At 56.5% G+C, this 57,671-nt stretch carries 54 protein-coding genes (2 of these 54 running past the window's edge); 16 read left to right on the top strand and 38 right to left on the bottom strand.

The annotated features are described in order from the left end of the window. Positions 1–119, top strand: the 3' end of a protein-coding gene (locus ACUNV4_RS08675) for a hypothetical protein (protein WP_430878115.1). It extends 295 nt beyond the left edge of the window; 119 of the gene's 414 nt are visible here — the last part of the coding sequence; its start codon lies beyond the left edge, outside the window; it ends in the stop codon at positions 117–119. 42 nt (positions 120–161) lie between these two features. On the opposite strand, the gene ACUNV4_RS08670 is transcribed toward ACUNV4_RS08675, so the two are convergent. The 3 genes from ACUNV4_RS08670 to ACUNV4_RS08660 all read right to left on the bottom strand — a co-directional run bounded on the left by ACUNV4_RS08670 (position 162) and on the right by ACUNV4_RS08660 (position 4,711). Next, positions 162–1,733 (bottom strand): sulfatase family protein, encoded by a 1,572-nt coding sequence (locus tag ACUNV4_RS08670; RefSeq protein WP_430878114.1) that lies wholly within the window; start codon positions 1,731–1,733, stop codon positions 162–164. Further along, a complete protein-coding gene (locus ACUNV4_RS08665) occupies positions 1,730–3,619 on the bottom strand; it encodes a TRAP transporter permease (RefSeq protein ID WP_430878113.1) in 1,890 nt (629 codons plus the stop codon). The genes ACUNV4_RS08670 and ACUNV4_RS08665 overlap by 4 nt, the downstream gene beginning before the upstream one ends. Before the next feature lie 84 nt (positions 3,620–3,703). Further along, positions 3,704–4,711: a TAXI family TRAP transporter solute-binding subunit gene (locus ACUNV4_RS08660; RefSeq protein WP_430878112.1), complete on the bottom strand. Its 1,008-nt coding sequence runs from the start codon at positions 4,709–4,711 to the stop codon at positions 3,704–3,706. Between the two features lie 91 nt (positions 4,712–4,802). On the opposite strand from ACUNV4_RS08660, the gene ACUNV4_RS08655 reads away from it, so the two are divergent. After that, positions 4,803–5,693, top strand: coding sequence for a LysR family transcriptional regulator (locus ACUNV4_RS08655; protein WP_430878111.1), 891 nt, complete (start codon positions 4,803–4,805; stop codon positions 5,691–5,693). 55 nt (positions 5,694–5,748) lie between these two features. Here ACUNV4_RS08655 and ACUNV4_RS08650 read toward each other — a convergent pair whose 3' ends face one another. The 11 genes from ACUNV4_RS08650 to ACUNV4_RS08600 all read right to left on the bottom strand — a co-directional run bounded on the left by ACUNV4_RS08650 (position 5,749) and on the right by ACUNV4_RS08600 (position 20,040). Then, a complete protein-coding gene (locus tag ACUNV4_RS08650; protein WP_430878110.1) occupies positions 5,749–6,507 on the bottom strand; it encodes a substrate-binding periplasmic protein in 759 nt (252 codons plus the stop codon). A gap of 318 nt (positions 6,508–6,825) precedes the next feature. Further along, complete coding sequence (locus ACUNV4_RS08645) at positions 6,826–8,811, bottom strand: acetyl/propionyl/methylcrotonyl-CoA carboxylase subunit alpha (protein ID WP_430878109.1); 1,986 nt, start codon at positions 8,809–8,811, stop codon at positions 6,826–6,828. Between the two features lie 5 nt (positions 8,812–8,816). After that, positions 8,817–10,361: a carboxyl transferase domain-containing protein gene (locus ACUNV4_RS08640; protein WP_430878302.1), complete on the bottom strand. Its 1,545-nt coding sequence runs from the start codon at positions 10,359–10,361 to the stop codon at positions 8,817–8,819. A gap of 52 nt (positions 10,362–10,413) precedes the next feature. Further along, positions 10,414–11,577 (bottom strand): isovaleryl-CoA dehydrogenase, encoded by a 1,164-nt coding sequence (locus ACUNV4_RS08635; protein ID WP_430878108.1) that lies wholly within the window; start codon positions 11,575–11,577, stop codon positions 10,414–10,416. 121 nt (positions 11,578–11,698) lie between these two features. Continuing rightward, a complete protein-coding gene (locus ACUNV4_RS08630; protein ID WP_430878107.1) occupies positions 11,699–12,982 on the bottom strand; it encodes a phenylacetate--CoA ligase family protein in 1,284 nt (427 codons plus the stop codon). A 3-nt stretch (positions 12,983–12,985) separates the two neighbouring features. Next, complete coding sequence (locus ACUNV4_RS08625; RefSeq protein WP_430878106.1) at positions 12,986–13,819, bottom strand: ABC transporter ATP-binding protein; 834 nt, start codon at positions 13,817–13,819, stop codon at positions 12,986–12,988. Between the two features lie 85 nt (positions 13,820–13,904). Continuing rightward, positions 13,905–15,143 (bottom strand): ABC transporter substrate-binding protein, encoded by a 1,239-nt coding sequence (locus ACUNV4_RS08620; protein WP_430878105.1) that lies wholly within the window; start codon positions 15,141–15,143, stop codon positions 13,905–13,907. Between the two features lie 77 nt (positions 15,144–15,220). Beyond that, complete coding sequence (locus ACUNV4_RS08615; RefSeq protein WP_430878104.1) at positions 15,221–16,294, bottom strand: branched-chain amino acid ABC transporter permease; 1,074 nt, start codon at positions 16,292–16,294, stop codon at positions 15,221–15,223. A 100-nt stretch (positions 16,295–16,394) separates the two neighbouring features. Next, positions 16,395–17,288: a branched-chain amino acid ABC transporter permease gene (locus tag ACUNV4_RS08610; RefSeq protein WP_430878103.1), complete on the bottom strand. Its 894-nt coding sequence runs from the start codon at positions 17,286–17,288 to the stop codon at positions 16,395–16,397. Continuing rightward, positions 17,285–19,225: an AMP-binding protein gene (locus ACUNV4_RS08605; protein ID WP_430878102.1), complete on the bottom strand. Its 1,941-nt coding sequence runs from the start codon at positions 19,223–19,225 to the stop codon at positions 17,285–17,287. The genes ACUNV4_RS08610 and ACUNV4_RS08605 overlap by 4 nt, the downstream gene beginning before the upstream one ends. After that, complete coding sequence (locus ACUNV4_RS08600; RefSeq protein WP_430878101.1) at positions 19,222–20,040, bottom strand: ABC transporter ATP-binding protein; 819 nt, start codon at positions 20,038–20,040, stop codon at positions 19,222–19,224. The genes ACUNV4_RS08605 and ACUNV4_RS08600 overlap by 4 nt, the downstream gene beginning before the upstream one ends. A 234-nt stretch (positions 20,041–20,274) precedes the next feature. Here ACUNV4_RS08600 and ACUNV4_RS08595 point away from each other — a divergent pair, with 234 nt between their 5' ends. Together ACUNV4_RS08595 and ACUNV4_RS08590 are read left to right on the top strand one after the other, a co-directional pair. After that, positions 20,275–22,284, top strand: a complete 2,010-nt coding sequence (locus ACUNV4_RS08595; RefSeq protein WP_430878100.1) for a PAS-domain containing protein — start codon at positions 20,275–20,277, stop codon at positions 22,282–22,284. Further along, complete coding sequence (locus tag ACUNV4_RS08590; protein ID WP_430878099.1) at positions 22,281–23,006, top strand: response regulator transcription factor; 726 nt, start codon at positions 22,281–22,283, stop codon at positions 23,004–23,006. The genes ACUNV4_RS08595 and ACUNV4_RS08590 overlap by 4 nt, the downstream gene beginning before the upstream one ends. Positions 23,007–23,115: 109 nt before the next feature. On the opposite strand, the gene ACUNV4_RS08585 is transcribed toward ACUNV4_RS08590, so the two are convergent. After that, positions 23,116–23,754, bottom strand: coding sequence for a hypothetical protein (locus tag ACUNV4_RS08585; RefSeq protein WP_430878098.1), 639 nt, complete (start codon positions 23,752–23,754; stop codon positions 23,116–23,118). 175 nt (positions 23,755–23,929) lie between these two features. Beyond that, positions 23,930–24,406, bottom strand: coding sequence for a c-type cytochrome (locus ACUNV4_RS08580; RefSeq protein ID WP_430878097.1), 477 nt, complete (start codon positions 24,404–24,406; stop codon positions 23,930–23,932). Positions 24,407–24,587: 181 nt separating this feature from the next. Between ACUNV4_RS08580 and ACUNV4_RS08575 the strand changes: the two genes are divergently transcribed. Next, positions 24,588–25,490, top strand: coding sequence for a LysR family transcriptional regulator (locus tag ACUNV4_RS08575; RefSeq protein ID WP_430878096.1), 903 nt, complete (start codon positions 24,588–24,590; stop codon positions 25,488–25,490). Between the two features lie 141 nt (positions 25,491–25,631). Here ACUNV4_RS08575 and ACUNV4_RS08570 read toward each other — a convergent pair whose 3' ends face one another. Both ACUNV4_RS08570 and ACUNV4_RS08565 read right to left on the bottom strand, forming a co-directional pair. After that, positions 25,632–25,892 carry a DUF1127 domain-containing protein gene (locus ACUNV4_RS08570; protein ID WP_430878095.1) on the bottom strand — a complete coding sequence of 87 codons (261 nt, stop codon included), beginning with the start codon at positions 25,890–25,892 and terminating at the stop codon, positions 25,632–25,634. Further along, positions 25,889–26,128, bottom strand: a complete 240-nt coding sequence (locus ACUNV4_RS08565; protein WP_430878094.1) for a hypothetical protein — start codon at positions 26,126–26,128, stop codon at positions 25,889–25,891. The genes ACUNV4_RS08570 and ACUNV4_RS08565 overlap by 4 nt, the downstream gene beginning before the upstream one ends. 106 nt (positions 26,129–26,234) lie before the next feature. Between ACUNV4_RS08565 and ACUNV4_RS08560 the strand changes: the two genes are divergently transcribed. Further along, positions 26,235–27,101, top strand: coding sequence for a LysR substrate-binding domain-containing protein (locus ACUNV4_RS08560; RefSeq protein ID WP_430878093.1), 867 nt, complete (start codon positions 26,235–26,237; stop codon positions 27,099–27,101). A gap of 108 nt (positions 27,102–27,209) precedes the next feature. On the opposite strand, the gene ACUNV4_RS08555 is transcribed toward ACUNV4_RS08560, so the two are convergent. Genes ACUNV4_RS08555 through ACUNV4_RS08525 form a run of 7 tightly spaced genes read right to left on the bottom strand, consistent with a single transcriptional unit; the run spans position 27,210 to position 35,298 of the window. After that, positions 27,210–28,154, bottom strand: a complete 945-nt coding sequence (locus ACUNV4_RS08555) for an ABC transporter ATP-binding protein (protein WP_430878092.1) — start codon at positions 28,152–28,154, stop codon at positions 27,210–27,212. Continuing rightward, positions 28,151–29,119 (bottom strand): ABC transporter ATP-binding protein, encoded by a 969-nt coding sequence (locus tag ACUNV4_RS08550; protein ID WP_430878091.1) that lies wholly within the window; start codon positions 29,117–29,119, stop codon positions 28,151–28,153. The genes ACUNV4_RS08555 and ACUNV4_RS08550 overlap by 4 nt, the downstream gene beginning before the upstream one ends. Next, on the bottom strand, positions 29,112–30,563 hold the full coding sequence (locus tag ACUNV4_RS08545; RefSeq protein WP_430878090.1) for a chlorohydrolase family protein: 1,452 nt from the start codon (positions 30,561–30,563) through the stop codon (positions 29,112–29,114). Before ACUNV4_RS08545 ends, ACUNV4_RS08550 begins: the two co-directional genes overlap by 8 nt. Then, on the bottom strand, positions 30,560–31,753 hold the full coding sequence (locus ACUNV4_RS08540) for an amidohydrolase family protein (RefSeq protein WP_430878089.1): 1,194 nt from the start codon (positions 31,751–31,753) through the stop codon (positions 30,560–30,562). Before ACUNV4_RS08540 ends, ACUNV4_RS08545 begins: the two co-directional genes overlap by 4 nt. A 10-nt stretch (positions 31,754–31,763) precedes the next feature. Continuing rightward, positions 31,764–32,687 carry an ABC transporter permease gene (locus ACUNV4_RS08535; RefSeq protein WP_430878088.1) on the bottom strand — a complete coding sequence of 308 codons (924 nt, stop codon included), beginning with the start codon at positions 32,685–32,687 and terminating at the stop codon, positions 31,764–31,766. Next, entirely contained in the window at positions 32,677–33,675 is a 999-nt protein-coding gene (locus tag ACUNV4_RS08530) for an ABC transporter permease (protein WP_430878087.1), read from the bottom strand. Before ACUNV4_RS08530 ends, ACUNV4_RS08535 begins: the two co-directional genes overlap by 11 nt. Positions 33,676–33,729: 54 nt before the next feature. Beyond that, entirely contained in the window at positions 33,730–35,298 is a 1,569-nt protein-coding gene (locus ACUNV4_RS08525; protein ID WP_430878086.1) for an ABC transporter substrate-binding protein, read from the bottom strand. A gap of 148 nt (positions 35,299–35,446) precedes the next feature. On the opposite strand from ACUNV4_RS08525, the gene ACUNV4_RS08520 reads away from it, so the two are divergent. After that, positions 35,447–36,145: a GntR family transcriptional regulator gene (locus ACUNV4_RS08520; protein ID WP_430878085.1), complete on the top strand. Its 699-nt coding sequence runs from the start codon at positions 35,447–35,449 to the stop codon at positions 36,143–36,145. After that, positions 36,142–36,804 (top strand): flavin reductase family protein, encoded by a 663-nt coding sequence (locus ACUNV4_RS08515; protein ID WP_430878084.1) that lies wholly within the window; start codon positions 36,142–36,144, stop codon positions 36,802–36,804. The genes ACUNV4_RS08520 and ACUNV4_RS08515 overlap by 4 nt, the downstream gene beginning before the upstream one ends. A 119-nt stretch (positions 36,805–36,923) precedes the next feature. On the opposite strand, the gene ACUNV4_RS08510 is transcribed toward ACUNV4_RS08515, so the two are convergent. The 10 genes from ACUNV4_RS08510 to ACUNV4_RS08465 form a co-directional block, all read right to left on the bottom strand. Continuing rightward, positions 36,924–37,916, bottom strand: a complete 993-nt coding sequence (locus ACUNV4_RS08510) for an alcohol dehydrogenase catalytic domain-containing protein (RefSeq protein WP_430878083.1) — start codon at positions 37,914–37,916, stop codon at positions 36,924–36,926. A 6-nt stretch (positions 37,917–37,922) separates the two neighbouring features. After that, positions 37,923–38,675 carry an SDR family NAD(P)-dependent oxidoreductase gene (locus ACUNV4_RS08505; RefSeq protein WP_430878082.1) on the bottom strand — a complete coding sequence of 251 codons (753 nt, stop codon included), beginning with the start codon at positions 38,673–38,675 and terminating at the stop codon, positions 37,923–37,925. Between the two features lie 126 nt (positions 38,676–38,801). Further along, the gene (locus tag ACUNV4_RS08500; protein WP_430878301.1) at positions 38,802–39,932 is read right to left on the bottom strand and encodes an alpha-hydroxy acid oxidase; all 1,131 of its coding nucleotides are present in this window, start codon (positions 39,930–39,932) and stop codon (positions 38,802–38,804) included. Positions 39,933–39,987: 55 nt separating this feature from the next. Next, the gene (comE, locus tag ACUNV4_RS08495) at positions 39,988–40,542 is read right to left on the bottom strand and encodes a sulfopyruvate decarboxylase subunit beta (RefSeq protein WP_430878081.1); all 555 of its coding nucleotides are present in this window, start codon (positions 40,540–40,542) and stop codon (positions 39,988–39,990) included. Between the two features lie 2 nt (positions 40,543–40,544). Further along, on the bottom strand, positions 40,545–41,042 hold the full coding sequence (gene comD, locus ACUNV4_RS08490) for a sulfopyruvate decarboxylase subunit alpha (protein ID WP_430878080.1): 498 nt from the start codon (positions 41,040–41,042) through the stop codon (positions 40,545–40,547). Between the two features lie 111 nt (positions 41,043–41,153). Further along, positions 41,154–42,455 carry a histidinol dehydrogenase gene (gene hisD, locus ACUNV4_RS08485; RefSeq protein WP_430878079.1) on the bottom strand — a complete coding sequence of 434 codons (1,302 nt, stop codon included), beginning with the start codon at positions 42,453–42,455 and terminating at the stop codon, positions 41,154–41,156. Between the two features lie 9 nt (positions 42,456–42,464). Further along, entirely contained in the window at positions 42,465–43,796 is a 1,332-nt protein-coding gene (locus ACUNV4_RS08480) for a TRAP transporter large permease (RefSeq protein ID WP_430878078.1), read from the bottom strand. Between the two features lie 9 nt (positions 43,797–43,805). Beyond that, a complete protein-coding gene (locus ACUNV4_RS08475; RefSeq protein WP_430878077.1) occupies positions 43,806–44,321 on the bottom strand; it encodes a TRAP transporter small permease in 516 nt (171 codons plus the stop codon). A gap of 97 nt (positions 44,322–44,418) precedes the next feature. Further along, the gene (locus ACUNV4_RS08470) at positions 44,419–45,564 is read right to left on the bottom strand and encodes a TRAP transporter substrate-binding protein (RefSeq protein WP_430878076.1); all 1,146 of its coding nucleotides are present in this window, start codon (positions 45,562–45,564) and stop codon (positions 44,419–44,421) included. 15 nt (positions 45,565–45,579) lie between these two features. Next, a complete protein-coding gene (locus tag ACUNV4_RS08465; RefSeq protein WP_430878075.1) occupies positions 45,580–45,804 on the bottom strand; it encodes a hypothetical protein in 225 nt (74 codons plus the stop codon). Positions 45,805–45,996: 192 nt separating this feature from the next. Here ACUNV4_RS08465 and ACUNV4_RS08460 point away from each other — a divergent pair, with 192 nt between their 5' ends. From ACUNV4_RS08460 to ACUNV4_RS08425, 8 genes are all read left to right on the top strand, one after another. After that, positions 45,997–47,016, top strand: a complete 1,020-nt coding sequence (locus ACUNV4_RS08460; RefSeq protein ID WP_430878074.1) for a LacI family DNA-binding transcriptional regulator — start codon at positions 45,997–45,999, stop codon at positions 47,014–47,016. 154 nt (positions 47,017–47,170) lie between these two features. Beyond that, on the top strand, positions 47,171–47,737 hold the full coding sequence (locus ACUNV4_RS08455) for an HD domain-containing protein (protein WP_430878073.1): 567 nt from the start codon (positions 47,171–47,173) through the stop codon (positions 47,735–47,737). A 218-nt stretch (positions 47,738–47,955) separates the two neighbouring features. Next, on the top strand, positions 47,956–48,360 hold the full coding sequence (locus ACUNV4_RS08450; RefSeq protein WP_430878072.1) for a hypothetical protein: 405 nt from the start codon (positions 47,956–47,958) through the stop codon (positions 48,358–48,360). A 316-nt stretch (positions 48,361–48,676) separates the two neighbouring features. After that, the gene (locus tag ACUNV4_RS08445; protein WP_430878071.1) at positions 48,677–49,798 is read left to right on the top strand and encodes a sugar ABC transporter substrate-binding protein; all 1,122 of its coding nucleotides are present in this window, start codon (positions 48,677–48,679) and stop codon (positions 49,796–49,798) included. Between the two features lie 91 nt (positions 49,799–49,889). After that, positions 49,890–51,425, top strand: coding sequence for a sugar ABC transporter ATP-binding protein (locus ACUNV4_RS08440; protein WP_430878070.1), 1,536 nt, complete (start codon positions 49,890–49,892; stop codon positions 51,423–51,425). Next, positions 51,422–52,492, top strand: coding sequence for an ABC transporter permease (locus ACUNV4_RS08435; protein WP_430878069.1), 1,071 nt, complete (start codon positions 51,422–51,424; stop codon positions 52,490–52,492). Before ACUNV4_RS08440 ends, ACUNV4_RS08435 begins: the two co-directional genes overlap by 4 nt. A gap of 21 nt (positions 52,493–52,513) precedes the next feature. Further along, positions 52,514–53,482, top strand: coding sequence for an ABC transporter permease (locus ACUNV4_RS08430; RefSeq protein WP_430878068.1), 969 nt, complete (start codon positions 52,514–52,516; stop codon positions 53,480–53,482). A gap of 12 nt (positions 53,483–53,494) precedes the next feature. Beyond that, positions 53,495–54,409, top strand: a complete 915-nt coding sequence (locus ACUNV4_RS08425) for an SMP-30/gluconolactonase/LRE family protein (protein WP_430878067.1) — start codon at positions 53,495–53,497, stop codon at positions 54,407–54,409. A gap of 69 nt (positions 54,410–54,478) precedes the next feature. On the opposite strand, the gene ACUNV4_RS08420 is transcribed toward ACUNV4_RS08425, so the two are convergent. From ACUNV4_RS08420 to ACUNV4_RS08410, 3 genes are all read right to left on the bottom strand, one after another. Further along, the gene (locus ACUNV4_RS08420; protein ID WP_430878066.1) at positions 54,479–56,002 is read right to left on the bottom strand and encodes an HTTM domain-containing protein; all 1,524 of its coding nucleotides are present in this window, start codon (positions 56,000–56,002) and stop codon (positions 54,479–54,481) included. Then, positions 55,995–57,170 (bottom strand): imelysin family protein, encoded by a 1,176-nt coding sequence (locus ACUNV4_RS08415; RefSeq protein WP_430878065.1) that lies wholly within the window; start codon positions 57,168–57,170, stop codon positions 55,995–55,997. Before ACUNV4_RS08415 ends, ACUNV4_RS08420 begins: the two co-directional genes overlap by 8 nt. 174 nt (positions 57,171–57,344) lie before the next feature. After that, positions 57,345–57,671, bottom strand: the final stretch of a protein-coding gene (locus tag ACUNV4_RS08410) for a delta-60 repeat domain-containing protein (RefSeq protein ID WP_430878064.1). 1,191 nt of this gene lie beyond the right edge of the window; the window shows 327 of its 1,518 coding nt (coding positions 1,192–1,518); its start codon lies off the right edge, out of view; it ends in the stop codon at positions 57,345–57,347.

The raw sequence follows: 57,671 nt of genomic DNA, 5'->3' as shown, positions 1-57,671 counted from the left end.
GTGATCAGCTCAGGATCGCCCGCAACAAGCCGCCCCGGTGTCCGTCGCTGTCAATCTTGATCAGGGCGGGGATGACCAGAGCTGCATCACGTGACGCCGCAGCAACAGACTCGGTGTGAAAAACCGAATCCAGCACAACGGCCAGATCGCAGCCGCCTTTTTCAAGCGCGATAAGCTGGCAGCGGTGCACGGTCTTGCAGAGAGATCATGCGGCGCAACATGATCTCTGTCAATTCGTGTCGAACGTCTGAAAAATCCGGATCGGCATATCGATTGTCCAGTTCATGCGGATCTGCCTGTAGATCATACAGTTCGTGCCAGTCCTCCCCCTCTCGCAGCGACATGCGGTAGCGATCAGTCACCACGGTTCGAATACGTTGCGGACGCTCGAACCCCGTCATTGTCCTTTGACTGTCTTCTTCAACAAGGATGGCCTCAGGTTCTGGATCCTTCAGCAAGTCACGGCCCTGAATGCCATTGAAAGCCTGTACGCCCGCTCGCGCCAGAATGGTCGCAGAAATATCAATGCTCGACGCCAGATCGGAAACAGCTTCCCCGCCGCCCCGCTGCGATGGGTCGTACCAGATGAACGGGACGCGAATGGTGCCCTGGAAATGCAACAGCAATTTCAGCATCAAACCATGATCGCCCATGTAGTCGCCGTGGTCAGACGTAAAGATCACAATGGTATTGTCAGCCAGACCCGATTCCTCGAGCTGCGCCAGTACGCGCCCGATGGCATCGTCAATCATGGTGATGGACCCGTACGTCAATGCGAGGATTTGACGCGCTTCATCTTCCGTCACGCTGAAAGGGCTCTGGTTATCACGCGGGTCCGTACCATTTTCCATCGCTTCTCTCATTGCCTTGACAGGCGGCAGATCGCTCTTGCCGAATGAAGCTGGCAGTGGCATGTCTGCCGGGTCATACATATCCCAGTATTTCCCGGGTGGCGTAAAGGGATGATGCGGATCAGGGAAAGACATCTGCAAGAAGAACGGCGCATCATCATCGGCACGCTCCTTCAACCAGTCCTGCGACCTGTCGGCTATCCACGACGTTGAATAGAGTTCTTCCGGCACCGCTGTTCGCCAGGCCTGCGGTGCGTTGATGCGATCATCCGGCAGCGCGTTTTTCTCTCCCACGAGGCTATCGAAATCGGGATCTTGCTCACGGGCCCACAGCAGATAATCGCCACTCGCCGCATCGGCATGGTCAGCGGCAATCTCGACATGTTCGAAACCGTAGAAATCACCCCCCATACGTTCAGCCAGTGGACGATCCCATTTCGGTACCACTTCCAGATCGTAGTCTTCCGAATGCCGATCATGCTTGTAGGCGTCACGCAGTTCCTTGCGTGGCGTATGCAGCGTCGGGTCAGGTTGGTATGTATTGGACGCCGGCAGGCCGGTAAAGCTCTGCAAGTGTGACTTACCGATGAGGCCGGTCCGATAGCCTGCGTCTTTCAGTAGCTCGACAAACGTCGTGTGATCGTGTGACAGCGGAATACCATTGTGGCGCGCACCATGAAGCGAGGACATGCGCCCCGTCATGATGGACGCACGATTGGGCATGCAGATCGGATTGGCCACGTAGAACTTGTCCCACTGTCGACCCTTTTCCGCGATGCCGTCAATGTTGGGGGTCTTTACCACCGTGTTGCCATAGCAACCCAGATGATCGGCACGGTGTTGATCGGTAATGATGAACAGAAAGTTGGGTTTTTTCGTCATGACGTCGCTCTACTCAATGGTGTTGATCCCCTCTTCTGATCCCAGGCAATCAATGCGATACCCAAGGCCAAAGCCGGCAGATAGAACATCGGACTGATTGCAAGCAATACGAAAGCCGCTACAAACCGTAAACCCACTTCCAACCATGTCAGCTTGCCTCGGTCATAGGCGGACAAGGCTGAAGAGAAAAGCCAGATACAGAACATGGTTCGGGCAACGATCCAGATGAATGTCCACAGCTGGAATTCTTCCACTATCAGCAGTGTTGGGTAGAAGGCGAAGATGAACGGGATGATGAACTTCGCCATGCCAAGGCGGAAGGACATGAAAGAGGTCATGAGCGGGTTGGCCCCCGCTATCGGTGCGGCTGCATAAGCGGCGATGGCAACCGGTGGCGTCAGTGACGATGCAACGCCGTAATAGAACACGAACATGTGAGCGGTGAGTATTGATATACCAAGCGCTTGGATCGCAGGCCCCATGACAAGAATGATGATCAGATAGGCCGGCAGCGTCGGCATGCCCATACCAAGGATCAGCGCGCCGATCATGGCAACCAGGAGCGCTGAAAACAGGCTGTCTCCACGCACCGATGCAATGACATTGGCCAGTTTCAGGCCCAGGCCTGTGGTATCCAGAGCACCGACCAGTATTCCGATGGCAGCGATGGCGATCAACAAGGTCGCACCGGACTTGCTGCCTGATATGAATGACCGCCAGACACGACTGGGATTCGCGCGCACATCCGGATTGATCACCGACAACAGCAGCAACACCACAACCGCGTAGAAGCCTGCCGATGACGTCGATAGACCTATCAACAAGGAAATGACAACGGCAGCAATCGGCCCTGCAAACAGGATCGAATTGATCAAGTCCACTTTGGTGATCTTGTCGTCAACGGACAGGGGTTGAACTTCGATACCCTGCCGCCTGGCTTCAACCGTCACCGCAGTGAAAAGACTGAAGTAGTAGAAAAGAGCCGGAACCAGCGCAGCGATGATGATGTTGAGGTATCCAACGCCCGTCAGGTCCGCCATGACCAGGGCCGCGGCTCCCATGATGGGTGGCATGATCTGTCCGCCGGATGAAGCTGTCGCCTCGATGCCTGCGGCAAACGTGGGGGAAAAGCCACGCTTCTTGATCATGGGGATGGTAAACGTGCCAGTTCCGACAATGTTGGCTACCGTGCTGCCTGACATTGTACCGAACAGTGATGATGCCAGTATGGCAGCGTGTGCTGGACCGCCTCGCGTGCGGCGCGTGGCAAGAAAGGCGAATTTCAGCAAGGTGTCACCGGCGCCTGTGCCTTCCAGCAAAGCACCGAACACGATGAAGATGAATACCGTGGCCAGCACGATGTTGGTGATTGATCCGAACACACCCTTATTGGTGTTGTACCAGAGCCCCTCTGCGACCTCTTTGAGGCTGAAACCGGAATGCTCCAGCATTCCCGGTAGATTCTGCCCGAACAACAAGTAGAGAACAGCGAAGGCGCCAACGCAGAACAGGCCCCAGCCCCACAGGCGGCGGGATAGCTCGAGAAAGACACACAGGCCTGCCAGGGCTGGCCAGGCATCCGCATTGGTGACGTCATACAGCGCAGTCTGCATCTGACCCTGCACGAAATAAAACGACCAGATCGACCACAGACCGGCCACGATCAAGATCACATCCATGATGATATGAAACCTGGAGGTTGCCGAGCTCATCTGCTTCGGATTGCGGATGGAACGTGACGCTGCAACACCGACAATCAAGGCCAGTGCAAAACCGCCAGCACGCTGCGTGCTGGCATCAAGAAGGCCAATGCCTGACGTATAAATCGCCATTGCCCCGAGAATTGCGCAGGCAATAACTGACGCCCAGCTGAGCACTCGACTCATTTGAGCAGACGCTGTCGACGGATCTGTCATCTCATCCCTCATCAGATGTAAAAACGGTGCAAAGGAAGGGTCTGATGAAAAATATCAGGGTGCGCGCAGCTCGTCGGGTACGTCGAAACCGGCTTCGTCGTAATAGCGCAATGCACCGGCATGCAACGGCACATTGATCGCAATGAAGGCAGTTTCCTTGCTGACTTCCTTCAGGAAGAACGCGGTGTTCTGCACTTCGGAAATGTTTTCCCAGAACGCTTTCGTTGCTGCGTAAACGACATCATCATCAACACCGGCGTGAGTGCCCAGAAACTGGAAGAAACCCAGCGATGTGATTTCACCTTCGGTCAACTGACCCTTGTAGATGTTGCCATCGAACGTCGCCATGCCTCGGCCCGGCTTGCCAAACAGTGCGAGCATCTCTTCATTGTCTCGCGCCTCATCCGGTATCGACAGGATACGGAATTCACCCGACAAGCCGAATTGCTCGATATTGGCTGATCCCACTTCGGCAGGACGAACCATCATGTCGATCTTGCCATCGGACAACGCTGCATAGCCTTCGCCCCAGGAAAGCCGAACGGCGGTGTAGTCCGTACCCGCTTCGTAGCCGGTTATCACCTTTATGAGCCCTTCCGAGGTAGCTGAAGCGGCACCAGCCGGTGGGCCAGTAAAAACGGTTTTACCCTTGATGTCTTCCCAGTTCTCGATCCCGGATGATGCAAGCACCACGGGATGATAGGCGCCGGCCTTGAAACCGAAAATTGCGCGCAAATTGCCTGAGAGTTCCTCCGCTCCATCAATATTCGCGTACATGGCCTGCTTACCCGCCATGAGGTTGACAAGGGAAGGCACCGCCGAGAAGAACTCGATATCGCCCCGCGCGCCCTTGAGCATCGACTTGGTCAATGTCTGCCCCGCATTGACTTGTACAGTCACATCCGCCTTGCCCGCCTGATTGGCGAATGCCACGAACATCGTGTGGACCGGATCACCCACACCGGCGGTTTCTCCCTTGTACACCTGTGCCGCAGCGTTGCCGGTAAAAGCGAGCGACAGCGCCATGGTCGCAGCAGCGACGGTATTCTTTAATGTTTGCATGAAGGCCTCCTGGTGGAATTTTTTTTACAGCTTAAGCCCTCATCAACATAAAAAATAATGATTTTTTTCTCGGCTTATATTACTTTGTGGTATGTATATCGACCCGCGCCATCTCGCCCAGCTCTCCCTTATCGTTGAAGCAGGCTCATTCCAGGCGGCTGCTGACCGCATAGGTATTACCCAGCCAGCTCTCAGCCGAAACATGAAAACCCTGGAGGATCGGGTCGGTATTCCCCTGTTCGACAGGTCCTCCCGAAAGGCTGAGCCGACAGACCTGGGCTTGAAGCTGGCACAAGCCGGTATCTCCATACGCACAGCAGAAGAGCAGGCAAGAAACCTTTCCAAATTGGCAGCAGAGGGAACAGCAGGCACGCTCAGAATTGGCGCCCCTCCCATCATCGCGGGCCACTTCCTGACCAGCAGAATCACTCGATTCATTGTTGATCGACCGCACTGCAAGGTTGATCTGCGCGTGGGCCTCGTACACGAGCTACGCGAGATGCTGGAGCGAGCTCAAGTAGACATGATCATCGGGCCTCGTGACTTCATAGACCGATCCAGCCAATCGACTTTCACACATCTGGTGGACGATCGCGTCGGCGTGTTGTGCCGCACCGGGCATGCACTTCATTCTCTGAAAAGCATCAAGAGTGCGGATTTGCAAAACCAGCGTTGGGTATCCCACTCTCGCGGAAGCATGCTGCGCCATCAAACCGAGGGCGCGTTGATCGCCATGGGATTGGACAGGATTGACATCGCCGTTGAAACCGATTCCATTCGGTCAGTGATGGAAATTCTCCAATCAACCGATTTCATTTCCACGATGCCAATGAAGACTACCGCTTCCTATCTGGGCGACGACCTGGCTTTTCTCGATTTGGACCACCCTCAATTTCATCGTCCCATCGGAATAATCAGCAGGAACAACGAATCATCAAGCCCCATCCACAAGGAGTTTCAACAGCTTTGCCTGCAGCACTGAACCAACTCTCGTTCAGTATGCCAAGGGCGAACTCGACACCGAAACACCAGTCAGCTCAACGATTCCCGAGACTGTAGCCTGACATGATCTGATCGTAGCTGCCATCGAACTTCATGTCTCTGAGAATGTCGGCCATTCGGGAAACCTTGTCCCGGTGACTGGAATGGAGATAGAGATACAGCGTCTTGCGGATTTCGAAATCGGTTCTGTTCAACCATCCCAGCTGTCTTTCACGCGCCAGCTCTCTCGCCGGGGCAACGGTCATGAAAGCAACATCGATTCTGTCCGCCGCCAGCATATCCAGCAGATTGCCGGCATTCCGCACGGTAACCGTATTGACCTTCCCCTTGAACAATCCTTCTGCGATCTTCCAACCACGTACATATCCGACCCGATAGTCCTCGAAATCGGAGAATGTCTTGACTCGAACTCCGGAATCCAGGAAAAGACCACCAAAAATCACTTCGATCACGGGCTCCGGCACCTGGAGTAGATCCGGATACAGTGAGCTATCCATGTCGACACGGGCCGCGTCGCCTGCAAATATCCCTGCGTTGGCACTCTCCAGACCGCGAGCCGCCGGAGTCGTCTGCAGCTGCACGCGCAAGCCTGCGCGCTTGAACCATTCCGCGTACAGCTTGTCCAGATAGCCATCACCCTCGGAAGTGGACACCGGTGGCAAGGTTGCGTTTGACAGAACCAGGGGGCTGGTCGAACTCTGGCCCAAGGCGTCAGCCGACAGGATGCTCCCTTGAATCAGTAGCCACATCGCAAGAATGGTCTTGCGAGACGTCGTGCCTGAAAACGTCAGCATGACGATTCCAGGTGTGGGTCATAGCACTCGGTCAGCCATCGTTCATCGACGCATTCAGGCATACATCCTATCCTGCTGTTATCGGTGCAGCTTCGCTGCGGACATCTGATCTCGATGTCGCGCAGTGTAGCACTGTCGAAACCGGCCGCGTTTTCAATATTCCTTCTGCGCAAGGCAGAGAGATGATCACCCACCTGTCGATCGATAGACGGATGAGGGCAGCCAGGTTACAAGACAAGACTCCAACATGCCTGCAAGGCTACTGATCTTACGGTATCACGGCGAGGCGGATTGAGAGTGGTTGCCCGTCGGACGGCATCATGACGGTTCGATCGCTTGCAGGCTGACCAACAGGGCGCCACCGTCCACCGTCGCATCTGCCCGGCAATGCACCTGCTCCACGATGCCATCTCTGGGAGCCAGCACGCTGGTTTCCATCTTCATGGCCTCGAGCACCAGCAGGCGCTGTCCGGACCTGACACTCTGCCCCGGCTCGATTTCCAGCACACGGATGACGCCAGTCATCGGAGCTCTGACCGCATCCTCACTGCCGGCAGACTCACCGACGGATTCCAGGGGGTCAAAGTGGCGAAACTCCCGTGTTCGCCCTTCAGCGCACACGCATACACAGGCACAGGTCGGTTCATTCCAGCGAACCACCGTCACCTGCTTTTGCAGACCATTGACATCTACCAGCAAACGATCTGCCGAAAGCGGTTGCAGGAAAATATCCAGAAGCAACTCACCGTTATCCTTTTCCAGCAATTGATAATGCCCGGGTTCAACGATCGCGAACCGCACGATCTGCACGTCGTCATGGCAATGCAGCGTCAGCAGATGGCTGGCGCCACCCCAGAGTCGCCATCCTGACAATGGCTCCCGGAAATCGATATCAGCCAGACACAGAGCGGCCACCAGAGTGCCAAGCATGGAGACTGGTTCCGAGGCTGTCAATGCTGCCAACTCGCGTTCGATCAACCCGGTATCCATGCTGCCAGCGCGAAATTGCGGATGCCGAGCCAGAGCGCCAAGAAACTCCACATTGGTGACGGTTCCGGCCACCAGTGTATTTTCCAGAGCGCGGTTCAATTGACTCAAGGCCAATTCCCGCGTGCGTGCATGGCTGATGATCTTGGCAATCATGGGATCATAGAACGGTGTGATGTCGTCCCCTGATCTCACACCCGTGTCATTGCGGACACGCGGATCGAACTCCAATCGCTGCAGATGACCGGTGGCAGGCAGAAATCCGGCCGAGACATCCTCGGCGTAAAGCCTGGCTTCGAAGGCATGCCCCTGAATGCTCAGTTCATCCTGAGTAAAGGGCAGCAACTCTCCGGCGGCCACACGAATCTGCGCCTCGACCAGATCGACCCCCGTAATGGCCTCGGTAACCGGGTGTTCGACTTGCAGTCGTGTATTCATCTCCATGAACCAGAAGGCGTCCGCGCGCAAACCCCGAGAGCCATCCACAATGAATTCAACGGTACCGGCTCCTTCGTAACCGATAGCCTGAGCAGCGGTGACTGCCGCCTGGGTCATGGCAGTTCTTACCGGCTCGCTCATCCCCGGTGCCGGTGCCTCTTCGATCACCTTCTGATGTCGACGTTGCAGCGAGCAATCCCGTTCGAACAAATGCACGACATTGCCGTGACTGTCCCCAAAGACCTGTACTTCGATGTGCCGGGGACAGGCTATGTACTTCTCGACCAGCACGGCTGCATCACCAAACGCATTGAGCCCTTCACGGGCAGCGCTATCCAGCGCCTGCCTGAAATCCTCCGGGCGGTCGACTCGTCGCATCCCCTTTCCTCCGCCACCGGCACGCGCCTTGATCAAGACGGGATAACCGATCGAGGCAGCCTGCTCGGCCAGAAAATCAGCAGATTGCTCGCTACCGTGATATCCGGGAACAACCGGAACACCTGCCTTCTCCATCAGAACCTTGGCAGCATCCTTCAACCCCATGGCTCGAATGGCACTGGCTGTCGGTCCAACGAAGATCAGGCCCGCCTCACTGACTACTTCAACGAATTCAGGGTTCTCGGACAGGAAGCCATACCCGGGGTGGATGGCCTGAACACCGCTGGCCAGGGCTGCGTCGATGATCCTGCGACCATCCAGATAGCTTTCGCCAACGGGAGTCGCACCGATGTGTATGGCCTCGTCTGCCAACGCTACATGACGCGCACGGGCATCGGCATCGGAGAACACCGCCACGGTGCGAATACTCATCGTACGGGCAGTTTGAAGAATGCGGCAGGCGATCTCGCCGCGATTGGCCACAAGCAGGGATTCGATCATGAGCATTACATCCGGAAAAGTCCGAAACGCGTTTCGGCGATGGGGGCATTCAGACAAGCCTTGAGCGACAGGGCCACGACATCTCGGGTACTTCGAGGATCGATGATGCCGTCATCCCAGAGTCTGGCTGAGGCATACAGCGGCTGCGACTGCCTTTCGAACTGATCAAGTATCGGTTGTCTGAACGCCGCCTCTTCTTCCTCCGACCAGGAGTCACCGCGTTTTTCCAGAGCGCTTCGCCTGACATTGGCCATGACCCCGGCCGCCTGTGGCCCGCCCATGACGGAGATTCGGGCATTGGGCCACATCCAGACGAAACGTGGACCGAAGGCCCTCCCGCACATGCCGTAGTTGCCCGCACCATAGGAGCCACCGATGATGACAGTGATCTTGGGCACCTCAGCGGTGGACACGGCATTGACCAGTTTGGCACCATCCTTGGCAATACCGCCGGCTTCATACCGGGAACCCACCATGAAGCCGGTGATGTTCTGCAGGAAGAGAATCGGCACCTTCTGTTGGCAACACAGCTCGATGAAGTGCGCGCCCTTGCTTGAACTCTCCGAGAACAGCACACCGTTATTCGCCACGATACCCAGCGTCATGCCATGCACCGAGGCAAAACCACACACCAGCGTCGTACCGTAGCGCTCCTTGAACTCATCGAATTCCGACCCGTCCACCAGACGCGAAATGATGTTGCGCACGTCATGGGGTTTGCGTGCATCGGCCGGTACCAATCCCGGAATATCTCCAGCGTCGAACAATGGTTCCGCGTATGTCGATTTCATCAAGTTCGCAGCCGGACAGGCTTGCAGATTGCCGACAATCCTCCGCGCCAGCGCCAGCGCATGCAGATCATCATCGGCCAGATAATCGGCAACGCCTGACAACCGCGTGTGGGTATCTCCTCCTCCCAGGGTTTCCGCATCGATCACTTCACCCGTGGCCTCCTTCAACAGGGGTGGTCCGGCCAGAAAGATGGTGCCCTGCTCACGTACGATGATGGTCTGATCACTCATGGCCGGAACATAGGCACCACCCGCAGTACATGACCCCATGACCACCGCTATCTGGGCAATGCCCTGAGCACTCATGCGTGCCTGGTTGTAGAAGATCCGCCCGAAATGCTCCTTGTCCGGAAACACCTCATCCTGGTTGAGCAGGTTCGCCCCGCCGCTGTCCACCAGGTACAGGCATGGTAGATGATTCTGTTCGGCAATCTCCTGGGCCCGCAAGTGTTTTTTCACCGTCAGCGGATAATAGGTGCCGCCAGCCACCGTGGCATCGTTGCAGATGATCATGCACTGCCTGCCAGCCACGGTGCCGATTCCGGCAATGACGCCCGCAGCCGGTATCTGCTCGCCGTAGCACTGCCAGGCAGCAAACAGACCGATTTCCAGAAACGCCGTACCCGGATCAATGAGTCCATTGACCCGATCACGCGGTAACAGCTTGCCACGCTGCACATGTCTCTCTCTGGATCGCTCGGAACCACCCTGCATGATGACCCGAGCCTGCTCTGCGATCACATCGCACTGCGCCCGCATGGCCAATGCATCGTCGTCGTCCAGTATTGCCTCTTTACCCGCTATGGCCATGTCAACGAGTCTCGTTGAACAGTTCACGACCAATGAGCATGCGACGTATCTCACTGGTACCCGCCCCGATCTCGTAGAGCTTGGCATCACGTAACAGACGTCCCGTGGGATAGTCGCTGGTATAGCCGTTCCCCCCCAGGCATTGAATGGCGTCAAGGGCAACCTGAGTGGCCTTCTCAGCCGAATACAGAATGCATCCCGCGGCATTCTTGCGTGTGGTTTCTCCACGGTCACAGGCGCGTGCTACTGCGTAGACATAGGCACGGCAGGCATTCAGGGTAGTATACATGTCTGCCAGCTTGCCCTGCATGAGCTGGAAGGTTCCAATGGCCTGCCCGAACTGATGTCGCTCATGTACATAAGGCACGACCACATCAAGAGCTGCGGCCATGATACCCAGTGGTCCTCCGGAGAGCACGACACGTTCGTAATCCAGACCCGACATCAGCACATTGACGCCGCGACCCTCTTCGCCCAGCACATTCTCGAAAGGCACCCGTACATCCTCGAACACCAGCTCACAGGTATTCGAACCGCGCATGCCCAGCTTGTCCAGTTTGCGTGACGTGGAAAAACCCGGCATGTCCTGTTCGATCAGGAAGGCAGTGATACCTCGGGGTCCAGCCTCCGGATCAGTCTTGGCATACACGACAAGGGTGGATGCATCAGGCCCATTGGTGATCCACATCTTGTTGCCATTGAGCACATAACCATCGGTACCCCGGTCTGCCCTGAGTTTCATGGACACGACATCAGAGCCGGATGCCGCCTCGGACATGGCCAGTGCGCCGATGTACTCGCCACTGAGCAGTCTGGGGATATAGCGAGCCTTCTGTTCATCATTGCCCCAGCGGTTTATCTGGTTGATGCACAGATTCGAATGTGCCCCGTAACTCAGTCCTACCGATGCACTGGCTCGGCTGATCTCCTCCAGAGCAATGGTGTGTGCCAGATACCCCATGGCAGATCCACCGTATTGCTCCGGAACGGTAATGCCATGCAAGCCGATGTCTCCCATCTTCTTCCATAAATCCATCGGAAACTCGTTGCTGGCGTCAATCTGCGCAGCGCGTGGTGCAATCTCTTCCTGCGCAAAGCGATGCACCATCGATTGCAAGGCGGCTATATCCTCGCCCAGGTCAAAGTTCATGGTCTCATTGAACATCTTTTCTGTTCCTCGATTGCGTCAACCGGTGACGCTGTCCGTGGGGGGCCAGGCTGCCAGCGGTGCACCCACACTGCACTTCCGCCTGCTGTTGCCTGATGGATTCAGACCTTGCTGCCTCTCAGCGCATATCGACGATCAGCTTGCCATCGTCGCTCAAGGTACCCGGCTCGACGATCGAGACACTGGTATTGAGATGGCATAACTCCCTGAACACGTCCCTGATCATCTGGTTCTCCTCCGCCGTGTCGCGACCGATATAGTCATCACTGTATTCGCAGAAAAGAATGACATCATCCTTTTCATTGGCTCTGGAGATGATCAACCGGGCTCTCTTCAAACCCTTTATCCGTTCGCACAACTTCATGATCTGTCCCGGCCTGACAAACATGCCTCGCACCTTGCTCGCTTCGTCAGCACGTCCCAGCCAACCGGCCAATACAGGCCCGGCATGAGCGTTCCTCTCAGGAAGTTCGACGAAAGCAGACAGATCCCCGGTACCAAACCGAACCAGAGGGTAATCCTCTCGCAGCGTGGTCACCACAACCTCCCCCACCTCACCCGCGGATACCGGACTGCCGGTGCCGGGCTCCACGATTTCCACGATGACATCCTGATCCACGAGCATCTTCCCATCGGGTTCGGTTTCGTAGGCAATGAGCCCCAGTTCAGCCGTGGCGTAGAACTGCAACACCTGCAGACCACTGTCCCGAAAGAATCGGCGCAGTCCCGATGTCAAGACGCCACCACTGACCACCGCCTTGGTCAGCGGCAGCGGTCCTCGATCGGCCAGCAAGCAGGCCTCGATCAGTGTTTTCAGGAAATCCGGTGTCCCGACATAGGCCGTGGCTCCATACTGAAAAACGGTGGTCACGTGCAGATCCAGCGAGGCATTGCCCGCCGGAATGACGGCGCAGTCCAATGCCCTGGCTCCGGCGTCGAGTATCCAGGCGCCTGGTGTCAGATGGTAGGAAAACGTGTTGTGCACGATGTCCCCCGACTGAAACCCTGCTGCTCGCAGTGCCCTTTGAGTTCTCCAGAAATCGGCTTTCATGAAACCGGGCTCATGAATGGGACCCGGTGAAACAAACAGGTAATCCGGCCTGGCATTCCCGGCGAGCAAGCCCCCGAATGGGGGGCTGCTGGCCTGTATGTCGACCAGATCCTGCTTGCGCAACACTGGCAATTCCTTCAGATCCGCTACCTCCCGAATCGATTCGACCGAACGATTGGCATAGGCCTGTTTGTAATACGGCTGCTCACAGGCCAGTTGCAACATGTCTCGAAGTCGAGACGCCTGATCAGTCTCTCGTTCGCCGATCGTACTGTATTCATGATCGACCATACCGGCCATCTCGGGATGCACCCCCTGCTGGGTGAGCAAGGTCTCTCTATTGTCAGTCATCATCTACAACCATCGCTTGCGTCGCTTGAACGACTTGATGTTCTTGAAACTCTTTCTGTCACCGCCGCCACCAAGGTAGAATTCCTTGATATCTTCATTGTTCTTCAGCTCGTCACTGCTACCGTCGAGCACGATCTTGCCGTTCTCCATGATGTAGCCATGTTTCGCGCAATGAAGTGCCATGGCTGCATTCTGCTCGACCAGAAGAATGGTGACCCCGAACTCTCGATTCAGTTTCCGGATGATGCTGAATACCTCCTTGACCAGTAGCGGAGACAAACCCATGGACGGCTCATCCAGAAGAATGAGTTTCGGTCGCGCCATCATGGCACGACCAATGGCCAGCATCTGTTGCTCCCCTCCCGAGAGATAGCCCGCCAGGCCGGTCCGCTCCTTCAACCTCGGGAAGTAGTCGAATACCAGATCCATATCCGGTTTGATCCTCGCATCCTTGCGAGAAAAAGCGCCGAGACGCAGGTTCTCGATGACCGTCATGTCCTGAATGATGCGGCGCCCCTCCATCACCTGAAATACGCCACTTCTTACCATCGCCTCGGGTGGCTGGCGACTGATTGTCTGCCCATCAAAGCGTATCGAGCCACGAGTGATCTCGCCGTTCTCTGAATGCAACAGGCCACTGATGGCTTTCAAGGTTGTGGACTTGCCCGCACCATTGGCCCCCAATAGAGCGGTGATCGAACCGCGTTCCACCGCCAGACTCAAGCCTCGCAGCACCAATACGTACTCGTTGTACACCACTTCGATATTGTCGATTTCCAGCAGTAGGTCACTGCCGGTATTGCTCATGCTCGACTGCTGCTTCTCTTGCTGTTGCATGCTGCTTCCATCACATCAGGGATCGATGTGCAACGAGCCAACGGGTTCGTTGCACAGTATTTGAAACTACCGAATCACGGTCAGACTAATAGCCGATCCAGTCATCACGCTGCGGCAGACTCACATCGGCAATCTTCTTGATGACCGCTTTGCCATCAACCGCGGTTCCCATATTGATCGATACCGTCGTGGTTCCCCGGTGATCGGTTTCACTCCAGTTGGAAGGCAGGCAGACCCCCTCCAATCCAGCAGGCACCCAGTCCTTCCTGGCATACATGCCCTGCTTGATATTCTCGCCCGTCAGACCACCATTCTCCTTGGCCCACTCCATCGCCTCTTTCATGTAGAACACGCTACACACTGCGCGAATGTAGTGATGAGTCGGTTTCTCGGATTTGTCGAAACTACCGTGCTCATGAATCTGCCTGACCATTTCCATTCCGGGCGCATCCGATTCCCAGAACGGAGAGGCTGTAGGGAAGACATAATCCACCGCCTCTGCCGCCTCGATGGTTCTGTAGTCGCCTCCCCAGATGTTGGCCATGTACTTCACCTCAGTACCCACTGTCCGGCATGATTTCAGCAACGACACAACCGAGCCTCCCAGATTCCCGATATAGGCATAATGGGCGCCCGAATCCTTGATCGTCAGACACTGCGCCTTGAAGTCACCCGGCTTCATGGGCACCACAATGGGATTGAGAACGTTCATGCCCAACTCGGCGGCATACTCGGAACAAGCCTCCTTGGGCGCATTCGGGTACGGGTGGTTATCGCCCAGATACACGAAACCTGGCGACTCGATACCCTCTGTACGGGCATCATCTGCTGCCCACTGCGCCATCGCCCGACAGGCATCCGAATAGCTGGGGCCATAGAAGAAGTTGTACGGTGCCGGCTTTTCCGTCTCGCTGTTTCTGCCCGTTGGGTCAGTCAGATGCCCGGAATAGGAAGCCGACCATACCGGTATCCTGTCCTTGGCAACGAAGGAGATCAACGCTTCCGTATCACCGGTACCCCAGCCTTGCAGGGCAATCATCTTCTTGCGCGACTTCCAGCGCTTGTAGGTGGCAATGGCCTCGGGTACCTTGTAGGCATAGTCCACCTGTTCCATTTCGATCTGCGTGCCGGATATGCCACCGTTGGCATTGATCCAGTCCACCGCATCCTTGATACCCGGCCCATAGTTCTTGCCGACGAATGCCGTAGGCCCGGTGTAATCGATCAGATTGCCGACAAAGACACTATCCTGTGCCTGTAGCGTTGACGTGCTCGCAATCAGTATTGTCAATCCTGCCAAGCGGCTTGTAAGCTTGTGTCGCATTCTCTTTTTCTCCAGGTAGGTACTACAGAACAACGGTTGGCATACTGTGGTGATGCCACGCTTCTGTGCAGAAATGGTCAGTAGCTGAACGGATAGAGCTTGATGGATTTTCGAATCTGCCCCACGCGATGCGCCAGACCATCCGGCTCGAAGATCAGAAACAGAATGATGGCCGCACCAATGGACATCTCCTTGATATAGGCCTGTCCCGATGCCAGTCCGGACAAGGCACCGGGGAATGCAGCGATCAATCCGGATGTGAGGCTTTCCATCACTTGCGGCAGCAGAACGATGAAGGCTGTACCCAGCAAGGTACCTGGCACGGAACCCAATCCACCGATGATGATCATGGCCAGGAACTGTATGGACAGCAGAATGGTAAAACCTTCTGCAGACACGAAGCCCAGATAGTGACCGAACAGCGCTCCGCCGAGACCTGCGAAGAACGACGAGATGCCGAAGGCAAGAACACGGTAGCGAGTCAGATTGATCCCCATTATCTCGGCGGACAGATAATGATCTCTTACTGCAATCAAGGCACGACCATCGCGAGTGCGCTTCAGATTGGCAGCGGCGACATAGGAGACAATGACCCAGAAGAGCACCAGATAGTAGTAACGCTCATCCGTATCCAGCAGGAAGCCGAACAGATTGACCGTCTCGGCCAGAGAACCCGACGAACCACCGGTGAACCAGCTGGCACGCGCGAAGAAATCCTCGAGAATGAACTGGGCGGCCAGCGTCGCCATGGCCAGATACAATCCCTTGATACGTGCCGCCGGCAGACCGAACAGCAAGCCTGCAGCAGTTGTCAGAAGACCGGCCAGGGGTATGCACAGAAACACCGGTATGCCGGTCGTTCCGTTGATCCAGGCTGAAGCGAACGCCCCGAAACCGAAGAACGCGGCGTGACCCAGACTGATCTGTCCTGTCATACCCACCACGATGTTCAGACCCAGCGCTGCGATACCATAGATTCCGATCAGTATCAGCAAGCTGATCAGATAGACATCCAGAAACACGGGTGCTGCCAGCAGTAGCACGAAACCCGCTGCCGCAGCCCAGCCGATACGGCGAGTCAGCAGCAGAAATTGATCCTGCTTGTAGCTGGTTCTGAAATCACCGCAAGGTCTCAATGATGATGTACTCATGTCTGCTCCGCCTCATGATTTCCGCTGCTGTGTTGTGGCCAGTCCCGATGCCGACCCGGCATCCGTGGAAGGCATGTCTTGACGCTCTGTTCGTGATTCATCAGATGCGCTCGATGTCACGGGTACCAAACAGGCCATAGGGTTTGATCATGAGAATGATGATCAGGACATAGAATGGGGCCACCGTATACAGATTGCCGATATGCAGAAACTGACCATCAACATATTCGGCAAGATTCTCCAGCACTCCGATCAGAATGCCGCCTACCACTGCACCAATGATCGAATCGAGGCCACCGACGATGACCGCGGGAAACACCTTGATGCCGATGAAGGCCAGTGAGTTGGATACCGAGTTGACGATACCGATGATGATGCCTGCGACTCCGGAGACAACAGCTGATATGGCCCAGGACATGGCAAAAACCTGCTTGACCGAAACACCCAGACTCTGTGCCGCCTGTTGATCAGAGGCGGTGGCACGCATTGCCAGACCATGACGTGAATATCTGAAGAACAGATAGAAAATGAGCATGATGACCATCGAGAGCATCAGGCTCAGCAGATAGGCCATTTCCACATTGAATTTCCCCAGACTCACGACCTCGGTGTCGAAGATCTTCGGAAACGACGCAGCATTGTTGCCGAAGATCCAGTTCATGCCTGCCTGCATGAATATGGACAGGCCGATGGTAACCATGATGATCGAGATGATGGGCTCACCGATCAGGGGTCGTAGTACGACCATCTGTATGACGATACCGAAGATCATCATGAACACCATGGTGAATACGAAGGCCAGCCAGAATGGCAACCCCATGTTCGTGACCAGCGAAAGACAGACCCAGGCTCCCAGTACCAGAAATTCACCCTGTGCAAAGTTGACTACCTGCGTCGACTTGTAGATCAGCACGAAGCACATGGCCACCACGCCATACAGCATGCCGACAATCACACCATTGGCCAGCAACTGGAGCAACAAAGATGTATTCATGACAAGGCCTCCCGGGCTTCCGCAATCCTGTGTTCGCCCAGCTCATGCACCACGATCGATGTCTGGATTCTCTGCTGAGTACCGTCCTGGAACGTGATCATCGTATCCACGTCGATGGATGGTGCGTCGCTGTAGATGGCGGAGATGATGTCTTCATACTTCTGATTGACAACCTTTCTCCGTACCTTTCGCGTACGGGTCAGCTCCCCATCATCGGCATCCAGTTCCTTGTACAACAGAACGAACCGGCGCAGCCGCTGGGCCTCTGGCAATGTCTCGTTGATGCGTGCGATCTGCTCGGCAATCAGCGCGTAGGCCTCGGGACGCGACGACAGATCCGTATAGGTGGTAAAGGAAATGCGTTGCTTCTCAGCCCATTTGGACAGGATTGGATATCGGATGCAGATCATGGCCGTCAGGTAGTCGCGCTCGGCACCCAGTACCACGGCCTCACCGATATAGGGACAGAACTTGAGCTTGTTCTCGATGAATTGAGGCGAATAGCGCAAGCCACTGTTCATGGTGGCCAGATCCGATATGCGGTCGATGACAACCAGATGCCCTGCAGCGTTGTAATAGCCGGCATCACCCGTGTGCATCCAGCCGTCGCGCATGTCTTCCTGACTGGCTGCCTCATCCTTGTAATATCCAAGGAACATGTTGTCGTGCCGTGTGACGATCTCGCCGATGCCTTCTGCGTCTGCCTGATCGATGCGTACCTGGATATCACCGCAGAAAGGTACACCTACCGTATCGAAGTCGACGTCATTGCTACCATGAATGGTATACGCCCCCAGCAATTCGGTCTGACCGTACAACTGACGCAGCGGGACGCCCATGGCCAGAAAGAACTTGAAGGTATCCGGCCCCAGAGCGGCTCCACCGGTAGCGGCAGAGCGCACATTCGACAAACCCAGTCGATCCTTGAGCGCCTTGAACAAGCCCCACTCGGCCAGCATCGATGGCTGGTCATTGTCATAGCCCTTCAGCCCCATATCCAGAAACTGATCATGTAGTGTGCGTTTGACCCAGCTGGCATCCATCATTCTTGCCCGTACGGTGGCAACCAGTTCTTCCCACAGCCTTGGCGGGAACAGGACGAAGGTCGGGCCGATCTCGCGAAGATCCGCCAACATGGTCGCGCTTTCCTCGACGAAGTTCACCGTCATTCTGGAGATCAGGGACATGCCAACCGCATACACCTGCTCCATGATCCAGGGCAGTGGCAGCGTGGACACGTACTCATCGTCGGCATCCCTGGGGTCCACACGCAGGTAGTCCTTGCAATGCTCGATGACGCTGCGAGCATTGAGCATCACCAGTTTCGGGTGAGAGGTGGTACCCGACGTGGTACACAGGATGGCGAGCGATTCGCCATCACCGGCTTCAAGCAGAGAATCGTAGGCATCCGCTTGTTCCCGGTCTCGCGACTTGCCCATGTCCCTGACGCTGTCCAGCGAGAGCAACCGAGGATCATCATACTTGCGAACACCACGGGGATCTTCGTAGATGATGTACTCCACGCAGCTGCACTCCTGCTCGAGATTGAGAAACTTGTCGACCTGTTCCTCATCTTCGACAAAGACGATTCTGGTATGTGCATGGTTGATCAGATAGGCCAGTTCCTTTTCCATCAGGTCCCGATACAAGCCCAGGCTGACGGCCTGACAGGCATGTACTGCAATCTCTGCGGCTACCCAATCAGGACGGTTGTCACCGATGATTCCCACCACCTCACCGGTCTTGATACCCAGGACCTGCAGCCCCAGAGCAATGTCCCTGACGTTGCTGTTGTACTGCGACCAGCTCTGGCTCTTCCAGATCCCATACTGCTTCTCGCGCAGCGCTGTCTCATCCGGATAGCGGGCGGCGTTGTCTGCCAGCAATCGGGGAAAGGTATCCAGTGACAGGCTTTTCGTGCTCTCCGGATGCTTCATGAAGCCAGAACCTCCTCGTCATCAAGCCACTCGGCTCCCAGATAGGCATGCTTGACATGCTCGTTCTCCATCACGGCATCAGGCAGCCCATCCACCACCTTGGCGCCGAAATCCAGCACCATCACGCGACTGGAAATGTCCATGACCACGCCCATGTCATGTTCGATCATGATCACGGTCATGCCCATCTCCTCGTTGAGATCCACCACATACCTGGCCATGTCTTCCTTTTCCTCCATGTTCATGCCGGCCATGGGTTCATCCAGAAGTACCAGCCTTGGCTTCAAGGCAATGGCCCTGGCCAGCTCGACACGCTTCCTGAGCCCGTAGGACAGTGTTCCCGCAATGGCGTTACGGATCGGTTGGATCTCGAGAAAATCAATGATTTCCTCGACGTGACGCCGATGCTCCAGTTCTTCCTTCTGCGCTCCCAGCCAGTAGGCCATGCCAGCCAGAAAGTTGTTCTTCAGCAAGTGATGTCGTCCCACCAGAATGTTGTCCAGTACACTCATGTGATCGAACAGCGCCAGATTCTGGAACGTTCTGCCGATACCCAGCTCTGGTCGCGCATTGGGCTTCAGCGCGGTAATCTCGGTACCCGCGAAACGTATTGACCCCTTGTCCGGTGTATATCGGCCGGAGATGCAATTGAGCATCGACGTCTTGCCGGCACCGTTGGGTCCGATAATCGAATACAACTCCGCCTCTTCGACGGAAAACGTCACTTCGTCCAGAGCACGAACTCCTCTGAAACCCAGTGACACATTCTCCACTTCCAGCAACATCGTCAGCCCCACTCTGTCAAAGTCTGCCACCAGACCGAATGCTCTACAGCCGTAGCCGAAGAACCAGGAGCTCAAACTAGCAAGCAATCGTTGCCGGAGAATTTCAGACATATTTCGAATTGTTGCAAGGCAACTCTTTGTATAATCTCTGCCGACACAGGCGAGGCAACATGGCGATTCGAAACGGGGCAGCGACCTGTTCAGGACGACATTACTTCACTCACCATGCCTGTACCTGCAGCGACCAGGGAGAGAACCGGAACAGTGGACAGCCCCGCGCACGAAGACATCATCGATGATCGAAGTTTTGTCGATCAGGGTCTGAATCTGATCAACCAGGCGCTGTCCATCTTCAATGCGGAGATGCGACTGATTACCTGCAACCGACGGTTCATGGAGATGTTCGAACTGCCCGAGAATCTGGTGCTCGCCGGTAGCACGTTCGCGGATATCAACATGTACCTAGCAAGACGAGGCGAATTCGGCCCTGGTGATCCGGCCACGCTGGCGCATGAACGACTCGAGCGTGCCAGACTGTTCGAGCCACACTATTTCGAACGTACCCGACCCAACGGGCGTCGTATTTCGGTCGAGGGACACCCACTCAGTGACAAGGGCTGGATTACCATCTATTCGGATATCACCGAAACCTGGCAGAACGAACAGATGCTCAAGTCTCGGGATGCCGAGCTTTCGGACAAGCTGCTTGTCAGAACCGAACTGCTGTCGGCAAGCAATCGCAGCCTGACCTCAGCCAATCGTGCACTGCAGGAAACCAAGTCCGCATTGCAGGCCTCCGAAGATCGCATGCGATCCATCACCAGCGCCATTCCGGCACATATCGCCTACATAGACACACACTACGTCTATCGATTTTCCAACAATCGCTTCAGCGATACGATGAAGATCAAACGTCCGGGCGTGACGGGTCGCACGATGGAAAGCATATTCCCGGCACCGGTATTCACCAGGCTTCGCCCCAAACTCGATGAGGCATTCAGCGGTCATCGCACGGATGTGGAGTACGAGATCATCGATGATGAGGGCCATACGCAATGCATACGCACCATCTTCTCTCCAGAGATCGATGAGGAAGGAGTCACCCTGGGCGCCTTTGTTCTGTCGTTGAACATTTCAGCCGAAAAGGCTGCCACCGAACTGCAGCTCCAGGCGAAACGCATGGAAACCACGGCGCAACTGACCAGCGGACTGGCACATGACTTCTCCAACATCCTGACCGTCATTCTGGGCAATCTCGGTCGCCTTGCCGATCTGTCCAACGAAGAGAGCAGGCGCCTGGTCAGCTCAACCGAGTCCGCGGCTCGTCGTGGCACACGCATCATCGACAATCTGATGGCCTTGCTTTACCGACAACATCTGGATGTACGGGTGACCAATGTCAGCAGGATCATGACCGACCTGACCACGTTGTTCAGTGCATCGATGAGCGATTCCATCATCGTCGATCTGCAGATTCCGGACAAGGACATCATCGCCATGGTGGATGGTGGTGCATTGCAGGATGCCATTCTCAACATACTCTTCAATGCGCGCGATGCCATCGAAACATGCTCCAGCGAGGGGCGACTGGCTATCAACGCCTCGATACTCAACCGCGCCGACGCTGCCTGTCTGCAGATATCGGTCGTGGATTCCGGCGCCGGCTTCACGCCTGAGGCGCTGAGTTCCGCCACTGAACCATTCTTCACCACCAAGCCTCAGGGCAAAGGCAGTGGGTTGGGACTGGCAATGGTTCAGGGCTTTCTCGAAGAATGTCGAGGCGAGCTGTCATTGAGCAACAATGCCGATGGCGGCGCAACGGTGACGGTCAGCATACCGCTATCCCCGCTGGAACCCGGTATTGCCGGAGCACAGGATTCAGCTGATGTTCTGCATCAGCAGCGAGTCCTCATTGTGGACGATGACGCCGAGCTTCGCGCTCTGATGCGGGACCATGCCACCGAACTGGGACTGTCTGTCATCGAGGCAGATAGCGCTCAAGAGGCAAGCATACTTCTGAGCCGGGTAGAAGGAATCGATGCCTTGATCTCGGATATCATCATGCCCGGCGACCAGAATGGTCTTGATCTAGCCAGACAGTCAACAAGGATCTTGCCCGCACTGAAAGTGTTGCTGGTCAGTGGCATTGCCGTGGATAGTCCTCTCTATCGATCCGCTCATGCCGACTTTCCGGTGCTCAGAAAGCCCTTTGACAAGAAAATCTTTTCTCGACAACTTGTTCAGCTGCTCTCAGGCAGCGGGAATGCGTCATGAATACCAGCTTCTCCATCGCAGTCATCGAGGATGATGATGACATCGCGGATATCATCGTTTGTTCGCTGGCAGAAGCCGGCTTTCACGTACAGCGATTTGCGAACGCAGCCGCCTTTCATGAAACCCTGACGAAATACAGGCCTGATCTCTGTCTGGTCGATCTGGGGCTGCCTGATGAAAACGGGCTGGACCTTGTCAGGCTGCTGTCCAATACCCACCACATTCCCAATATCATCATATCCGGCAAGCGTGCTTTGACAGACAAGTTGATCGGACTGGAGTTGGGAGCCGACGACTATATTGCCAAACCCTTCGAGTCAGCCGAACTGATTGCCAGAGTCCGTACCGTGCTTCGTCGAGTCGGAAACGATGATCGCCAGACCACACCACCCCAGCAGTCTCTTGCTCGTTTCCAGCAATGGACCATCGATTTCAATTCGTTTCGGCTCATCGATGAACATGATGAAGAGGTCAATCTGAACCGTTCAGAAGTGGAAATTCTTCGTGTTTTCCTGCACAGACCCCTTCAGTTGCTGTCTCGCTCACAGATTCTCGAATACCTGCAACTGGATGTGGACAGCAACTTCGATCGTTCCATTGATGTTCGAATTTCACGACTGCGCAACAAGTTGAGAGAAGACAAGCAGAACCCGAAAATCATCAAGACGGTTTACGGCGAAGGGTATCTGTTTGCAGCAACGGTGAGTTGGATAACCCGCTGAACAAGAAACCCGCGATCGACACAGGCCCGGTCGTGAGCACCAAGTGCTGCACAACCGGGTAAGCAGCCAGTTGAATCGATTCGCGGGCTGAAGTTTGAACCTGACGCCCTTACTTCACCTGATTCAGCGGAAAGTCGATGACAGGTGTGGACACATTGTCCTTGCGAATGCGTGCCAGGACGCGCTCGGTCTGCTGCAGACTGCCATCAGCGGTTGTCTTGACAATCGCATAGCCCTCGGTTACCCCATGGTACATGTCCAGTGCCAGGATGTTGATCGACTCGGCAGACGCGACCAGGCCGAACGATGGCACGGACAGACCAAAGTCATCACTGTCTGTTCCCATGGAGTTGAAGAACACATCCAGTTCATACTCGACAGGGTCGGCGGGAGCCGCCACCCTGATGTCATTGCTCATGTTCAGCTGTGCAGCAATCAGGCGAGTTGCGTATCCCATCAACGGATGATCGCTGAGAAAATGCACGCCAAGATGCACGGTCTTGCCCTCCAGTGCCGTGATCTCCGGCTGCGCCGTCAGATCTTCAATGAACTGATCGAGACTGTAGGTCACCAGACGCTGGGCCGTGGAGCCTTCCAGCGTCGTGGACACCTGTCGTGTCGAGCATCCCGCCAGAACACAGGCTGACAGCAAGGCGACGGCGAGATGCGCCGGACGGCGGGATTTCATTGATTGACGTTGAGGCACGGCTGACAGGGCTCCCGAATGCAGATCTTTATGTGTATCCATGACCACTGAGAGTAGTACGGATATCGTTTGCTGCAAGGAAATACCTCGTCACCCCGGTGGTTCGCCGACCACTATCCGGACTGACTGCTCACCCCCGGAAAGACACCATCTCCGCCAGGATTCTCGCAACGTGCCCTGACGGAACCCTGACAGTCAACCAATGCCGGCACGCAAACTACTTCTTCTCCGCGCGGTAATCATCATGGCAACCCTTGCAGCTGCCGCCGACGTCACCCATGCTGTCTTGCAGTGCGTCCAGCCCATTACCGGCCTCTGCGGACAGGGCGACCAGAGCATCATTCAGGGCCTTGCCCTTTTCGGCAATCTCCGGATACGTCTCCCAGATGACCGGCAAGGCACGGTTTTCCGCATTGTCGGGATTGCTGTTGTCAGAACCCTGAGGCCACAGGGTGCTTTGTCCCATACGACTGACCGCCAGCAGGTTGTCAGCTGCTTCCGTCGCCAGTTCGGCATCATATTCCATCTTTTCCTTTGCCATCGCGGACAGAATACCGACGTGGTAGCCGTAGAGCTGCATCAGGGATTGGCGAGCCTTGATCGCATCGTCATGAGGTCCGTCTTCGGCTATCGTCACTGCACTACTGCACAGCAGAGCAACGGCTGGCACGATCAGAACAAAGAATTTCTTCATCATCTTCTTCCTGGTGAAATGATCGAATTTCCAGTCTAGCAATATACTTTTTTCGAACACAGTGAGTATGCTGTTCAAATCGGCACACGACCCGTTCAGGATTGCACAGCAGCTTGTAGGCAGGCAGGCAGGCAGGCAGGCAGGCAGGCAGGCAGCATGACACCCGGAGCAGACAGCCAGCATGGACAGGAAGGCAAACTGGAGTTGGGACAATCTGCGCCATTTCCTGGCAGTGGCACAACATGGCACCCTGTCAGCCGCTGCCAGAGTCCTCGGAGTCAGTCACAGTACGGTACAGCGACGAATCGGCATACTTGAACAGGAGCTGCAGACCAGCCTTTTCTGCCGGACCAACAACGGTTTCAGACTGACGGCTTCCGGTAAAGCCTTGTTCGGCGAAGCGCTGCGATTGCAGACAACACTGGAATCCATCTCACGAAATGTTGCCGGTTCCGACGCCGATGTCAAAGGACGCGTGGTACTGACGTCCACTGATACACTCTGTTTCTCGATACTTCCGGCCATGATCATGTCGCTGGCACAGACCTACCCTCGACTGAGCATCGAACTGGACATGATCAACACCTTCAGCGACATGCAGAATCTCGAGGCCGATATTGCCATTCGCAGCTGCGAAGAACCCCCTGACAATCTGATCGGGCGCAGGATCGGCTCCGTCAGGTTCCTTGCTTGTGCGGCTCATGCCTATTGCCACGACACCGGTCTGAGCAGTTTTCCATCGAACGTCGAAGCACATCACTTCATCGTACTGAATGATTACTACAACACTACGCCATTTCACCAGTGGCTGACCGAACGATTGACACGCGATACCCGCACAACCATAGCCAGTGGCTTTCTCAGCGCTTACGGACTGTGCAGGGCGGGCCTCGGCATCACCCTGTTGCCATCCTACATGGTTGACGATAGCCACGACTTGATGGTGCTGGATGTCGACGGTATTCCCGAAAGCCATGATCTATGGATCCTGAGCCACCGGGATCTGCGCACCACGCAAAGCGTGCGCGTGGTACGGCAATACCTTTATCAGGAGCTGTCACGCCTGTTCGCCGGGACAGACTGATGGTGTTCAGACATGGCAGACCATTGCAAGCACCTGCCACCTTGCGGCAGGACTGCCTGTCCTCTTGTCGAAGACCTGGCAGAACCTGCCTGTCATCACCTTGATCATCGGATCGAGCGCACACCCACCCTGTTCCGGCTCTCATTCACGCCAGAAAGGTTTACGCTCTTCTCGCTGCACATCGTAGCGCGACAGACCTATGTCCTTGAAGGTTTCCTCGGGCGATGCCATCAGCTCGCGCAACTCACGACGCTGCCGGGATCTTTCAAACCACTGTTCAAGAACATGAAAGAACCCTCGGCTTGACACCAGCCTGCCTGCGCCTGCCAACGGCTTGGACGTCGGATTACACTCCGTCTGCCAGCATCCGTGCAGTGCGCGATCACCCGCAGCGCGGCTCATCGAAGCAGCTCCCGGGTTACAGTGGCCTCATTGCAGGTCAACGACACACCGTTGCGACTGCGATCCCGAGCAGCCAGCACATCGGCTGCGTCAAGGCAGCGAGCAGACGCCGACACGCTGCTACCGACCTCGGCTGCCTCGGGCAGAAGCATGGACCCGAGGCCGATACCGGCAGCAAGTACCAGCACGGTCAGCGTTGGATTGGCGAATCGTGACCAGTTTCCAGTTACGTACATCTTGTTTCCCCTGTCTTGTTTGGCTTGAGGGAATCATCGGCGGTTGCATCGAATCAATCAAACGAATAGTATTTAAGCGAAACATCAATCTCGCTGATACATTGACATGCAGATGAATCTCGATACCGAGCTGTTGCAAACCCTGGTCGCCATCGTCGACAGTGGCAGCTTCAAGGCGGCAGCCAGGAATGTTCACCGCACGCAGTCCGCGGTCAGCATGCAGATGAAGCGTCTGGAAGAGATCGTGGAGCAACCGCTGTTCGAGAAACACGGTCGACGTTCCGTACTGACACTGCACGGACAGAATCTGCTGCTCTATGCGCGTCGGATCCTGAGCCTGCAACAGGAAGCGCTGGCGACTTTCCGCAGTCCGGAAATTCACGGGGAGGTCCGTATTGGTGTCTGCGACGACTATGTGCTGAGCTTCATGCCATCCATTTTCGCAAGCTTCGCCAAATCGTTTCCCAACGTGTTCATTCGTCTTGATTCGCAACCCAGTACAAGACTGATCGAATCCACCAAGGCAGGTGATCTCGATTTTTCACTGGTCAACGTACTGCATGGCGATACGGACTACGAAATACTGCGCAGCGATCCGCTGGTCTGGGTAACATCGCGCAATCACGCCACTCATGAAGTATCCCCCCTGCCACTGGCCGTAGAGAGTAACTGCCTCTGGGGACGTTGGGCTCAGAAGGTACTGAATGAGGAAAACCGACTGTATCGTGTCGGCTATTCAACCTTCAACATCGCCGGCATCGTGGCCATCATCGAAGCCGGCCTTGCAGTGTCGGTAATGTCCCGAACATCTGTTCCACCACAACTGCGCATATTGCAAGCAGCGGACGGCTTTCCCGAACTCCCCCACACCCAGATTGGTCTCGTTCTGAGTAGCGGAGACTTGTCAGCCGCCGCACAGTCCCTGGCTGGCGCAGTTCGTCAGAGCATGACGGCCACGTCCATTGCCGCGTGACCCGAATACCCGAGAGCTGCCAGGGATCTTCCTGCCGCGAGCCGAGTTCGAATGCGATCCTTGAGGACGGGAACACCAGTCTGATTAACCGGGCAAGGCCCGGGTTGACTACACCGCGAAGCAGGCAACCCGCCCTGCCAGCTTTCCGGTACTGCGTTCCGGAGTCTCCTGCAGACACCGTTTGCTTGCCAATGGGCAGCGCGGGTGAAAACTACAGCCTGCCGGAGGATCTATGGGACTGGGAATCTCTCCTGTCATGGCGGGACGATCTCGCACTGGACTGGCCAGGTTCGGAATCGTCTCCAGCAACATTCGCGTGTAGGGATGCATGGGATTGTCGAACAGCTCCTCCTTGGGGGCCATCTCGACGATTTTTCCCAGATACATGACTGCAATGACATCTGCCATATGCCTGACCACGGAAAGATCATGACTGATGAAGAGATACGTCAGCCCATACTCCTTCTGCAGGCCTTTCATCAGATTGAGTATCTGAGCCTGCACGGACACATCCAGTGCGGATGTCGGTTCATCGCAGACCAGAAACTCGGGCTCACCGGACAAGGCTCGTGCAATGGAGATGCGTTGTCGCTGCCCTCCGGAGAACTCATGCGGATATTTCGCACCATCACCGCTACTCAGTCCGACTGTTTCCAGTAATTCGTTGACCCGATGTGCAACATCGGGCCTGGACATGCCCGGTTTCAGCGTCCGGAGCGGCTCTGCAATGATATTCGATACACGCCATCGGGGATTGAGACTTGCATAGGGATCCTGAAATATCATCTGCACACGCGAAAGATCCCCGCGATAGACGATCTCACCTCCGGTCGGAGTCTGGAGGCCGGTCGCAAGCTTGGCGACAGTGGATTTGCCGCAACCACTCTCGCCCACCAGAGCCAATGTCTTGCCCTTCTCGATCGAGAAATCCACACCGGCCACTGCGTTCAGAAACTGACGAGGCCGGCCTTCCAGCACACGGTTCAACCAGGGCGCAGAGACGTCATAACTTCTTCGCAATTCGAGCGCTTCAATGAGTGGTACATCCATCATGATCTTCTCTCATCATCAACTGACCAACAGGCTACCCCTGAGTGTGACAACTCTGGCACCTCGACAAAACACCGATCCACACGTCGACTGCAACGCGGGTTGAAAGAACAGCCCTGCGGGATATCCGTCAGGCGAGGCATATTGCCCGGTATCTGGGACAGCTCCTGCACATCCCCTGTCAAGCTGGGTATTGCCCCCATCAGCCCTACCGTATAGGGATGTCGCGGTGTTTTCACCAGCGACTCTACCTGGCCAATCTCCGCCAACCGGCCCGCATACATGACCCCGACCCGGTCGGCTGTTTCCGCGATGACGCCCATGTCATGAGTCACCAGCATGACCGCCATCCCGCGCTCCTTGCACAGCCGCTTCAACAACCCTGTGATCTGCGCCTGTATGGAAACATCCAGCGCAGTAGTCGGCTCGTCCGCGATGATCAGTTCCGGTTCGGCACACAAGGCCAGAGCGATCACCACGCGCTGACGCATGCCACCTGAGAACTGGTGCGGGTAGTGATCGATTCTCACATTCGGTGCGGGAATACCCACTTCGCCCATCAGATCCAGAGCGCGCTGGCGTGCTTCATCCTTGCCAACGGCGAGGTGTTGCCGGATGGTTTCCACCAGTTGCGCCCCGACGGTGAACAAAGGGTTCAGGCTGGTCAGGGGGTCCTGAAAGATGGCCGCCATGCGCTTGCCACGCAAGACTCGCAGTTCATCATCCGACAGCTGATCGATTCGCTGACCCGAGAGCCAGATCTTGCCGGAGGCTATCCGGCCAGGTGATTCCAGCAGCCCGAGAACCGCCATGCCTGTCATCGACTTGCCTGCACCACTTTCGCCGACAATGCCCAGTATCTCTCCGCGTCTGATGGATAAAGACACACCATCAACCGCCGTCAACACGCCCTTTCTTGTCGGAAACTCAACCCGCAGGTCTTCTACTGACAGTACGTTTTCAGTCATGCTGTAAAACCCTCGGGTAGCTTGTCGAGAATATCTCCTCCACTGGAGGATGGTTCAGGGTTCGTTGGGGGTACAGGGAAACGATCTTGTCGAACTGCTGCTGCGCCTGAGCCCAATCCGCTTGGTTGTCAACACCGGGAATCTCGCCATCAACCAGGACATGCCGACCGTGTATGAAGACGTTTCCGACATCCCTGCCACTACCACCGGTCATCAGACTCTGCAGCGGATCGGGCCCGCACAACGTGCGATCCAGTTTGATGACAGTGATATCCGCACACGCCCCCACTTCCAGCTTGCCCAGATCCGGGCGCTGCAAAGCCGCGGCACCACCCAGGGTGGCTGCATCGTACAGATTTTCACTTCTGCAGGCATCGACCCCGGCATCATCCACAGTGCGGTTCATGATGATGCCCTGCTGCAGATTCTGGATCATGTCTGGTGGCCAGGTGTCAGTTCCAATGGCCATGTTCAGGCCACGCTTGCTGTATCCCATGAAGGAGCGAAGCGCACTGCCGTGACGAGCCGATACCACAGGGCAGTGCACGATGGTCACTCCTGCCTCGGCCGCCAGATCGATATCCGTATCGCTCATGTACACCCCATGGGGAAGCAGGCAGCGCTCGGACAGAAATCCGATTCCAGCCAGCCATTCGATGGGACTGCAATCATGCCTCTGTTTGACCAGGGCAAGCTCCGTCAATGATTGACAGCAGTGCAGCCGCACCGGAACCTCCAGTTGCCTGGAAGCCTGCGAGGTTCTTTGCAGAAGCGTCGTCGTACAGGTTTCAATCCGATCCGGCGCCAGCATGCCTTTGATCAGCGGACTGTCGCTGGATTCCATGCGCCGGGCAAAGTCCACCGCTGCTTCGAGTTCTGCCAGACCGCGTGCCTCATCGAACTCTGCCACTATCCGGCCATCGCTTTCCACCACCTGATTGCCAGTACGAAAAGCCGGCCCCAGATACACTCTCAGGCCCAGACGCTGGGCAGAACGGGCGGCGCTCTCGAATTCCTCGACTGTCTCGCCCCATTCCCTGTAGAACAAAGAGGCGATGGGCAGCGCTGTGGTGATGCCGTTGCGTATCAGTTGAGAAAAGGCAAAGTGTTTCTGAAACGCGAGTTCCTCGGCTGTGTACATCTCATGCGGCCCTGCCTCCACATAGCTTCGTGGCCAGACACGGCCTTTCGCGGCGGGCGGTGAATTGTCGTATGACAGAATCGTGGTATCCAGATCGGACAACGCATCCAGATCGATGAAGCCCGGGGAGATGATCGCCTCCCCGTAGTCATGACGGGTGTCTACCTGTCCCTTGTAGCCATGGCCCACATGGACAATACGGCTTCCACGAAACACGACTTCCGCGTCTTCAAGGACGACATGCGACCCGGCAGCGTGACCGATGACCCACCGCGCCGTGAGCAATGTACATGAATCACTCATGGCGCCAGAAGCAGGCTCTCGCCGTTTTCTGCCACGGTCCTGCCACGCTTCAGAACACGCTTGCGTACGGGTCTGCTGGCGATGACCTCTGCCAGGCTTTCGCCGTCCACCAGTACACAATCAGCATCGCAACCTGGCGTGATGCCATAGCTGTCGATAGCCATGGTTGTTGCTCCACCATGCGTACAGACATCCAGAGCTACTTCGACTTCATCATCACGCCGAAAATTGTTCCGCTGTGAGAGGAACATGGCTCGCTCCAGCATGCAGGCGTTTCCGAACGGCCCCCAGGTGTCACGTATACCATCCGATCCGGAACACACCACCACGCCCGCCTCCCGCAACTCCCTGATGACCGGAGCGGTCACCGCTGCGGGTCCCGTGGTCATGATGCGGATACCATGTTTCGCCAGCTGCTCGGTCAACTGGGCAACGTGCAAACGATCTGGCTGTCCCAGACAGAATGCATGACTTACCACCACCTGATTCTGCATGCCTGATGCAACGGTTCGCTCGATGATCATCTCCATCGAAAAACAACCCATTTCACCACGTTCATGCAGATGAATATCGAGTGGCTTGCCGTAGCGCTCGGCGAGCGAGAAAATGGTATCCAGATGTCCCTTGGGATCACGATCGATGGCGCAGGGGTCCAGACCTCCCACCACCTCACACCCCATCTGCATGGCCTCATCCATCAGCTCCACGGTTCCCTTGCGAGTCATCATGCCGGACTGGGGGAACGCGACCAATTCGATATCGATCCACCCGCGCATTTTCTGCTGCGTCGCCATGACGCCTTCGATGCCCTTCAGACCGTGCACGGTATCCACGTCTACATGACTGCGAATATGGGTGCTGCCCTTCGCCATGGAAAGAATGGCCTGTCTTTCACTCTGTATTCGTGGATCAATGCCCAACGCGATCTTCGAATTGCGTTCGTTGGTGATCTTGTCCATCAGTAGCGGACCGACTTCATTGCGATACCAGGGCAAGCCCAGCAGGGACTTGTCCAGATGCGTATGCGCTTCAACCAGACCTGGTAGCAGGATGGCGTTTTCGCCTTCAATGGATTCAATGTCATCTGGCGGAGCGGCGTCGCCTGCGGCAAATTTGCCATCCAGAATGAGAATATCGGTGACAGGACCTGACATCGGCCTGACGTTTTTCAATAACACTGAATGAGTCATTTCAAGAATCCTATCGAAGTTTGGGGTTCAGGGCATCACGCAGCCAGTCACCGATCATGTTCACCGAAAGCACGATGAGACACAGTTGTATTGAGGGAAACAGTACAACCCACCAGAGGCCCGAGAAAAGATACTGATTCCCGATGCGGATCAAGGTGCCCAGAGACGGTTGATCGGACGGCATGCCAACCCCCAGAAAGCTCAGGGTTGCCTCCGAGAGGATGGCCAGACCGAAATTCAGGGTGGCTGCCACCATGATGGGGGTCAGCGTATTGGGCAAGATGTGCTTCAGCAGAATTCGCCATGGCCGCACTCTGATCAGACGCGCTGCCTGTACATATTCCTTGCTCTTCTCGACCATCGCTGAGGCTCGGACCGTTCTGGCATACTGCACCCAGGAAGGCACGGCAATGGCCACTACCAGAATCATGCTGGTCAGAGATTCTCTGACACTCGACGGCAGAGCCTGCGTAGCCATGGCACTGATCAATATCGCTATCAGGATAAAGGGCATGGAGAGCAGTACATCGCCCAGGCGCATCAACATGTTGTCGACCCAGCCGCCGTAATAACCGGCAATCAGCCCCAGTGTCAAACCAACGCTCAGAGCCAGCAGAACCGACAAGGCGCCAATGGTCAGGGAGGTCCGTGAGCCGTAGAGAATGGCGGAATACAGGTCCCGGCCCTGTACGTCAGTTCCGAGCACATAAGGCGACTCCCCGCCTTCCAGCCAGATGGGTGGCAACTCGGAATTCATGAGATTCAACGCGGCCAGATCATATGGATTCTGCGGTGTGATCCATGGAGCCGCTACACTCGAGACAACCATCACAAGCAACAGGATGACGGCAAACATGGCAGAAGGTCGCTGGGTGAAACTCCACCAGAGTTCACTGTCCCGCCAGCGATTGATCACGACCAGTTCAGTGGCCATTGGCTACTCCTCCCTTGACAGATGCATCGCTACGCAGACGAGGATCCACGTACGCGTAGGTAATATCAACCAGCGTATTGATCAACACGAATATGAACGAGACCAGCATCAGATAAGCTGCCATGACAGGGATGTCCACAAAAGTGACAGCCTGTATGAACAGCAGCCCCATGCCAGGCCACTGAAAGACGGTTTCGGTCACCAGGGCAAAGGCGATGAGGTTTCCGATCTGCATCCCCGTCAGCGTGATGACAGGCATCAGGCAGTTGCGCAGGGCATGTCGCCAGTGAACAATGCTCAAGGGCAGGCCCCGTGCTCTGGCAAACTTGATGAAATCCGACCTGAGTACTTCCAGCATCTCGGCCCTGACCAGACGCATGACCAGAGTGATCTGGAACAAGGACAGCGAGATGGACGGCAATACCAGTGCGGCACGGCCGCTGGGGGTGAAGAAGCCACTACTCCACCAGCCTATATTCACCGTGTCCCCACGCCCAAATGCAGGCAACCATCCCAGTGTGACCGAGAACACCAGTATCAACAGGATTCCGACAACGAAGCTGGGTAGAGACACACCCACAATGGATCCCAGTTGCAGTCCATCGGCCAGCTTGCGATCCTGATGGACTGCCGTCAGTACGCCGCAGGGGATGCCGATCAGCAGCGATAGAACTGTCGCGACGATGACCAGTTCGAACGTCGCCGGAAACCTCTCCGCCATCAACACCATGACGTCCTGCTGATTGCGATAAGAGATTCCGAAGTCTCCCTGGACGGCATTGCCGACAAACCTGACGTACTGGGTAAACAGCCCATCATTCAGACCGAGCCGCTCGCGCAACTCGGCCCGGTCCGATTGAGTGGCCTGCTCATTGACCATCATCTCGACAGGATCGCCAAAGAACCTGAATATCATGAAAGCCAGTAGCGCAACAGCCAGCATCACGAAAGCAGCGTTCAACAGGCGTTTCAACAAGAATGCAAGCATGGTGGGCAACTCATGGTTGATGGATTGGCATGAACAGGTATCGGAAACGCCGCCCTACTGCATGGATGCAAACCAGAGCCGAGGCTTGTTGTCCGGAAACAGGGGCATCGCTGTGACGTTGCTGCTTGTTGCCCACGCCATGGGCTGTTGGTGCAGCGGAATCATGATGACTTCGTCCTTGACGATCTGCAGCGCCTCGGTTTCCAGCGCTATCCGTGTATCAAGATCCAGCTCCGAACCCGCTCTTGCGACCAATGTATCCAGCTCAGGGTATGACCAGTCACCCCAGTTGAAAACGCCCGAGTTGCCTTCCTTGCTATGGAAGATCTGCAGCAAGGGGCTGTAGGCATCCAGCATCGGCAGCGTTGCCCAGCCAAGCGTGTAGATGTCGGTCTTGCCATTGGTTCGCTTGGGAGTCTGTACTGCCCGTGGTGCCACATCCAGCCTGGGCGCCAGACCGATGCGGCTCCACATCGAGGCAATGGCTTGACAGATCTGTTCCTCATTCACCAGTCCGTCCTGCAGGCAATTGAAGTCGAATTCGAGTCCCTCCGGCACACCGGCTTCTGCCAGCATCGCCTTGGCCGTATCGATATCAAACGCCAGCCGCTCATCGAGCGCTTCGGTATAGCCGGGAATCGGCGGAGCCACGACAGCACCGGCGTTCCGAGACTTGTTGCGCATGACCTTCTTGTGCAACTGCTCTATGTCGATCGCCTGATACAGCGCTTTTCGAACCTTGACGTCAGTAAAGGGGTTGTCAGTTCCGTTGACGAGCTTGTCGCGGAAGCTCATGCCGATCATGACCGTGCGCAGATCCACGCCCTCGAGCACATTCACATCAGCCGACGCTGCCAGCCTGGGAAGATCCTGCACGGGCGCGTCGTTCGTGAAATCGATTTCACCGGACAGCATGGCCGCTACGCGAGTGGCGGACGATGTCACCGGCAGCAATTCGAAACCCTCCAGATTGTGTTCAGGCGTGTCCCACCAGTCCGGATTGACGACGAACACGGTCCTGGCATCAGGCTGTCGACTTTCCACGATGAATGGCCCTGTGCCATTGGCGTTGTAGGTTGCATAGCCTTCAGTGCCCGCACCAATGTCGGTTGGCAATTCGGAATCGTTTTCAACCAGCCACTGCTTGTCGAAGATATGGATATTCGTCAGATCATTCAGCAGTAGCGGATACGGCCCATTGAGAACGACGTCGAGTGTCAGCTCATCGACAACAGACGAACTGACATAAGCCGGTAGATTGCCCTTCAACGGTGAGGTTTCGTGACTGACCCTCTCCAGTGAGGCGACGACATCTTCTGCCGTGAAGCTGTTGCCATTGTGGAAGCTGACGTCCGGACGGAGCTTGAAGCGCCAGGTGACCTGGTCTTCGAGAATTTCCCACGATACCGCCAGTGCCGGTTCGATTTTCAGGTTCTCGTCATAGCGAACCAATCCTTCGTAGGTGTGGTTCAGAACGTTGATCGTGAAGCTGTCACCGTAGGAATAAGGATCCAGCGAACCGATATCCCGATTCGCCCCCCATTTCAGGACCTCGGCTTGAGCGGTGGAACAGGCCAGCAGCAATGCGGCCGACGTAAGGATGAATTTGGGTTCAAGTCTCATGGACGCCTCTCGTTTCCTGCACATCAGAAGTTCGGAGTCATTATCCTAGCAGGATCGTATACAAAATGATAATTTTTTTGTATCCAATTTTTTCGTATATAGTATCCATCATTAGTGAGTCACTTCACCCAGCGCCACGTGGTCCCAGATGTCGGAAGCAAAACAACCCTTTACCGGTGTAATCGTCTACGAACGACTGCGCCGCGCCATACTGGAGCAGGCGCTGCTTCCGGGCACTCGGCTCAGGGAAGATGCCATCGGGGAACAATTCGGGGTCAGCCGAACAATCGTGCGACAGGCGTTGGTGAGGCTCGAAAGCGAACATCTGGTGGAAACTCAGCGAAATCGCGGCGCCTGCGTGGCTGAACCGACGCTGATCGAAGCCGAACAGATCTTCGAGATTCGTCACTGCCTGGAAGCTGAGGTGATTCGACGGCTCATTGATCGCATCTCGGTGATCGGCCTGGAATCGCTGGACGCACATGTGGATCAGGAAGCGCGTGTCCAGGGCAAGAACGGCCCTGTCTCGATACGCCTGGCAGGTGAGTTTCACATCCTGCTGGCCGAACTGACAGGCAACAGGATTCTGGCGGGCTATGTATCCGAGCTCGTCACCCGTTGCTCATTGATACTGGCAATGTACAGCAGAAGTCATTCGAGTGACTGCGCTGTCGAAGAGCATCGCGACATCATCCAGGCCGTGCGTGACAAGGACATCAAGGTCGCCTTGTCGATCATGGATCACCATCTGGGTGCTGTTCAGGGCCGTGCCAATCTATCCGGTGACCAGAAAGAAGACAACCTTCAGTCGGTACTTGCACGGTACTCAGAGGATCCATCTGCATGACCCACACAGAATTCGACTTCAACCGTCTCGAACCGAGAGATGTCTACAAACTTCTCATCGGTACGGTAGTTCCCCGTCCCATCGCCTGGGTCACGACGATCAGTGCAGAAGGCGTACCCAACGCCGCGCCCTACAGCTTCTTCAACTGCCTGTCCTCGGATCCCCCCATTCTGGCGCTGGGTATCGAGAACAGGAACAACCGTTCATTCAAGGATACGGCCGCCAATATACGCAGCACCGAGGTTTTCACCGTCAATATAGTCGGCCGCTCCAATATCGATGCCATGAACATCACCGCCACGGCCTTTCCCGAGAACATCAACGAAATCGAAATGGCTGGTCTGACCATGATCGAAGGCGCATCGGTTTCCTGCCCGCGCATTGCCGAGGCCCCCGTATCCTTCGAATGCAAGCGTTACATCGGTGTGGAAATCGGCACCTCGCGCGAGATCGTGCTGGGTCTTGTACTACGAGCGTTCATTCGCTCGGATATTGTCGATCCGCAGAATCATCATACGGACCATACGAAACTCGATGCGGTGGGTCGAATGGGTGGCCATGGTTACGCATTCTCGCAGGATTACTTCGACCTCCCCGGTATGAGCGTCGACGAGTTCGACTCGGGTCAATACCCTCGCTTCTCTGAACCGAACTCGTAAACGACTTCGGCCTGCCCTTTGCTCAAGACCCGTCGCGACTGAAGGAGGACATCGGTCTCACGCAAGCGGCTCTCCGTCAGGAGTGGCACCGATGGTTCCGGGAGCATTGACGGCCCGTATCACGGCAACAGCACGATCTTCGGTGCTTCGGTTGCGTTGTCGTGAATGTCCCGGAACGCCCTGGCACCCTCGGCCAGAGGACGGGCTTCCACCCACTCCAGCGCACCCAGTCCGCCATTGGCGATGGCGTTCAGGGCCGCCTGAAGATCGGTGTGGGTGTAGGTATAGTTGCCGATGAAGGTGATTTCCTGCAAGGTCAGTCGGCGGATATCCAACCCCGGTTCGTTATCCTGCAAGCCGATGTGCGTGATGACACCGCCCTGACGCGCGTAGCGTGATGCATCCCGACGAGTGGCTCCGGAACCCACCGCATCCACTACCAGGTCGAAACCGGATTCTGCCGGCAATCGCTGACCCAATGGATCGAAAACCTCGCAGCATCCCGTTTTTTCCACCGTCTTGCGGCGACTGGGTGATGTTTCGGACAGCAGGATGCGGGCGGTGCCTTTCTGCGCCAGAAACAAGGCCGCCAACAGTCCGATGGCACCGCCACCAATGACCAGTGCGGAGCTTTCGCTCAAGGGTCGATGCATGACCTTCTCGGCCAGTACGATACTGTGCAGGGATACCGCCGCCGGTTCCATCAGACTGGCATTGACCATATCCAGATTGTCGGGCACTGCGATGAGGTTTCTCTCGGCAATGGTCACGTATTGTGCGAAGGCGCCGGCATGCCGCATGCCGATGATCTCCCGGCTCGGGCACAGATTGCTTCGGCCGGCTCGGCAGTCTGCACACACACCACAGGTGACCAGTGGATTCAGCACCACGCGCTGCCCGGCATACTGCCCATCCATCGCGATACCCGCTGCTTCGTGACCGAGTATCAACGGTGGTATGCGTCGTTCATCGTGACCGTGATAGGCGTGCATGTCCGATCCGCAGATACCACTGGCCTCTACTTTGATCGTGACCTCCTGCCGATCGGCCACCGGGTCAGGCTCATCCCGAAAGATCAGTTCCTGCGTCGCTGTGTAGACAAGTGCTTTCATGATGGCTTACTTCGCTGTGAAGCCGCCATCGACGGAGATGGTCTGGCCGGTGATGTAATCGGACGCATGCGAGGCGAGAAAGAGTGTCACCCCGTCAAGATCATCCAGCTTGCCATTTCGCCCGATGGCTGTGCTGGCCGCCAGCCTTTGCGAGGTTGCATTGTCATTGAACAGGCTTTCCGTCAGTTCGGTCGGGAAGAAGCCGGGCGCAATGGCGTTGCAGCCAATGCCGTCCGCCGACCAGGCTTCGGCCATGGCGCGAGTCAACTGGCAGATTCCCCCCTTGGAAGCACCGTAGGCAATGCCATTGGCGAATGCCCGCGTGGATTGCAGTGAGGCGATATTGATGATCTTGCCCCAGCCTCTTCGGCGCATGCCGGGAACCAGTTGCTGCGCCAGAAAAAACGGCACACCCAGGTTCAGGTCAAGCGTTGTCTTCCACGATTCCATGCTGACATCATCCGCATGTTGGCGCAGGTTCACGCCTGCAGTATTGAACAGTATGTCGATGTCACCGTAGAACTCGGCCGCACGTTGCGCCAGCTCGATCAGACTGTCATCCAGCACCAGCGATCCCGGCAATGCGCTGGCATCCCCGCCCGCTTGCCGAACGGCTTCAACCGTTTCATTCAGTTGCTCCTGCCGACGCCCTATTACCACCACTCTGGCCCCAGCCGCCGACAAGGCCAGTGCCTGTTGACGACCGATACCGGAAGTGGCCCCGGTTACCAGGGCTGTTTTGCCTTCCAATTCACGCATGACCATTACCCGCCTTCTCAATCAATATCACGATGTTCTGTCAGCAACCGGTATCAACCTCGATGAGACATGAACGCACAAGCACCGACCCTCTCCGACAGCGCGGCGTTCAAACCGTACCGGTGCCTAGGAATACTGAAGCCTCTGCGGCACCATCGCCTGAGGTCTGTTTGCCAATGAAGTCATTCCCAGCTGTGCCATGCCGATGCTGACTTCATCGGAGAAGATGTCCCACATTGTCTCCAGACCCCGCTGCCCATCTGCTGCCAGTGAATACAGCATGGAGCGCCCCAACAGCACGAAATCGGCCCCCATGGCATAGGCCGTCAACACGTCCTCGCCCGAACGAATGCCTGAATCGAAGAACAGGGGAAATTCCGGACCCAGCGCCGTGCGAATGTCCCTCAGAGCCAGAATCGGTAACGGAGCGCTGTCCAGCTGCCGCCCACCATGGCTCGATACCTGTATGGCGTCCACGCCTGCGGCCTTCAGTCGAACGGCATCAGCCACATTCAGAACCCCCTTCACCACCAGATTGCCTTTCCATTGCTGGCGGATCCGGTCCAGATCATTCCAATCGGCTCTTGCTCGCGTTTCAGTCCGGTCGAAATTGCCGTGCTTGCCGCCGAAGTTGGCCATCTCGGGACGGCCATGGGCAAGTGTTGACAATGACCAGGTCGGGTGCAAGGCAAAGTCGATGAATTGCGGCACACCGATCCGGAAAGGCATCTTGAAGCCACGCCTGAGTTCACGCGGTCGTCGTCCCACCTCGGCCACGTCCAGCGTCACGACCAGTGTCCGGTAGCCGGCTGACTGTGCACGGTCGATCAGCTTGTTGACAACCGATCCGTCTCCACTGAAATAGAACTGGAACCAGGCGTGGCCTTCGGCCACTTCAATCATTGTCTCCAATGGCGTCGAGGCAACAGTCGAGACCCCAACCGGCGACTGGAAACGCGCCGCCTGACGAGCCAGCATGAGGTCCGCTCCCGGCAGTGCCAGGTTGCACATGCCCATCGGACTGACGCCGAAGGGTCGACGAGACTCGTGGTCGAATACCGGCACGTCGAGCGAACGATGCTCGACATTGACCAGCACGGCGGGTTGCAGGCGAATATCCTGCATCACCTGACGGTTCTGCAATTCACCGCGCCCTTCACCTGCCGCGCCATCCATGTAGTCGAAAACCATGCGTGGCAGACGCCGTTTCGCAAGCTGGCGCGCATCTTCACACGAATGAATCTGCCTGGAAAACATCAAGACACTTGCTCCTGTATCATTTCCGTCCGCATGGTCCGACCCGATGCCCCTCCTAGGACTGAACCGCTTTCATGAAGCGGCTGCGTATTTCCACAGGGTCCATGGTGATGACAGGAATCTTGATGTTGCCGGACTCGCATTTGGACACGATGATGGTCATCCGGTTACTCGCCAGCGCGCCCTCAAGGACCTCCCGGGTCTCTTCAGCCTGACATTCGATGACGTTTTCGCAGCCACAGGCTCGTGCGACATCGGTCAGGGAAGTCTTCTTGCCCGCATAGGTGGGCTGATCGCCTGTCGAACCGTAACTGCCATTGTCGATGATCAGCAGTATGAAGTTGTCGGCCACGTTGTTCGCGATGGTTGGCAAGGTACCGAAGTTGGTCAGCACGGATCCGTCTCCATCGATGGAAATCACCTTCTTGTCCTGCGCCAGGGCCAGGCCCAATCCGATGGAAGACGACAGTCCCATGGTACCGAGCATGTAGAAATTGCTTGGCTGGTCGTCGATCGAATGCAACTCCTGACTGGGCAGACCGATATTGCACACCACCAGGTGTTCGGAGATGACCGGCGCGATATCACGCAATATTTCAGAACGAATCATGATCAGTACCCCTTCCAGAAAGTGGCGTCGGTCAGAATGGCGACCGGTTTGTTGCACATGAAAGTATGCTTGAGGATGGCGTCCAGTTCGTCGGCATCCTCCTCCTTGTGAAAATGGTATGTAGGGATGTGCAACTGGTTCAACAGGGCCTTGGTATGCACGGCCATTTCCACCTGACAGGCAACCGGTTCGCCCAGCTCACCGCGGTAGCTGATGATCATCGGCAGAGGCATTCTGTAATACTGGGTCAGAGTGACCAGTGTATTGATGGTGACACCGATGGCCGTGTTCTGCATGATGATGGCAGGACGTTTCCCGCCCATGAACGCACCTGCACACAACCCCATGCCCTCGTCTTCCTTGTTGGAGGGAATATGGTAGATGTCGTCACTGGCCTCGATGGCTTCGATAACACCGGCCAGCTGCTTGCAGGGTACGGTAGTTACAAAGTTGACGTTGTTGGCGACCAGATCAGACACGATTTTTTCGCTTACTGACACTTGGAATACTCCTTCAGTCTTGGTATGAGGGTTGCGAATACGGCCCGGCCGGAGAATGGAAAACCGATCAGTCACCGGTCGAGGCCGTTCGCGGATGAATTCGGTTCCGGCTCAAAGCTCCAGTTCGAATTCTTCGTCAGGAAAATACTTCTTGAGACGGACGTCTGCCGAACGGGCATGACCTTCCATCCCTTCCAATCTTGAAATACGTGCAGTAGCACCGGCGACCGGTTTCGACCCGTCACGCGTGGCCTGCTGCCAGGTCACGATCTTCATGTACTTGTGAACCGACAGGCCACCAGTGTACTTCGCGGACTGCGATGTGGGTAGAACGTGATTGGTACCAGATGCCTTGTCACCGAATGACACCGTGGTTTCCTCTCCCAGGAACAATGACCCGTAACATTGCAGACGTTCAAGCCACCAGGGCAGGTCCTCGGCTTGCACCGTCAGATGCTCCGGTGCATATTCATCGGAGGTTGCTGCCATCTCTTCCCGGTCTGCACAGACAATCACCTCGGCATAATCTCGCCAGGCGGCCTCGGCACTGAGTCGATTGGTCTCGGGCAGATCGGCAATCAGATCAGGCACGATCTGCATCACTTTCTCGGCCAGGGCCTCATCGGAGGTCACCAGCCAGACCGGGGAGTTGTAACCGTGTTCGGCCTGACTCACCAGATCGGTGGCGACAATGAAGGGATCTGCCGAGCTGTCTGCCAGAACAAGGCTGTCTGTCGGACCGGCAACCATGTCGATACCGACTCGGCCAAACAGGATACGCTTGGCCTCCGCCACGAACTGATTGCCCGGCCCGACCAGAATGTCGGCCCTGGGCAGGCCGAACAGACCGAAGGTCATGGCAGCAACCCCCTGCACCCCCCCCATGGCCAGTATCCTGTCGGCACCACACAGATTGGCAGCAAAGACGATCGCCGGTGCAATACCTTCACCGGCCCGCGGCGGCGAACACGCCACGATGTGTTTGCAACCCGCCACCTTGGCAGTGGTGACCGTCATGATGGCACTGGCAATATGACTGTAGCGCCCTCCCGGCACATAGCAGCCGACAGCCTGACAGGGAATGGTCTTCTGGCCCAGCGTGAAGCCCGGCACCACTTCCAGTTCGACATTCTGCATCGTGCTCTTCTGCACTTCGGCAAAACGTCGAACATTATCGTGCGCGAAGGCAATGTCATCCTTGAGCTTCTGCGGTACCGCCTCACAGGCCGCTGCAATCTCTTCTTCCGTGAGCAGTATGTTGCCCTCGTAGCCATCGAACTTTTCGGCATAGCGCATGGCTGCCGCATCACCACCGGCTTCGATGTCCGAGAGAATGTTCTGCACGGTCGCACGCACATCAGTGGCATCAGTCGTCGCGGTTTTCGCGGCCTTTTTCAGATATTTTCTGGTCATTGTTCAGTCCTAGCCGTAGATATCGCCTAACAGAAAGGTGGAAACCGATGGTATGTAGGCAATCAGCAATACCACCAGCAGCATGAAGAAGACAAAGGGCACTGCCCGGGCAGCAATCTTCAGAATCGACTCACCGGTAAGCCCGGACACCACAAACAGGTTCAGTCCCAGTGGCGGCGTGATGAAGCCAACCCCCAGTGAGGTGATCATCATGATGCAGAACTGAATCTCGTTCATGCCGATCTCATCGGCAAGCGGTTTGAGAATCGGTGCCAGAATCACGATATTGGGCGTGGTCTCCATGACACAGCCGGCCGCAATCAGGATGAAGATCATCAGCAGAATCAGCAGGTAGGGATTATCGGTCAGCGTTGTCACCGCGAACACGAATCCCTGTGGCACTCCCATCGCGGCCAGTGTCTGAGCCAGAGGCAGAGAGAACGCGATGATCGGCAGAATGACGCCATTGACCTTTGCCGAACCGAGCAGCATCGATGGAAAATCGGACAGCCTCAAGGTGCCAAGCACGAAGCCCATGATGATCGTGACGGTGACAGCTGTCGCCCCTGCCTCGGTCGGCGTCAGACGGCCCGAGAATATGCCGTAGAAAATGATGCCCGGTACCAGAAACGCATACCAGCCTCCCTTGAGCGCCTGCACCAGGTTGGATGACCATTCGCCCAGGCTCATCATGCCGCCACCTTCATAGGCATATCGCCTGTTCATGACGATATTGGTGACGAGTATGGAGAGCAACACGAGAATGCCGGGGATCAGCGCCGCCTGAAACAAGGTGGACGCCGAAATGCCCAACACCAGACCGATGACGATATAGGCAATCGATGGTGGAATCAGAATACCGGTACAGGCACCTGCCGCCACCAGTGCACAGGCATAGGGGCGAGGATAGCCGCTTTCCACCAGACGATTGATGGTCATGCGTCCAACGGCGGCAGCACCGGCGGCATCAGAGCCGGATATGGCGGAGAACATGCCACAGACCAGCACGGTTGCCGAACCGAAGCCACCCTTGGCCCAGCAGGTCAGCGCTTCCGCTACATCCATGAACTTGCGGCTGAGACCGGTTCGAACCAGTGCATCACCGGTCAGGATGAATAGCGGAATGGCGGTCAATGCGAAGGCGTCGATACCGTCGAACAGCGATTCTCCCAGCAATGACAGCGGTAGAACATCCGATAATACCAGCATGGCCACCGCGCAGGCACCAATGGCGGCCCAGACGGGTATTCCCAGTGCACAGAAGAGGACGAACACCAATACCGGGCCATAGAAGGACCAGCCCAGTTCGACCGCTTGATCTTGTAGATTCTGCCAGAGCATGTCGTCGCCTCAATCAAACATCTTGTTGCCTTCGAACACGGGTCTTCCTGCCAGAAGGTCCCCGATGTCGCGGCGCATGGATTGCAATAGTCGAAAGATGACCAGACTGAAGCCGACCGGTACAGCCATCAGGAACCAGACCTTGGAAATGCGCAGACCGTGTGTCACCGATCCGTACTTCCAGCTCACACTCACGGTCTCGAAAGACCAGTAGAGCGCCAGGCAGCCGATGACCAGCATGACGATGTCACCGAAGATGTAGAGCAGCGCCTTGGTACGAGGTCCGACATAGTGATACAGCACATCGATACGAATATGTGCCCGCTCCTTGACTGCCGCGGCAGCCCCTATCCACGCCAGATAGATGAACGAATAACGCACGATTTCCTCACCCCAGATGGACGAGTACGAAAACACTTCACGACGAACCACTTCGATGGTCATCGTCGATACCAGCAATGTGTAGAAGACAAGCAGTGCCCAGCGCTCGGCATTGTCGTCAAGCTCACGCAGAAAACGTCTCATGATGACCCTCGATCTGTCTGCAAAGCGTCGGAGTTGCAGATTGCAACCCGACTCCGTACCGGAGACGAGTCTCCGGCCCCTTCGCTATCCGTGCAGATCAGGCGTCGTGAACGTAATAGCGACCCATCGTGTCTGCAGCCTCTTCCAGCTGACTGAATACATCCATCGAGCCCGCCAGGTCCGACTTGTATTGATCCCATTCGCTGCGCTGGTAACCACCGGCTTCCTTCCAGACGGCCAGCTGGTCTTCGGTCAAGGAATGAAATTCGACACCGGCCCGGGTGAGTTCCGACATGGCGTAGGCCCTTGCTGCGGGAACCTTGGCAAGGTTCTGCTGAGTGGTGACTTCAGCGGCAAACTCGATGGCGGCCTGCACATCCTCGGGCAGCGAATTGAACCATTCCAGATTGCAGGAAAACACCTGACTGTCAGGCACCGCCTGAGTGAAGGTCACATGACTCAGAATGTCCTTGAAGCCGAAGACGAACAACGCACCCACAGAAGGATCGAGTGCATCGGCCACTCCCTGCTTGATGGCGGACGGCGTCTCACCCCAGGCCACCGGTGTCGGATTGGCCCCCACCAGGCGATAGTATTGTTGCAGCATCTGCGAACCGGGCACCCTGAACTTCACACCTTCCAGATCCGAAGGTGACAAGACGGGTCCGGGTCCACCCTTGCGCAAGGCAACCACTCGTGGGTCGATGACGACATAGAACAGGATCTTGAATCCTCTCTCCTCCACCTTGGGATGAATCTGCTGTTTCCAGGCGTCCGAACCGACAAGATTGGTAAAACGCTGGTTGGCACCACAGAAATAGGGCAGATTGATCAAGTCAATGGCTGGGGCGAAAGGTGCAAAGTTTGCCAGGGAATGCTGTGCCGCCTGGACAGTTCCACCCTGCACCTTCTGCACAAGCGCATCGCCCGTACCCAACTGCCCACCGGGAGCCAGCTTGACGTAGACCTTCCCGTTGGTGGCGTTCTGAATGTTCTCCTTCAGGTCAAGCTGCATGATCGGGTAGCTGCGCGAGGCTCCCAGGACATAGGCTGTCGCGATGAGCATGGTGTGCTCGGCTTCGGACTCACGCAACTTTTCTTCCTTTGCCGTTTGCGCCACGACTTCATCGGACGATAGCATGCCGGCGGCCCCGACCAGCATGGCAGCCGTAAAGGCACCTGAGCCGGTGAGCTTGAGGAAGTTTCGTCTCTCCAGAGAAGCGCGTTCGTTCTCGTTTTTCATGATGGGCATCCAGGTCTACTCCAGGGGTTCTGCAATGTCGTCATTCCCGGAAACGGCCCTTTCCCGGCGCTCCAGTTCAACGATTGCAACGGTGAAAAACACGCTCGCCAGACCGAGCGTGACAACGGCCGCTACGTCCGACAGGAACGCGGCTCTAAAGTATGCACCAGCTACTACATCGGCCATATAAACACTGAAAAAACAAGCGGTTAAAAACAACATCAATCCACTATTCTTCAACTGCCTTCTCCGGTGCACGACGAGGGACAGCCAGTCAGATATCCATCATCTGTCTGGGCTTGACACCGAGTGTAAGCGCTTACATCATTTTTTACAACTACTCTTTACATCTATGACATGCTTGCCATGATCCAGCCACCACCGGATGCAGAGGCACGTATTCCGTAGCCAGACTCCAAGCCCCAGCGATTCATGAAAAAGCTCGTCAGTCCCACCATTGAAGATGTCGCTCGCGCAGCCGGGGTATCGACTGCCACCATATCGCGATCGATCAACAACCCCGAGAAAGTGGCGCAGTCAACCCTGACACGCATCCAGAACGTCATACGGGAACTGGGTTACACGCCGCATTCCGGCGGCCGCACTCTGGCCTCCAATCGCAGCAATACCGTCGGGGCCATCATTCCCACCATGGCCAATGCCATGTTTGCCAGTGGCCTGCAATCCTTTCAGGAAGAGCTATCCACCGCCGGTGTGACCTTGCTGGTAGCCAGTTCGGGCTATGACGGTCGGCATGAATTCAGTCAGATCCAGTCTCTGATCACGCACGGTGCCGACGGGCTCCTGCTGATCGGAGCCGAGCGTCTACCGGAAACCCGGGAATTTCTGAGGCTGCGGCAGATACCCTGCGTCATCTCCTGGTGCTACAAACCGGACTCGCCTCTTCTGTTCGCAGGTTTCAGCAATCACAAGGCAGCCTACGCCATGGCCGTCGAAGTGCTGAAACAGGGCCACAGGAACATCGCGATGATTGCCGGCATCTCGCAAGGAAACGATCGTGCCGCCAACCGCATCAAGGGAGTCACGCAAGCCATCAGGGACTACGGCCAGGGCGCCAGGCTGCTCGACGTCGTCGAGGCACGCTATGCGCAGAATGAGGGCGGTGATGCCTTCGAGCGCTTGATGAGCCGTGCCGATGCACCCACTGCCATCATCTGCGGCAACGATGTGCTGGCTGCCGGCGCCATTGTGCGTGCCAGAAAAGCCGGAGTTGGCATACCCGATGATGTCTCGATAACCGGGTTCGACGATATCGATCTTGCCACCACCGTTCACCCCGCACTGACCACCGTGCGCGTACCACAGAGACGGATGGGACGCTCGGCCGCAAGGCTGTTGCTGGAATTGCTGACGACCGATCACCGCCCCGAGAGTATCGAATTCGAAACGGAGATCATGCATCGCGAGTCTCTTGGCCCACCCCGGCGATGATCGCTGTTGTCATTCGTACCTGGCCGCTGGTTTTATCCTTCCCGCGCAATGCAGGGGCAATGGCATGCTCCCGCAGCCAAGGGCGACGTCTGATCGTGGATTCAAGTCTCATTGAGGTTATGCTGACACCACAGCAAGATTCGAAGATGAAATCATGACAGCCAGGCACGAGTTGCTGCATCGCGCGATACGCATCGCAACGACAGCGCATGATGGGCAGAACCGCAAGTACGTGGAAGTCCCTTACATCGCCCACCCACTGTCCGTGATGATGCGCGTCCGCGCCGTGTCGAACAACGAGGACATGCTGGCAGCTGCCATCTTGCATGATGTACTTGAAGACGGGCCTGACCCTGTCCGTGCAGAGCAGGAGATCCTGCAGCAATGCGGCCAGACAGTCACTTCGCTGGTGCGAGAACTGACAGACCAGTACACCAGGGAGAATTACCCGTCTCTGAACCGAGCAGAGCGCAAGGCCGCAGAGCGCCTGACCTGGAAACACAAATCGGCGGAGGCCAAGACCATCAAACTCGCAGACCTGATCGACAACACCGAGCACATCTGCGAGACGGACAATGACTTCTTCAGAATCTATCTGCAGGAAAAACGCGAATTGCTGAGTGCGCTCCAGTCGGGTGATGAGAGGCTCTACAGACAGGCCGAGTCCATACTGCAAGTCAATCCCCGCCCAATGGACAGTTTTCCCACCTATACGGAATAGCAGTAACGCCCCAAACTCCTGTCTTTCGCGCCAATACACGACTTTCGTCAGTTGCCACAGCATTGTCTTGACGCCTCCCGGATAGCAGCATGTTCTTCAACGGGTGCACTCGACTTGCATTTGCACTGCCGAGTGCGTACTCCCGTTGACAGCAGTGACACACCACCCCTAGGGGTGTATTCGGATGTCACGCCTGATTGACATGAAGGAGAAGGAATATGGCTACCATCAGCAATGTGAGATTATCGATCGAGGATTCCGGCAGACGCAGAAGTCGCGTGACCGTGACCTACAGGATCTGTTTTTCCAGCTGTGAAGCGATGGCAAACAGCGTCTTTCACGAGCGAGTGACGCTCAGAGGTGATGACCCGGTATGGGACGATCACCTGATCACACTGCGCAACACCTGCGTCAGAGCCACCAATGGCTGCATCGAGCGAACGCTCACCAGAGACATCGCCAACAGCGTTCTGGATGAAGACCCGGACACCATCATTCTCGGCTGGGTCATCGGCAACAAGGATGAGGTCTATGCCCGGGTGAGGCTGGAACCGTTCAATCCATCAGCCAGTCGCGGTGATTCGAACAATGTCTCCGCGCATTTCGGACCTGCGGGCAACTAGTGAAAACCCACGGCTGAAGATCAATGGCCACCCTTCGTGCACAGGCTCCCTCCAGGCGAGACGCATTCTGGGTTGCAGCATCCCGGAATCCGGCTTGCGAACCCGGAATGCCCTCGCTCTGGTCGGCAGACCTGCCCGCACGAAGGACTGGCCTTGATCCCCGAATCGGCTCCGGAGATACGCCAGGGCCTCGCGAACAAATACTCGATCTTCCGTATTGCAATTCTTGTTACCACCCAGTAGGGTAATAACAGCTCTCATGCCGCCTGTTCACAAAACTACAAGAGAGCAGTCATTCCACTACAGGAGAACTTGCATGAAGAACCATCGCTGGGCACTCACGTTGCTCGCCAGCGCGAGCCTGACTCTGGGTAGTGCTGTCATGGCAGGACCGAATACGGTCTCAGGTCCGGGTCACGATCCGGAGTGCTTTGCTCCCTGGTCGGAGGACATCGGCTACTTTCAATGGGACAAGCGTGAAGGTCCTCACAAGATCGCTGTGGTCAACGGTTTTGTCGGCAATACCTGGCGCATACAAATGATTCAGACAGCCAAGGCCTTCGTGGAACAGCCCGAGATTGCCTCGCAGATCGAAGAGTTCAAGGCCGTTTCCACCGGAACCGATGTCGCTGCCCAGTTGGGGGCAATCGAGGACTTCATCAATCAGGGCTTCGACGCCATCGTCACCATTGCGGTATCGCCAGAGGGTTTTGACCGGGTGATTCGTCTGGCAGATCGAAATGATGTGGTTATCGTGCCCTTTGACAACGTACTGGATACCAAGAAGGTCATGCAGGTCAATGAGGACCAGTTGCAGATGGGCAGAATGTATGCCGACTGGCTGATCGAGCAACTGGGCGACAAGAAAGACGGAAAGATACTCGAAGTCCGTGGATTGCAGGGCAATTCAGTCGACAGGGATCGCCACACCGGCTTTCTGGAAGTGCTGGAACCCGCCGGCAACTGGGACGTCGTTGAGGTTGTTGGCAACTGGGATGACGGCACTGCCCAGAAGGTCACGGCCGATGCCATTGCAGTACACAGTGAATTCGCCGGCGTTGTCGTGCAAGGGGGTACAACCGGTGCTGTACGCGCCCTGCTGGACGCGGGACATCCACTGGTACCGATTGCGGGCGAATCCGAAAACGGCTTCCGAAAACTGCTGGCCGAGCATGGCCCCGATGGTCTGCATGGCATCTCCATCGGGCAATCACCCGGCATGGTGGCCATCGCCATCAAGGCGGCGCTGGCCGCGCTGGATGGCAACGTCATGCCTCAGCTGATCTCGGTACCGATTCCCTACGCGACCTATGACCAGATGGAAGCAGGCGTCAATTACTGGCCCGACCTGACGGACAACTTCTTCACGGTCAACGAATTTCCACCCTGTGATGTGAATATCACCGCGCGGGAAATCATGTCGAAAGACGCGGAATAAGAGACACCCGAGCTCTCCGCCACTTCCGGATTCCTGCACGCTCCCCGTCGAGCGTGCAAGGATTCGCCACCTGCTTGTCCCCAGCACACACATGAACACACCTGACGAGCAGCGCTCGACTGCGCCTCATCTCACCCTGCAAGGCATCACCAAACGCTACGGTGGTGTCACTGCTCTGGATTCTGTCGATTTTTCCTGCAATCTGGGTTCCATCCATGCTGTGCTTGGTGAAAACGGTGCCGGCAAGTCAACGCTGATCAAGATCATGTCCGGCGTTGTCACGGCGGATGAAGGCAGTTTGACACTGGCAGGCAGCGAAAGACACTTTCGCGGACCCGCCGACGCGAACGCAGCGGGTGTTGTGTGCATCTTTCAGGAACTCTCGCTGATCCCCGATCTGAGCGTTGCAGACAACATCTGCATCAGCAACCCTCCTCGCCGATTCGGCCTGATCGACAACAGGGAGCAGATCCGACGTGCCGAACAGGTGCTGGCCCGCATTCACTGCGAAGACGTCAACCCTCGCTCGCGTGTCCGGGACCTGCCCCTGTCGCGTCGCCAGATGGTGGAAATCGCCAAGGCATTGTCCCGCGACCCCAGCGTTCTCATCCTTGACGAGGCCACCTCCGCACTGACCGCGGCCGATGTCGACAACGTCCTGTCACTGTTGGGAACGCTGCGTGATGAAGGGCTGGCCATACTCACCATTTCCCACCGCATGCACGAGATAGAGGCCGTTGCCGACAAGTGTTCCGTGTTTCGCAATGGTCGACATATAGAGACATTCAACGAAGGCGAGCACAGCCCGCAGAACATCGTACAGATGATGATCGGACGGGAAATATCCGCGCACTTTCCCGCCAAACGCCAGTATGTACACGACGGCAATGCACTGGAGATTGACAATCTGAGCTGGGAGGGTCGCCTCAAGGACATCAGGCTGAGTGTCGGCAAAGGTGAAATCGTCGGCCTCGGCGGTCTCGATGGTCAGGGACAGAAGGAGCTTCTGCTAGGCCTTTTCGGTGTATTGAAGAAACTGCATGGCAATGTACGCATCGATGGCAAGCCAGTCAGGATTCGCTCGCCGCTCGACGCAAAACAGGCCGGTATCAACATGGCATTGATTCCCGAAGACAGAAAAACCGAGGGCTTGCTGTTGCCCATGTCCATCGAGGACAATCTGGCACTGGCGTCTCTGCAGAGCCTCACCCATGGCCTGTTTGTCGACAAGGCCGCCTTGAGCGCGGCCATCGATGCCGGCATTGCTCGCATGCAGATCAAGGCTGGCTCAGCTGACGATGCCGTATCCACCCTGTCGGGAGGCAATCAGCAGAAAGTGGTCATCGCAAAGTGGTTGATGACCAACCCCAGGCTGGTATTGCTGAATGACCCGACCCGGGGAATCGATGTTGGCACCAAGCAGGAGATCTACCGACTACTGCGGCAATTGGCCGAACAGGGTGTCTCCATTCTCATGTACACCACCGATTACGAAGAACTGATCGGCTGCTGTGATCGAGTGGCCGTCATGTACGACGGCCGGATAGTCCGGGAATTGCAGGGAACATCCATCAATGAACACAACATCATTGCCAGCTCGCTGAACATGGAGGAGGAACTGGTATGAGCACGGGGTCAGCACGACACGGGGCGATGGCGAACCTGAAGATATACCTGCTGCGCAACGCCGCACTGATCACCGTCATCGTGGTCTTCCTGGCATTCTATGCCTTCTACAATGCCAATCATCCGCGCGGCTTCTCGACAGCGGTCTACATACAGAACGCCAATGAGGTCTTCGCGCTGGCCATGGTTGCCATGGCACAGACCATTCCTGTCCTGATGGGCGGTCTGGATCTGTCCGTGGGCGCCATCATGACACTGGTGAACTGCCTGGCCAGCCACCTGCTCAATGGCAGTCCACTGCAGATGGCCTTCGGCATGCTCCTGTGCCTGCTTGCCGGACTGGCCTGCGGATTTCTCAATGGTTGCGTCGTGGTCTACGGCCGTATCCAGCCCATCATTGCAACTCTGGCAACCGGTGCCATCTTCATGGGTATCGCCCTGTTCCTGCGCCCCACCCCGGGCGGCGATGTCGATGGTGATCTGGCATGGGCACTTACCAATGACCTCTATGAAATAGCCGCCACCTACGGATTTGCCGAGAACGGCGAAGCCGCCTGGTTCACACCGATTGCCTGGGTTCCGGTGCCACTGGTGCTCCTGCTGGCCGCGGCCCTGCTGATCTGGCTACCCTTTGCCCGATCCGTGACCGGTCGCAGCGTGTACGCCATCGGTTCGGCCGAGGGTGCCGCCTACATGTCAGGCCTGTCGATAGATCGCGCCAAGATAGCAGCCTTCACACTGGGTGGCTTCTTTGCCGGACTAGGCGGCTTGTACCTGACCCTGCAAACCTCATCCGGCAATGCGGACATTCCTCAGGCCGGGGCCTATACGCTCAACTCCATTGCCGCCGTTGTCATCGGCGGAACCTCGTTGCTGGGCGGCGTCGGTTCGGCCATCGGCTCCATCTTTGGGGCACTGGTGCTGAGAACCATATCCTTCAACTTTCGCATATTCGAAATAGATCCCTTGCTGCAACCCCTGTTCGAAGGCGTGGTACTGCTGGCCGCCGTCAGCCTGGGTGCACTCGCCGTCATCCGGGTCAAGAACACACTCGAACTCTTCCGCTGAGCCACTCCGAACCCTGTGAACATGAATTCACCCAGAAAGCGATTGCTCACTCTTTCGGCCGATGACAAGCCGATTATCTACGCGGGCCTGTTCGTCATACTGATTCTCGCCGTCGGTACGGTCTATACCTTGAGCACACAAGGTACGGCCACCTTGTTGTCACCCACCTACCTGTTGCAACAATTGCAGGTCGGATCGTTTCTGGGCGTGGTGGCCGCCGGCATGATGCTCGTCATACTCCTGGGGCATATCGACTTGTCCGTACCCTGGACCATTGCGGCGGCTGCGATGATGGCAACCACCGTCGGTGGCCCGGCAGCCATACCGGTCGGTCTGGGCGTCGGTTTGCTGGTAGGCCTCGTCAATGGATTCGGCGTGGCCTATCTGAGAATACCCAGCATGATCTTCACTCTGGGTGTCAATGCCGTATTGCGGGGGCTGATGGTAGCGCACACCGGGGGCTTTGCTCCGCAAACCGCGGCAACGCCATTGATGCAATACCTGGCAGTCCACAAGATCGCCGGGGTGCCCGTGGCACTCCTCGTCTGGGCCGTGGTGTCCATCGCCATCATGTTGCTGCTCAACCGCACCTCTCTGGGACGCTACATCTTCGCCATCGGCAACAAGGAAGCAGCCGCCTATCTTGCCGGTGTGGCAACCAGGCGCGTCATCATCATCGCGTTCTGCCTGTGCGGCATGCTGTCCGGACTGGCAGGTACGCTACTGGCCGGCTACTCCACCAAAGCCTATCAGGGAATGGGAGACGCCTATCTGCTACCCGCCATTGCCGCCGTGGTCATCGGTGGCACCCATATTCTCGGTGGCAGAGGACGCTATGTCGGTACCCTGCTCGGCGTGATCCTGATCGTGCTGCTCAATTCGGTACTGTCCATCATGCAGATGCCTGAAGCCGGTCGTCAGGTCATCTACGGCAGCGTCATCATTTTCATGCTGCTGGTCTATGGACGCGGCAACAAGGTCACTCAATAGGAGTTGTTCAACATGTACAGTGAAGATTTCGTCATTCTCGACAAGCGCTTCGAACGCTATGTGATGCCCAATGTTCACAAGGAAACACTGTATACCGGCACCCGCTGGGCGGAAGGCCCAGCCTATTTCCCGGCCGGCAAATACCTGATCTGGTCCGACATCCCCAACGACCGACTGCTGAGATTCGACGAAACCGACAATTCGGTTTCCGTGTTTCGCGCTCCCTGCCGCAACCAGAACGGCCATACCGTCGATCGAGAAGGACGCCTGATTGCCTGCGAACATCAAGGCCGGCAAGTCAGCCGCATGGAGATCGATGGCAGCGAGACCATTCTCGCTTCACATCATGCAGGCAAGCGCCTAAATTCACCCAACGATGTCGTGGTGAAATCGGATGGCAGCATCTGGTTCACCGACCCCACCTATGGCATCGATGGGCATTATGAAGGCGACAAGGCCGACAGTGAGCTTGGCGGGTCCTTCGTGTTCAGGCTCGACCCTGACTCCAACACCCTGACGGCCATGGTGACCGATTTCGTGCAACCCAATGGGCTGGCGTTCTCTCCCGATGAGTCGCTACTGTACATTGCCGACACGGGCGCAACCCATGTCGAAAACGGTCCTCGGCATATCCGCGTCTTCGATGTCGGTGCCGATAACAGTCTGAGCAATGACCGCGTTTTCGCCAGCTGCACGGAGGGTCTGTTTGATGGTTTTCGTCTCGACACTGACGGTAATCTCTGGACATCAGCGGCCGACGGCGTGCATTGCTACACACCGGAAGGAGATCTGATCGGCAAGATTCTGACTGGCGAGGTAGTCGCCAATGTCGAATTCGGTGGCATCAAGCGCAACCGCCTGTTCATCTGCGCCACTCGCACACTGCAATGCGTGTATCTGAACACACAGGGTGCCTTGCGCCCCTGACACCCTGTGCCTGATCAGATCCAGGCCCGACTGCAGAGCATGGTGTTGTCCCAGCCCGCGACAGACGGCTTATTCGCGGGCCACGAGTCTCAGCGTCTGCTGCAGTTGCGGTGCCTGCTCGGGCGCCGCCGTGATCCAGTGCGCGATGCCGACGCCATCATCGATTTCGGCAAGATTCGCCTCCGGGTCGATCAGCTCTGTGGTGGCTCGACCATTCAGTGACACCAGGGAATCGGCGAAAACACTGACCGGACCGTCGCCGCGCGCATTGTATTCGTCGCGGATATGATGAGCCAGTTGCAGTATCAGATCCGGTTGACCGGCCATTTCCCGATACTGCTGTTCAGTCAGATACTCGCCCGGTGTCACGATCCGGGTCTCGCCATCGACAGCGACAACACGGTATTGCAAGGATCCGGATTTTTCTCGCAACATGACCTTCCAGGAAAAACGCATGCCTTGCTCGTTCCATAAAACGGTCCCCGGATAAAGCCAGTGCCTCAGCGGCATGAAGAACTGAAACAGGCAGAAAGCGGTAATAGCCAGCGTTGGCAGCGTTGGCAGCGTTGGCAGCGTTCTCGAATGATAGCTGGATGGGCCAGATGCCTCCTGACTCACCTCCACTGAGCTGGCAGGGGTGACAGGCGGCACAGGGCGCCACCCCATCAAGGATGCCAGACGGCTGCCAATGGCATGCATGTCACTTAGTCTGTGCCGGGGCCATGACGGATCAAGAAACAAGGCAGCGGCCAGTACCATGATCAAGGGGAACAGGCCGATATTGAAGAACAGATGGGTAAACAGGTGAAAAACCAGCACAACCATGAAGGCAGGAATACGCGTTTTGCGCATCAGCAGAAATGCCACGATGGTCGTGTCGAATGCAAAGGCGAACCATGAAAAGAGAAAATGCACCCAGGGAAGCTCCAACAGCGGTCCCAGAACGGGCATGCCCCCCAATGGCGGCAACCAGATATTGAGCGGTTGGGCATGCAGCAGCCAGTCGGCTTCGAATTTTGCAAGTCCAGCGTAGAAATACAACAATGCCACCTGATATCTGAGCCACCACAACTGCCAGGCCGGCAGCTGGCGACGATACAGGGCCGGCTTTCGCCAGACATCCACCGACCAGGCGCGATGAGGCGACAGAAGGCACAGGATCAGCGCCAGCAGGCTGACAAAGTAATAATGATTCAGGTAGTAGGTGACATCCATCAGTTCTGCGTAACTGAACAGGCAGAAGAAGCTGACGATGGCTATCCGATAGAAGGCACCAATGGCAACCAGAGCTGCGCTCAGGGCAATAGCTGAATACAGCAGGTACAAGCCTTCGGCACCGGGCACCTGAACCCATTCGAACCCCCAGTACTTGAAATGGAACTCAGGCTGAACGTAGAGACTCTCGATCCAGCCGTTGCTTATGAAGCGCAGCGTACCACCGCACATCAAGACACCGAAGAGTATGCGAAATACCGCCAGAGCTGCAATGTCTACGGGCTGAGTCAGGCACTGCGAAGCGGTGGAGCAACGCCTGGCGATGGCACTACCATCAGCCTTGACGGCAAGCCACCGGCCGGAAATACTGCTAGTCATTGTCACCGGCAGTACTGGCAGGTGTTGCCAGAGACAGTGCAGCGACTATCGAACCACGGAAGGTATCCATCGCAGTTTTCAGATAGCCATGCAAGGCACAGGCTGCAGGTGAATCCTCATTCGGGTTGGCAGTTCCGTTGATGCAGGCCTCAGCACTGGGTATGGCTGCAACGGACTCGTCAAACCCGGTATCCATGGCGTCCAGATGAGCGATGACGGCAAGCAGTTCATCGGTGATTTCCGTAGCCAGATCTTCCCGGCCAATGCCACTGAGCAAGTCATTCAGTCCACGGCCACCATCCACCCCCTGAAAACTGCCCAGGAATACCTGTACATTGGCTCTGATATTGTCGCCTGACAGGCCTGACAGGCTCGACTCCAAACGCTCGGGGCAACTGATCGTCGTGCATTCTTCCAATCCGGATGCGCCGATACCCGTTGGACTCGCAATCTTGAGATCCTTGGTTTGCTTGTCGACATAGAACAAGGCCACCGACAAGGCATTCAGCGCATTCTGTGGAAGGATGTAGAATTCGCTGCCGTCACCGGCCGTGTTCCACTGACCGAGAAAATCACCACCTTCGGGCTCCCAACGTTGCTGCAGATCATTGGCGGCATCACGAATTGCCACTGCAGCGCTGGCCGCATAGCTGGCTCGCTGGCTGACCGTCGCAGCAGTGCCCAGTGAACAGGGATCTGCCTCTTCGTTGTACAACAGGAATTCCAGTGCGCCCAGTCCCGTGGTATTCACTGCAGAACCATCGTTGACGGTAAGGTCGTTGCGGGCCAGTTCCTCGATGGTGCAGGTGCTGAGCAAGGGGTAGGAATAGATGTCTGCACGCAGATCAGCGCCCCCCCTTGTACCGTCAAGTCCGGTGGATGCACCAGCTGGACCAACTTGCAAGGGTTCCAGATATTGCCAGCTCAGCATGGCATCACGCCAGGCGGCTTGCGCATCGATACGCAGCACCGCATCGTCCGGCGATTGTGCATGTTCAATGACTGCCTGGTTCAGTGCATCAGCCTTCAGTGAAAAGTCTCGAAGAGCGGGCATGATGATGTTGTTGCCGATATCGCTCAGCACCAGACGGCGAACGTCATCACCGACCAGATCGGTTGCGGGGCCACCATCACCATCACTGCAGGCAACCAGCAGAGCACTGCTCAAGACAAGGGACAAAAGAGGCAGGAAACGAAGCTGGCTGTTGATCGTCATGACAGTTGACAAGAAGTGTGGACCGAACCGGTTTACACCAGCGGCGTGAGAATGAAGGAAACGTACGGAAAAACGCGCGATTGCCGAAACCGACAATCGCGCGCGTACTACTGTCGTTCAGATGGTTCAGTTCGACGTATCGAAAACAACAAGTCGTGCACCATTTTCATCTTCGTTGGTGGAGACGGCTACTCTGGACGCATCCGCATTGCTGGCAACAGCATAGAATTGTGAGGCAATGCTGTCATGACCCAGCTCGATGATTCCGTCATCATCCACGCTGGTATCCAGCTGTCCGTCGGTACCCACTACATAGACGGCAGCAGTGCCGCCAAAGCGGCCAACCTGCACCGTACGATCGTCAGCCAGTATCGTCATGTGACGACCGCGCTCCTCGTAGGACTCCCTGCCTTCTTCTCCTTCACTCTGGAACGCCTGATTGCCGTCAATTCC

It is taken from the genome of Granulosicoccus sp. 3-233 (genome assembly GCF_052681095.1).
Note: the sequence above shows the minus strand (reverse complement) of the source record. Positions and strands in the feature narration are given on the sequence as shown.

What these genes read in the sequence shown, in the direction of transcription:
- ACUNV4_RS08670 (WP_430878114.1), bottom strand. Translation starts at nt 1,733, where the DNA reads ATGACGAAAAAACCCAACTTTCTGTTCATCATTACCGATCAACACCGT.
- ACUNV4_RS08665 (WP_430878113.1), bottom strand. Translation starts at nt 3,619, where the DNA reads ATGAGTCGAGTGCTCAGCTGGGCGTCAGTTATTGCCTGCGCAATTCTC.
- ACUNV4_RS08660 (WP_430878112.1), bottom strand. Translation starts at nt 4,711, where the DNA reads ATGCAAACATTAAAGAATACCGTCGCTGCTGCGACCATGGCGCTGTCG.
- ACUNV4_RS08655 (WP_430878111.1), top strand. Translation starts at nt 4,803, where the DNA reads ATGTATATCGACCCGCGCCATCTCGCCCAGCTCTCCCTTATCGTTGAA.
- ACUNV4_RS08650 (WP_430878110.1), bottom strand. Translation starts at nt 6,507, where the DNA reads ATGCTGACGTTTTCAGGCACGACGTCTCGCAAGACCATTCTTGCGATG.
- ACUNV4_RS08645 (WP_430878109.1), bottom strand. Translation starts at nt 8,811, where the DNA reads ATGATCGAATCCCTGCTTGTGGCCAATCGCGGCGAGATCGCCTGCCGC.
- ACUNV4_RS08640 (WP_430878302.1), bottom strand. Translation starts at nt 10,361, where the DNA reads ATGCGGGCGCAGTGCGATGTGATCGCAGAGCAGGCTCGGGTCATCATG.
- ACUNV4_RS08635 (WP_430878108.1), bottom strand. Translation starts at nt 11,577, where the DNA reads ATGTTCAATGAGACCATGAACTTTGACCTGGGCGAGGATATAGCCGCC.
- ACUNV4_RS08630 (WP_430878107.1), bottom strand. Translation starts at nt 12,982, where the DNA reads ATGACTGACAATAGAGAGACCTTGCTCACCCAGCAGGGGGTGCATCCC.
- ACUNV4_RS08625 (WP_430878106.1), bottom strand. Translation starts at nt 13,819, where the DNA reads ATGCAACAGCAAGAGAAGCAGCAGTCGAGCATGAGCAATACCGGCAGT.
- ACUNV4_RS08620 (WP_430878105.1), bottom strand. Translation starts at nt 15,143, where the DNA reads ATGCGACACAAGCTTACAAGCCGCTTGGCAGGATTGACAATACTGATT.
- ACUNV4_RS08615 (WP_430878104.1), bottom strand. Translation starts at nt 16,294, where the DNA reads ATGAGTACATCATCATTGAGACCTTGCGGTGATTTCAGAACCAGCTAC.
- ACUNV4_RS08610 (WP_430878103.1), bottom strand. Translation starts at nt 17,288, where the DNA reads ATGAATACATCTTTGTTGCTCCAGTTGCTGGCCAATGGTGTGATTGTC.
- ACUNV4_RS08605 (WP_430878102.1), bottom strand. Translation starts at nt 19,225, where the DNA reads ATGAAGCATCCGGAGAGCACGAAAAGCCTGTCACTGGATACCTTTCCC.
- ACUNV4_RS08590 (WP_430878099.1), top strand. Translation starts at nt 22,281, where the DNA reads ATGAATACCAGCTTCTCCATCGCAGTCATCGAGGATGATGATGACATC.
- ACUNV4_RS08585 (WP_430878098.1), bottom strand. Translation starts at nt 23,754, where the DNA reads ATGGATACACATAAAGATCTGCATTCGGGAGCCCTGTCAGCCGTGCCT.
- ACUNV4_RS08580 (WP_430878097.1), bottom strand. Translation starts at nt 24,406, where the DNA reads ATGAAGAAATTCTTTGTTCTGATCGTGCCAGCCGTTGCTCTGCTGTGC.
- ACUNV4_RS08575 (WP_430878096.1), top strand. Translation starts at nt 24,588, where the DNA reads ATGGACAGGAAGGCAAACTGGAGTTGGGACAATCTGCGCCATTTCCTG.
- ACUNV4_RS08570 (WP_430878095.1), bottom strand. Translation starts at nt 25,892, where the DNA reads ATGAGCCGCGCTGCGGGTGATCGCGCACTGCACGGATGCTGGCAGACG.
- ACUNV4_RS08565 (WP_430878094.1), bottom strand. Translation starts at nt 26,128, where the DNA reads ATGTACGTAACTGGAAACTGGTCACGATTCGCCAATCCAACGCTGACC.
- ACUNV4_RS08560 (WP_430878093.1), top strand. Translation starts at nt 26,235, where the DNA reads ATGCAGATGAATCTCGATACCGAGCTGTTGCAAACCCTGGTCGCCATC.
- ACUNV4_RS08555 (WP_430878092.1), bottom strand. Translation starts at nt 28,154, where the DNA reads ATGATGGATGTACCACTCATTGAAGCGCTCGAATTGCGAAGAAGTTAT.
- ACUNV4_RS08550 (WP_430878091.1), bottom strand. Translation starts at nt 29,119, where the DNA reads ATGACTGAAAACGTACTGTCAGTAGAAGACCTGCGGGTTGAGTTTCCG.
- ACUNV4_RS08545 (WP_430878090.1), bottom strand. Translation starts at nt 30,563, where the DNA reads ATGAGTGATTCATGTACATTGCTCACGGCGCGGTGGGTCATCGGTCAC.
- ACUNV4_RS08540 (WP_430878089.1), bottom strand. Translation starts at nt 31,753, where the DNA reads ATGACTCATTCAGTGTTATTGAAAAACGTCAGGCCGATGTCAGGTCCT.
- ACUNV4_RS08535 (WP_430878088.1), bottom strand. Translation starts at nt 32,687, where the DNA reads ATGGCCACTGAACTGGTCGTGATCAATCGCTGGCGGGACAGTGAACTC.
- ACUNV4_RS08530 (WP_430878087.1), bottom strand. Translation starts at nt 33,675, where the DNA reads ATGCTTGCATTCTTGTTGAAACGCCTGTTGAACGCTGCTTTCGTGATG.
- ACUNV4_RS08525 (WP_430878086.1), bottom strand. Translation starts at nt 35,298, where the DNA reads ATGAGACTTGAACCCAAATTCATCCTTACGTCGGCCGCATTGCTGCTG.
- ACUNV4_RS08520 (WP_430878085.1), top strand. Translation starts at nt 35,447, where the DNA reads ATGTCGGAAGCAAAACAACCCTTTACCGGTGTAATCGTCTACGAACGA.
- ACUNV4_RS08515 (WP_430878084.1), top strand. Translation starts at nt 36,142, where the DNA reads ATGACCCACACAGAATTCGACTTCAACCGTCTCGAACCGAGAGATGTC.
- ACUNV4_RS08510 (WP_430878083.1), bottom strand. Translation starts at nt 37,916, where the DNA reads ATGAAAGCACTTGTCTACACAGCGACGCAGGAACTGATCTTTCGGGAT.
- ACUNV4_RS08505 (WP_430878082.1), bottom strand. Translation starts at nt 38,675, where the DNA reads ATGCGTGAATTGGAAGGCAAAACAGCCCTGGTAACCGGGGCCACTTCC.
- ACUNV4_RS08500 (WP_430878301.1), bottom strand. Translation starts at nt 39,932, where the DNA reads ATGTTTTCCAGGCAGATTCATTCGTGTGAAGATGCGCGCCAGCTTGCG.
- comE (WP_430878081.1), bottom strand. Translation starts at nt 40,542, where the DNA reads ATGATTCGTTCTGAAATATTGCGTGATATCGCGCCGGTCATCTCCGAA.
- hisD (WP_430878079.1), bottom strand. Translation starts at nt 42,455, where the DNA reads ATGACCAGAAAATATCTGAAAAAGGCCGCGAAAACCGCGACGACTGAT.
- ACUNV4_RS08480 (WP_430878078.1), bottom strand. Translation starts at nt 43,796, where the DNA reads ATGCTCTGGCAGAATCTACAAGATCAAGCGGTCGAACTGGGCTGGTCC.
- ACUNV4_RS08475 (WP_430878077.1), bottom strand. Translation starts at nt 44,321, where the DNA reads ATGAGACGTTTTCTGCGTGAGCTTGACGACAATGCCGAGCGCTGGGCA.
- ACUNV4_RS08470 (WP_430878076.1), bottom strand. Translation starts at nt 45,564, where the DNA reads ATGAAAAACGAGAACGAACGCGCTTCTCTGGAGAGACGAAACTTCCTC.
- ACUNV4_RS08460 (WP_430878074.1), top strand. Translation starts at nt 45,997, where the DNA reads ATGAAAAAGCTCGTCAGTCCCACCATTGAAGATGTCGCTCGCGCAGCC.
- ACUNV4_RS08455 (WP_430878073.1), top strand. Translation starts at nt 47,171, where the DNA reads ATGACAGCCAGGCACGAGTTGCTGCATCGCGCGATACGCATCGCAACG.
- ACUNV4_RS08450 (WP_430878072.1), top strand. Translation starts at nt 47,956, where the DNA reads ATGGCTACCATCAGCAATGTGAGATTATCGATCGAGGATTCCGGCAGA.
- ACUNV4_RS08445 (WP_430878071.1), top strand. Translation starts at nt 48,677, where the DNA reads ATGAAGAACCATCGCTGGGCACTCACGTTGCTCGCCAGCGCGAGCCTG.
- ACUNV4_RS08440 (WP_430878070.1), top strand. Translation starts at nt 49,890, where the DNA reads ATGAACACACCTGACGAGCAGCGCTCGACTGCGCCTCATCTCACCCTG.
- ACUNV4_RS08435 (WP_430878069.1), top strand. Translation starts at nt 51,422, where the DNA reads ATGAGCACGGGGTCAGCACGACACGGGGCGATGGCGAACCTGAAGATA.
- ACUNV4_RS08430 (WP_430878068.1), top strand. Translation starts at nt 52,514, where the DNA reads ATGAATTCACCCAGAAAGCGATTGCTCACTCTTTCGGCCGATGACAAG.
- ACUNV4_RS08425 (WP_430878067.1), top strand. Translation starts at nt 53,495, where the DNA reads ATGTACAGTGAAGATTTCGTCATTCTCGACAAGCGCTTCGAACGCTAT.
- ACUNV4_RS08420 (WP_430878066.1), bottom strand. Translation starts at nt 56,002, where the DNA reads ATGACTAGCAGTATTTCCGGCCGGTGGCTTGCCGTCAAGGCTGATGGT.